We start from the raw sequence: 57,671 nt of genomic DNA, 5'->3' as shown, positions 1-57,671 counted from the left end.
CAGCGAGCGCGCCGTGAGGTTGGGTCGGTAGTCGAGCTCGGCGAGGGCCGCCTCGACGCGCGAGCGCGTGGCGGGGCGGATGCCCTCGAAGCCCTGCAGGAACCGGGTCACGGTCTGGTGCGAGACTCCGGCGACGCGTGCCACGTCGTAGATCGTCGCCTGGCGACCGGACGTGCGCGCGGGTGCCGATTCCTCCGTCATGGACTTCCCCCTCCGCCGTCGGCCCTCGGGCCGATGCCGAACCAGTGTGGCGCGAAGGCTTGCGCTCACCCGCGCTGTTGTCGATAACATCGACGAAAGCCGCGGGAAGTGATCGACAACATCGCGCGGCAGAGGGACTCAGGGCGAGGACCGGTCGGCGACGACTCGGGATCCGCCCCGTCCGCCAGCCACGACCGAAGGAACGAGAACGATGAGGTTCACCACGAAGTCCCGGCGCTCCGGGATGCTGCTCGGAGCCGTGGCGGTCGCCGCCGCGCTGCTCGCGGGCCCGGCGATCACGGCGCAGGCGTACACGCCGCAGGGAGGCGTCGTCTACCAGCTCGGGAACGAGCCGTGCCTGAAGGGGCGCGGCAACTGCATCGTGTACCCGAAGTCCGTCCAGCTGCCGAGCGGGCGCATCGTCGCCGCTTTCGAGAAGGCGACCGTCGTCGACTACCCGGCACCGGACTCCATCGGCGGCGCGGTCGGCGAGAGGATGCCGATCTACAAGAGCGACGACAACGGCGACACGTGGCAGCCGCTGACCGAGCTCGGCTCGCCGGCCGAGCTCTCGAGCGACCCGGCCATGGACAAGTACTCCAGCAACTGGACCAACCCCTACTTCTACGTCATGCCCGAGACCGTCGGGGACATCGCCGCCGGCACCCTCCTCCTGGCGACCGTCGTCTCGGGGGAGGACGAGTTCTACCGCGAGCAGAAGGCCGCGAACCCCGCGTGGGTCCCCGACAACGACGGCGACCGCCGCGACGTCTCCATCGCCCTCTACGCGAGCAGCAACGAGGGCGCCGACTGGCGGTTCGTCAACATCATCGCCGCGGGCGGCTGGCAGGGCGGCAGCGCCGGCGCCGGCGGCCGCAACGTCTCGCAGGCGAACGCCACGCGCCAGCAGGATCCCCTGTGGGAGCCGCACCTGCGCGTGCACCAGGGGAAGCTCCTCGCCTACTACTCGGACGAGAACGACTACCTCGACTACGACCGCGCGACGGGCGTGCCGATCGGCACCTCCGACAACGCGACGGGGCGCGACGACCAGAGCCAGATCCTGGCCCACAAGACGTGGGACGGGCGCTCCGCGTCGTGGAGTGCTCCCGTCGTCGATGTCTCCGGCCCGAGCTTCTCGTTCGACGGCCGCCAGCACATCGGCTTCGCGCGTCCGGGCATGACCACCGTCGCTCCCACGAACGACGGCAAGTGGATCATGACCTTCGAGTACTTCGGCGGCGGCGACAACGTCCGCTACAAGATCGCGGACGACCCCGAGCGGTTCTTCGCCGACGGCGACCCGGACGGCACGGACATCAGCCAGCTCCCGGTCACTCCGGGCTCGAGGCCGCTGGCGACGGGCGGCAGCCCGGTGCTGATGCACCTGCCCGACGGGCGGATCGCCTACAACGCGGCCGGCAGTGGCAACGTATGGGTGAACGACGGCGCGAGCTTCGGCCGCTGGACCGAGTACCAGACGCCGCTCGGCGGCGGCTACAGCCGGAACCTCCAGTACGACAGCGAGACCGGGCGCGTCCTCATCCTGCAGTCGGCCTGGGGCGGACCGACCGAGCAGCCGGTGATCCGTCACGCGGACGTCGACTTCGGGCGCTCTGCCGGCGAGTACTACCAGCTGGTCAACCGTCGCTCCGGACAGGTGCTCGGAACGAACTCGAACACGACCGACGCCGTGATCGGCAACGGCGACCAGCCGGACGTGCGCGCAGAGGCGGCCGACTCCGCCGCGAACCCCGCCACCCAGCTCTGGCACCTCACCGCCAAGCCGGCCGGCGGCACCACGCTGCTCAACAAGTCGGGTGGACGCGCGGCGACCGTCTGGACCGGGAACGCGGCCACCGGCCAGCGGATCGGCCAGTGGATCGACGACCGCGCCGAGGGGCAGTGGAACATCGTGCAGGTCGACGGCACTCACGTCCGGCTCCAGTCGCGGCAGAACACGTCGCTCTTCCTCACGGCGGCCTCGGCAGGATCTCCGGCGACGCTCCAGGCCTCGGTCGCCGACCAGTCGCAGGAGTGGCGGCTCGTGCCCCAGGGGCAGCTCGCCGGCAACGCCCGGCTCGTGAACGCGAACAGCGGGCTCTGCGCCGACGTCCTCGGCGCGAGCCAGAGCGACCGGGCCGCCGTGAACCAGTGGACCTGCAGCGGCGGCGTCAACCAGCAGTGGCGGGTCGTCCCGCGCGGGACGAACGTGGCGCTGGTGAACGCGAACAGCAGCAAGTGCCTCGAGGTCTACGGCTTCAGCACCCAGAACGGCGCCGCCGCCACGCAGTACTCCTGCAACGGCGGAGCCAACCAGCTCTGGACGCGCACCGTCGCCGCCGACGGGACCTCGACGTACCGGAACGCGCACAGCGGCCTCTGCCTCGAGGTGCAGAACCGCTCCACCGTCAGCGGTGCAGCGCTGAACCAGTGGACCTGCAACGGAGGGACGAACCAGAAGTGGCGCCCGTGATGAGGTGAGTCGACCCGCGCCCGTTCGGGTCGGGCGCGGGAGGACGGCCGTCGGGTACCCGGCGGCCGTCCTCCGTCGTCCGGGGAGGCTCTCGCTCAGCCGTCGATCGAAGCCATGTTGGCGTCGTCGTGGCGGGCGCCCGCGGCGGGCTCGAGCGCCTCGAGGCGGGTGACCTGCTCCGGAGTCAGCTCGACCGCGTCGGCCGCGGTGTTCTCCTCGACGCGGGCGACCCTGCGGGTGCCCGGGATCGGCGCGATGTCGTCGCCGCGGGTGAGGATCCACGCGAGCGCCGTCTGCGCGGGGGTCGCCCCGATCTCGGCTCCGATCGCGCGCACCTCGTCGGCCAGCGCGAGGTTGCGCTCGAAGTTCTCGCCCGTGAAGCGCGGGTTCGACTTCCTCCAGTCGCCGTCGGGGAGGTCGGCGGCCGAGCGCAGCTGCCCGGTCAGCAGCCCGTGGCCCAGCGGCGAGTAGGGGACGAAGCCGATGCCCAGCTCGCGCAGCAGCGGCAGGATCTCGTCCTCCACGTCGCGGGTCCAGAGCGAGTACTCGGTCTGCAGCGCCGAGACGGGCTGCACGGCGTGCGCGCGGCGGATCGTCTCGGGCGAGGCCTCCGAGAGGCCGAAGTGCAGCACCTTGCCCTCGGCGATGAGCTCGGCGACGGCTCCCGCGGTCTCCTCGATCGGCGTGCTGCGGTCGACCCGGTGCTGGTAGTAGAGGTCGATGCGGTCCGTGCCCAGGCGCCGGAGGGATCCCTCGACGGCCGCGCGGACGTTGGCGGCGCTGCTGTCGATGGTGCCGGGGCCGCCGCCGGAGTGCGAGACGAGTCCGAACTTGGTGGCGACGACCACGCCGTCGCGACGGCCGCGGAGGGCGCGGCCCACCAGCTCCTCGCTGTGGAACGGTCCGTAGATCTCGGCGGTGTCGATGTGGGTGACGCCGAGGTCGAGGGCGCGGTGGATCGTCCGGATCGACTCGCCGTCGTCGAGGCCGCCGCCGGTCGTGTAGGTGCCGGCCATGGTCATGGCGCCCAGGCCGATGCGGGAGACCTCGAGGGCTCCGAGACGTGCGTTCTTCATGTGCTGCTCTTCCTGTGCGTGGTGAGTGGGGCCGCGGGGTCGCGGGTCAGGCCTGCGAGGTGGGCATGGCCCACAGCTCGGCGATGGAGGAGCGGCGGTTCCGGGTGACCATGTAGAGGATGCTCTCGGCGATGTCCTCGGGCTCGAGCCGCTCCGGGATCGCCTCCGCGTCGGAGGCGGCGAGCTGCTCCTGGATCCGCTGGTTGTTCTGCGCGACCAGCTCGGTCGCCACGGCACCGGGCTGCAGCAGTCCGACGCGGACGTTCTTCTTCGTGACCTCCTGTCGCAGGGCCTCGCTGAAGCCGGACACGCCGAACTTCGTCATGGAGTACGCGGCGAAGTCGGCCCAGGCCTGGCGCCCGGCGATGGAGGAGATGTTGACGATGTCGGCGACGCCGCGCAGGTCGTCCTCGGCGGCCGCCAGCAGGTGGGGGAGGGCCGCCTTCGTCGTGTAGAGCAGGCCGAGCTGGTTGATCGCGATCATCCGCTCCCACTCCTCGACGTCGGTGCCGGCGACGGGGCCCAGCAGCATGAGGCCGGCGTTGTTGACGAGCACGTCGAGGCGGCCGAGGCGCTCGACGACGGTCGCGATCGCGGCGTCGACCTGCGCGCGGTCGGCGATGTCGACGGGGAGGGCGAGCGCGGTGCCGCCCAGGCCCTCGATCTCGGCGACGAGCTCGTCGAGGCGGTCCTTCCTGCGGGCCACGAGGGCGACCGAGGCGCCCTCCGCGGCGAGTGCGCGGGCGGTCGCGCGGCCGATGCCGCTGGAGGCGCCGGTGACGACGGCGACGGTTCCGGTGAGGGTGGAGGTCATGGGGGAGTCCTTCCTGTCGGTGCCGGCGTGCGGGCCGGGACGGGCCGGGACGCTGCCGACCGCCTCCACTCTCCGCCGGGCACTCGGGGAGGTGGGAGTCCCTGCTGGAAGGGTCACCAGCGGGGCCCCTCTCGCCGTCCGGGGCACCCGTACGGTCGACGGCATGGACACTCCGATCGAGATCAGGGACTTCCTGGTCTCGCGCCGCAGCCGGCTCTCGCCGGAGCAGGCGGGACTGCCCGACTTCGGCGGACGACGGCGGGCCCCGGGTCTGCGCCGCGAGGAGGTCGCCCTCCTCGCCGGCCTGAGCGTCGAGTACTACCTCCGCCTCGAACGGGGCCGTGTCGGGCGGGTCTCGGAGGACGTCCTGAACGGACTCTGCCGGGCGCTGCAGCTGGACGACCCGGATCGGAACCGGCTCTTCGAGCTGGTCCGCATCGCCAACGGGGGCGAGCCGCCCCGGCGTCGTCGTCCCGCTCCCCGACCCGTCGGTCTGCGACCGCCGGTGCAGCAGCTGCTCGACGCGATGGGCGACGTGCCCGCGCTCGTGCAGAACGGACGCCTGGACGTGGTCGGCACCAACGCTCTGGGGGCCGCCCTGTTCTCGGCCGCCCTCGAGCGCCCCGGGCCGAATCTCGGTCGCTTCGTCTTCCTGGACGAGCGCTCCGCGGTCCTCTTCCGAGATCGGGACCGGATCGCGCGGCAGTGCGCCGCTCTGCTGCGGGCGGAGGCCGACCGGCGTCCGTTCGACCGCTCGCTGACCGACCTGGTCGGCGAGCTCTCGACGCGCAGCGAGTGCTTCCGCCGGACCTGGGCCTCCCGCGAGGTCGGCGAGCACACCGCAGGGCCGACGCTGCTGCGCCACGCGGTCGTGGGCGACCTCGACCTCGACCGCGAGGTGCTGGAGCTCACGAGCGATCGCGGGCTGCTCCTCGCCGCCTACTCCGCCGCCCCGGGCTCGCGGTCGGCCGAGAGCCTGCGGCTGCTGGCGAGCTGGGCCGCGGCCCCGGCGTCGGGCGAGCCGCTCTGACGCGGCGGGACGCGGTCGCCCGGACGCGGAGGCAGGGGAGCGAGCGTGCGAGGTGTCAGCGGCGGGCGGAGGCGCTGCTCGCCGTCAGGCTGCCGAGGAGCCGCAGAGCGTCGTCCGAGGCGCTGCCGGGCTCGGCGGTCCACCCCAGGAGCAGCAGGCCCGGATCGCCGGTGAGCTGCAGCGCCTCGTAGCCGAGGTCGAGGTCGCCGACCTCCGGGTGGCGCAGGCGCTTCGCCCCCGTGCCGTGCTCGTCGACGTCGTGCTCGGCCCAGAGTCCGCCGAACTCGGCGCTCTCGGCCCGCAGCTCCTCGATCAGCGCGACCAGAAACCCGTCGCGCGGAGAGCGGCCGCTCTCGGCGCGCAGCAGCGAGACGATCTGCCGGGCGGAGTCGTCCCAGTCGCGGTAGAAGTCGTGCGCCCGCGGGTCCAGGAACAGGAAGCGGGCGAAGTTCGCCGGCCGGCCCGCTCGGGCGTCCAGCCCCGCGAACAGCGCGCGCCCGAGTGCGTTGATCGCGACGACGTCCATCCGTCCGTTCTGCACCAGGGCCGGGACTCCGGTCATCGCGTCGAGGAGCCGCTGGACACCGGGTCCGACCCGCTGCTCGTGCGCCGGTGCGCGGCGCCGGGACGACCGGGCCCCCTCCGTCGCGGACCGCACGAGGTCGTCGAGGTGGCGCCGCTCGGCGGGATCGAGCTGCAGCGCCCGGGCGATCCCGTCGAGGATCTCGATCGAGAGCCCGAGCGCGTTCCCGCGCTCGAAGCGGACGTAGTACTCGACGCTCATCCCCGCGAGCAGCGCGACCTCCTCGCGGCGGAGCCCCGGGACACGTCGCCTCCCGCCGTAGTCGGGGAGGCCGGCCTGCGCGGGCGTCAGCCGGGCGCGCCTCGTCGTGAGGAACTCGCGGATCTCGGCGGCGGCGTCCATGCCCCGACGCTACGGCAGCACCCGGGTCCCAGGGGGACCCTGCTGGTGACCCTCACGAGCGGGTCTGTCTCGACGCGTCGCGCCCCTCGTTGACTGGCCTCAGCGCCCGATCGACATCCGGTCGGGCCCTCACCGAAGGACACACGAGCATGGCTGACACGAACGTCTGGTTCATCACCGGAGCAGGACGAGGACTGGGCGTCGACCTCGCCCGCGCCGCCCTCGCCGCAGGACACGAGGTCGTCGCGACCGGTCGCGACGCCGACCGCGTGCGCACCGCGATCGGCGAGCACGAGAACCTCCTCGCCGTCGCCCTCGACATCACCGATCCCGCCGCCGCCGAGAAGGCCGTCGCGGCGGCCGTCGAGCGCTTCGGCCGCGTGGACGTGCTCGTCAACAACGCGGGCAACTTCCACGCCGGCTTCTTCGAGACCCTCAGCGACGCCCAGATGCGCGCGCAGTTCGAGACGAACTTCTTCGGAGCCCTCTCGGTCACCCGCGCCGTCCTGCCCCTCCTCCGCGGGCAGCGGTCGGGGCGGATCATCACGGTCACCTCGACCGCAGGCCTGGTCGGGGGCGGGTTCACCTCGGCGTACGCCGCCTCGAAGTTCGCGCTCGAGGGCTGGATGGAGTCCCTCCAGCCCGAGGTCGCGCAGTTCGGCGTCTCGACGATGTCCGTCGTGCCCGGCTTCTTCCGGACCGATCTGCTCGTGGAGGGGTCCTCGACGATCCACCCCGAGATCGCGATCGACGACTACGCCGAGGCGACCGCGCAGACCCTCGCCGCCTTCTCGGGCATGAACGGGCAGCAGCCCGGCGACCCCGCGAAGCTGGCACGCGCGATCGTGACCCTCTCCGACTCCGGCGACCTCCCCCTCCGCTTCATCGCCGGAGCGGACGCGGCGGCCTCGATCGAGCAGAAGCAGGCCCTGGTCCAGCAGCAGATCGACGCGCACCGCGAGCTCTCCGAGTCGCTCTCGCACGACGCCTGACCCGGCGACTCCGCACGACGATCCGCATCACGAAGGACATCACCATGAGCACACCCCTCGGCATCATCGGCTCCGGAGCGATCGGCGGCACGCTCGCGCGTCTCGCGATCGCCGCCGGCCTGGACGTCGTCCTCAGCAACTCCCGCGGGCCCGAGAGCCTCGGCGCACTCGTCGAGCAGCTCGGGCCCCGCGCCCGCGCGGGCACCGTGCGGGAGGTGGCGGTGCAGGCCGACGTCGTCATCGCGGCGATCCCGCTGATCGCGCACACCGACCTGCCCGCCGACGCCCTCGCCGGCAAGGTCGTGCTGGACACCACCAACTACTACCCGCAGCGCGACGGCCGGATCGCCGCGCTGGACGACCGGGAGTCGACGGCCAGCGAGCTCGTCCAGGCGCACCTGGCCGACTCCTCCGTCGTGAAGGCGTTCAACAGCATCACCTTCGCGAGCCTCGGCAACGGAGCTCGCGCGGCGGGAGATCCCGAGCGCAGCACCCTGCCGATCGCGGGGGAGGACGCCGCAGCGAAGGCGCGGGCCGCGGAGATCCTCGACGCCCTCGGCTACGACGCGCTCGACACCGGCGGCCTCGCGGAGAGCTGGCGCAGCGAGCCCGGGACCCCGATCTACTGCGACCCGTACATGCCGGCCTGGCCGGCGGAGACGATGCCGTTCGACGAGCTGCTCGCCTGGCTCCTCGCGGCGCCGGTCGTCCCGGTGTCGAGGGAGCGCGCGGCCGAGCTGATCGCGAGCGCCGTCCGCGGACCGGCGGGCGGGTACTTCCCCGAGACGGCCTGAGACCCCCGTCGTCGGATCAGAGCGCCGCTCTGCTCGATCCGGCGGCGGGATCGCCGAGGCCGACGGGATCGCTCTCTCCGGCCCAGCTGCCGAGCAGGGTGAGCGCGTCGTGCGACGCGCTCCCGGGTGCCGCCGAGAACACGATCATCTGCAGGCCGCGCTCGGAGGCGAGATCCATCGACTCGAACGAGAGGTCCAGGTCGCCGACCACCGGGTGGTGCAGGCGCTTCACGCCCGTGCGGTGCTCCTTGACGTCGTGCGCGGACCAGATGCCGCGGAAGGTCTCGCTGCGGGTCGAGAGCTCGCCGATCAACGCGGTGAGCCGCCGGTCGGAGGGGTCCCGCCCGGCTTCGCGACGCAGGAGTGCGACGGACTGGCGTCGCGAGTCGGCCAGGTCGCGGTAGAACGTCTCGGCACGCGGGTCGAGGAAGCCGAAGCGCGCCGCGTTCATCGGCGACTGCTGGTCGACGAACATCTCCGAGAACACCGCGCGGCCGAGCCGGTTGGTCAGGACGCAGTCGAGCCGACCGTTCTGCACGTAGACCGGCACGGTCGCCATCGCGTCGACCATCTGCTGGACGGAGGAGCGGACGCGGGACGTCCGCGGTGCGGGCCTGCGCTGCATCGGATGCGCGATCGAGTTCGCCGCGCGCACCAGGTCGAGGAGGTGCTCGTGCTCGGCCTCGGTCAGCTGCAGGGCCCGGCTGATGCCCTGGAGGACCGACTCGGACACCCCCGCGGCGTTGCCGCGCTCGAGGCGCTTGTAGTACTCCGAGCTCATTCCGGCGAGCAGCGCCACCTCCTCGCGGCGCAGGCCCGGCACGCGCCGGCGCCCGCCGAAGTCGGGGAGCCCCGCCGCCTCGGGCGTGAGCCTGGCGCGCCTGGACGTGAGGAACTCGCTGATCTCGGCGTGGCTGTCCATGGCAGCGACGCTACGCGCCTGGGCGGCCGGGAGGGGGTCCCTCCCGGAGACCCCCGCAGCCGGGTCCCGCCGGGGCACCTCACGGGCGGGACTGGCTGGGATCCGGCGGCGCGGATCGACTGGTGGCATGAGAAGAATCACCGCCGTCCTCGCCGCGACCGCCGTCGTCGCCGTGCTCTCCGCCTGCTCGACCGGATCCACGGACGAGGGGGCCGACGTCCTGTCCACCCCGACCACCGCTGCCGGCTCGGGCGCGACGACCCCCGCCGCGACCGCTCCGACGGAGGCCGCTCCCGCTGCCGACGTTCCCGCGGGGCCGACCGCGATCACCCTGACCGCGGGGGACGAGGTCGTCACGGCCGTGCTGAACGACAGCCGGGTCTCGCAGGACCTCCTCGCGATGCTCCCGGCGCAGCTGCCGTGGTTCCGCAACCTCGGCATCGAGTACATCACCGAGCTCGACGCGCCCCTCACCGAGACCGGCCCGTTCTACACCGACGTCCAGCCGGGCGACATCGTCTACTACAACCCGGCCGACAGCCTCACGATCATCTACGAGGAGACGAGTTCGGTGCCGACCTTGACGCTCATGGGCGAGGTCACGTCCGACCTCTCGGTGCTCCGGAGTCTGCCCGACGACGTGGTGTTCACGGTCGAGGTCGCGGAGTAGGGGGGCGGGTGGCCGCCGTCGCGTTCCTCGACCGGATGCTCGGCGAGGCTCGGTAGGGAGACGGTGATCCCGAGCCGTCGCAGACCCTCCAGCCGCGACGACCCGGGAACTCGAGAGGGTCCGTCGCTCCGGACCCTCGTGCTCGCGGGGCGTGCTCTCAGCCGAGGCGCTCCACGACGGCATCGAGGTCGGGAACCGCGCTGTTGTCGAGATCGATGAGCTCGACGCCGGCCCACGAGACGGGGGAGCGGCCCCAGTCGCGCCAGAAGCCCTCCCAGTCGGAGAGCTTCGCCAGGTCGCGATCCAGACCCCGGCTCTCGAGCCGTCGACGGGTCTCGCTCTCGGTCGCGGTCACCCGGAGCACGGTCGGGACGACGTCTGGCCAGACGGCGTCGCGGGTGCTCTTCTCGAGGAAGTCCGGTCGGCCGAGATAGGCAGCGAAGGGCGCGTCGATCACGACGGACAGCCCCAGCCGGAGGTTGTCCCCGGCGACTCCGAACAGGGCTGCGTACTCGGCCGGCATCACGCTCTCGCGGTAGAAGGAGTTGTTCTCACGCTCGTCGGCTCCGTGCCCGCTGGTCGCCAGGGCGACTTCGACGAGCGGCCCCGCGAGGGCGTCCTTGTCGAGGTAGACCGCACGGCAGCGCCGGGCGATCTCGCGGGCGAGGGTCGACTTGCCGGATCCGGCCGAGCCGACCACCACGAGAGCGAACACGGGGTCAGTCTCGCGCGTTCCGCACAGCGGCGAGGAAGTCGCGCGCCGCCGCGGTCACGCGACCGTAGTCCCCGTCGGGACGAGCGGCCTTCGTGATCGTGCTGCCCACTCCAACGGCGCAGACCCCGGCGTCGAACCAGGTCTTCACGTTCGCGGTGGTGACGCCGCCCGCGGGCATCAGCGAGACGTGCGCGAGGGGCGCGAGGACCGCCTTCGCGTACTCCGGCCCGATCTCGGCGGGGAAGAGCTTGACGATGTCGGCCCCCTCCTCGATCGACTCGACGATCTCGGTGGGGGAGTAGGCACCGCTGATCGTCGGGACCTGGTAGCGGTTCGCGGTGCGGATCATCTCGCGGCTGAGGTGCGGGCTGACGAGGAAGGAGGCGCCGGCCGAGATCGAGGCGGAGGCGCTCGCGGCGTCGAGGACGGTGCCGGCGCCGATCGAGGCGAGGGAGCCGTGGCTCTCGACGAGCCGCTCGATCACGCGCAGCGCCCCGGGGGTCGACAGAGTGATCTCGATCGCGCGGATGCCGCCCTCGATCGCCGCGGCGGCCGCCCTGTAGGCCTCATCCGCGCTGTCGAGGCGGACGATGACGACGGTCCCATCCTCGATGATGTGATTCAGGGTCTTCAGCTTGGGGCTCATGGCTCGAGATTACGACAAGAAGCGACAGAAAGCGACAGAAATGAATAACTCGCCACCGCTCCTGGCGACTCAGCGTCGAAACGTGATCCGCGCCCGGCTCGCCGAGAGGGGGGCCGTGCGCTCCGTCGATCTCGCCGCCGAGATGAACGTCTCGCTCGTCACTGTGCGCCGCGACCTCCTCGAGCTCCGGGATCTGGGAGAGGTCGAACTCGCCCACGGCGGCGCCACCGTCGCTGGCGGCCGGGTCCCTCCGCCCGACCGGCGCGACCGGACGGGCGTGCGGGTCGAGGCGAAGCGCTCGATCGCGCGAGCCGCGTCCGCCTTCGTCTCGCCCGGAGACGTCGTGTACCTCGACTCCGGCACGACCTGCGCGGCCATGGTGTCCTCGCTCGCCGAGATCGTCGGCATCACCGTCGTGACCAACGACCTCGCGACGGCGATCGACCTCGTCGAAGCCGCACCGGGGATGTCCGTCGTCATCGCGGCGGGCCGCGTCGACGGCGCGACCCTCTCGGCGGTGGGAGAGCTGTTTCCCCCGGTGCTCCAGAACTTCGTCTTCGACGCGGTCTTCTTGAGCGCCAGCGCGTGGAACGTCGGCACGGGAGCCACGACCGGGGCTCTCAGCTACGCCGCGGTGAAGCGCTCGGTCCTGGCTCGGGCGAAGCGGAAGTATCTGCTGGTCGACTCCAGCAAGTTCGGCGCGGTCGAGGCGCACGTCGTGGCCCGACTCTCCGATCTGGACGCCGTGGTCACCGACGACGCCCTCGCTGCGGACGTCGTCTCGGACGCCGGGTCGGCGGGGGTCGCCCTCGTCCTGGGGGAGTCCGGCTCCGTCTCCTGAGATCGCGAGAACCTTCCATCAGGAGGTTCTGACCTCGTCGTTGACAGCCGGTCTTCTCGTGGTCTAGCTTGCAACCGATCGCAGCAACCGATCTCAGCAACCGATCTCATTGGAGAGATGATGACCAAGAAGCGATGGAGCTTTGCCGTGACCGGCCTGGCGCTGGTGAGCCTGATCCTCGCCGGATGCGCCGGCTCCCCGGAGGCGTCGGCCCCCGACGAGCCCGTGACTCTCACCTACTGGGACTTCCTCGACCCGAGCCAGGACAACCCGCGCTCGAACGCCCTCAAGCAGAACATCGCCGGCTTCGAAGCGGCCAATCCGAACATCTCGGTCGATCTGTCGGTCGTCTCGCTGGGCGACATGCTCAACCGGCTTCCGCAGGCCGCCGCAGCCGGCCAGGCGCCCGACGTCTTCAAGATGTTCACGCCGACCGTCCCGCAGATGGCCGCCGCCGGAGCCTACGAGCCGCTGCCCGAGGCCGCCGCCGAGATCACCGACTGGCTCCGCCCTGTCGAGAACCTCGCCGACGCCGACGGCGAGCAGGTCGCGGTGCCCTACGAGTACCGCACCTGCGCGTTCTACTACAACCAGAAGATCCTCGACCAGATCGGAGCGACGGTCCCCACGACGTACGACGAGGTCGTGGACGTCGCCGGCAAGGCAGCGGCCGCCGGCTTCACCGGCTTCGGCACGGGCTTCTCGGACACCGACAACTCGGCGATCATCAGCACCTTCTTCGACTGCTTCATGAGCCAGGTCGGCGAGGACATCTGGAACGGCGACGGAGAGGCGGACTTCGCCGGCACGAAGGCCGACGAGTTCGGCGACTTCCTGGCCGACCTCCGCGACGCCGGGGGACTGGGCAGCAGTGTCGTCTCGGACAGCTACTCCACCGTCACCGACGGCCTGAGCAACGGCACGACCGCGATGGCGGTCCTGGGCAGCGAGCGGGTCATCACACTCACCGCGGCCAACCCGGACATCAAGTGGACGAACCTCCCCGCGCCCGCCGACGGCGGCACCTCGGGAGCGACCCTGGGCTGGACCCTCGGCATCGGCAAAGGCAGCGACCACGCGGACGCGGCCTGGAAGTTCATCGAGTACATGACGGGCGCCGAAGCCGGCGCCGTGATGGCGACCGGTGGCGAGGTGCCCACCCGTTCCTCCACCTACGACGCCGAGTTCTTCTCGACGCCCGAGGCCGAGACGGTGAACACCGTCGCCGAATACGTCGAGGCCAACAGCGAGCCGCACGCCTACTCCGACGACTGGATCGGCGTCGCCTCCAGCCTCTCGCAGGCCGGACAGGAGCTCTCCCTGAACAACACCTCGGGAAGCGACTTCCTCACCTCCGCGCAGGACGCGATCAACCAGTAGCTCGGCCTACCTTCCGGGGGGCCCGCACCAGCGGGCTCCCCGGGGAAGCGGATCACCATGTCAACCACCAGCGCTGCCCGCGTCCTCACTCCCGAGGACGCCGCCCCGTCTCCCACGCCGAACCGTCCGCGTCGTGACCGCCGGGTCTGGCTCTACGTCCTCCCCGTCACCGTCGTCTTCCTCTTCGTCTTCGTCGGACCGCTGTTCTACACGGCGTGGACGGCCCTGCACGAGACGAACTACTACGCGATCGGGGAGTTCTCCGGACTCTCCTCCTTCACCACGCTCTTCTCGGACCCGAGCCTGCTCGGGCAGGTCGGCACGACCCTCGCCTTCTCGCTCGGCGCGCTGGTCATCGCGCTCCCCGCCGGGCTCTTCTCGGCGATCGTGCTGAACAACCTGCACACCTTCAAGCGCTCCGTCCGGGCCCTGTTCCTCCTGCCGTGGCTCATGTCGCAGGCCACCGCGGGCACGATCTGGCTCTGGTTCCTCAACCCGAACTTCGGTCCGGCCTCGGCCATCACGACCTCGCTCGGGATGGGCCCGACCGACGTCTTCTCCTCGCCGACGAGCGCCCTCGTCGCCGTCACGCTGATCACCGCCTGGTGGTCCTACCCGCAGGCCATGCTGCTCTTCCTCGGGGCCCTGCAGACCATCCCGGAGGAGCTGCGCGAGAGCCTCAAGGTCGACGGCGGCGGAGTGTGGCAGGGGTTCGTCAACGTGACCCTGCCCTACCTGCGCAACACGATCGTCTCGGTCATCGTCGTGCTGCTCATGCTCTACGTGCAGATGGTCACGATCATCCTCGTCACCACCCGCGGCGGACCCCTCGGGGCGACCGAGACGCTCTCCATGCGCGTGTACAACCAGACCTTCAACGAGTTCGACCTCTCCGGGGCGTCCGCGACCGCGATCCTCCTCTTCGCCGTCAACGTGGTGCTCACCCTCGTCGCCATCCGCTTCCGCCGGAAGGAAAGCCTGTGACCACCGCACCCGTCCGCCGCCGCACGAAGGGCGACGCGCTGAAGGCGATCCCCGGGTGGATCTACATCCTGATCACCGCCCTGATCGTCCTGCCGCCGATCGCATGGATCCTCTCGACCTCGCTCAAGGTCGAGGAGGACACCATCGTCTTCCCGCCGACCTGGATCCCCGACCCGATCTCCTTCGGCGGCTACGCGGGCCTGCTCACGTCGACGAACATCCGCTTCTTCATCAACTCGCTCGTCTACGCCGGCGGCTCCATCGTCCTGGCGCTGCTCATCTGCATCCCCGCGGCCTACGTCGCGACCAGGTTCCGGAGCCGGCGGATGGAGACCCTCATGACGGGAATCCTGGTGCTCTCGATGGTCCCGGCCATCGTCGTGTTCATCGCGCTCTACTCGATGTTCGTGCAGACCGCGCTGATCAACACCTACCCGATGCTGATCGTCGTCTACACCGCGATCATCTGCGGGCAGACGATCCTCTTCCTGCGGAACTTCATCGAGAACATCCCTGTCGAGATCGAGGAGGCGGCCGCGATCGACGGCTGCTCCCGTCTGCAGATCCTGATCCGGATCGTCCTCCCGCTCATCCGCCCCGGCATCGCCGCGATCGCGATCTTCATCTTCGTGTTCGTCTGGAACGACTTCCTCGTCGGAACCGTCCTGGCCACCACGGAGGACATGAAGACCGTGCAGAACGGCATCGTCCGCTACGTGACGACCGGCTTCGGCAACTTCTGGGGTCTGTTCTCGGCCTTCGTGGTCGTCGCATTCCTCCCCGTCCTGGGCGTCTTCGCCGCCTTCCAGCGCTGGTTCATCGCCGGACTGACCTCCGGCGGAGTGAAGGGATGAGCGCCCCGGTCCGCGTCGCGGTCGTCGGAGCCGCGGGCTGGGCGGGCAGTCGCCATGTGCGCGCGTTCCACGAGCTCGGCGCCGAGGTCGTCGCCCTGGTCGATCCGAGCTCCCTCGCGCTCGAGCTCGCCCGCGACGTCGGCGCCGAGGTCGTCGATTCGGCCGACCGCCTCGAGGACGTCGACCTGGTCGTCGTCTCCCTGCCGACGAGCGTGCAGCCCGACGTCACGGCGGCGCTGCTGCGGCGCGGCTTCCGGGTGCTCTCGGAGAAGCCGATCGGCTCCTCCGTCGCGAACGCGGCCGTGCTCGCCGACGTCGAGTGCGTCGATGACGCGCTGATGGTCGGCTACACGTTGCACCACCACCCTGCCGCGCGAGCCCTCGCGGAGTGGGTGGCGACCGTCGACGTCGTGAGCGTCGGCGTGCGCTCCGCGGCGCGCAAGCTGAGTCTCGACTCCTGGCGCACTGCTCCCCAGGAGGGCGGGGTCGCCGTCGTCAACGGCATCCACGCGCTCGAGTACGTGTCTTCGCTGTTCCCCGGCGAGGTCGCGGTGCAGAGCTCCTACGCCGTCAACGGGCTGCACGGCACCGCCGCCGCCGATTACGCCGCGGCGACGATGACCTTCGAGGACGGCCCGCACTTCCGCCTCGAGACGTACTGGAACCCGTGGAACCACACCTCCGGTCTCAATCGGAACGACTGGTCGCTGGAGATCGACGTCGTCGCGCGTCAGGGCCGTCGGCTGTGGTCGAACTGGGCGCTGCACGAGTGGGAGCGCAACGGCTCCGAGACCGTCCGGCACTTCCCCGAGACCGATCTCTTCCTCGATCAGGCGCGCGCGGCACTCGACTTCGCCCGGGGCGGGCGTCCGGTGGTCGGTTATCGTCAAGCACTCCGTGCAACCGATCTCGCCGATCGGCTCACGACTGTAGGAAGCGAGCACTCATGACCCGCGCGCGGACGATCGTCCTGTCCCCCTCCCACTGGCATGTGCCGCTCTACGCGGACCGGATCGCCGATCGGCACGAGGTGATCGCGATCAGCGACCACGACCCGTCCGCCGTCACCGGTCTCGCCGAGCAGTGGGGAGCGCCGGTGTCCGCCTCCTGGCGGCAGGTGCTCGCCGAGCAGTCGGACATCGAGCTCGCCTACGTGTTCGTGCCCCACGACGAGATGCGCGACGCGTGCCTCGCGCTCATCGCCCGGCGGATCCCGCTGGTCGTCGAGAAGCCCGCGGGAGTCTCGATCGCCGAGCTGATCGAGATCCGCGAGGCGGCGGAGCGGGGGGGCGTGCCGATCGCGGTCCCCCTGGTGCAGCGAGGCGGTCCGACCGAGCGCTGGCTCGATCGTGCGGGCAGTGCCGTCTACGAGACCGCCCAGTTCGTCGCCGGCCCGCCGGAGCGCTACCTCGCGAACGGCAGCCCGTGGATGGTCGATCCCGCCCGTGCCGGCGGCGGCTGCATGGTGAACCTCGCCCCGCACTTCGTCGATCTCTTCCTCCGCTCCTCCGGCGCCACCTCCGTCGATGTCACCGCCGCAGTCTCGCGCGTGCTGCACCAGCACGATGTCGAGGACTTCGCCGCACTGACGCTCACGACGCCCGACGGACGCATCGCCGTGATCGAGGTCGGCTACGCATTCCCGGGGTCGCCTCTGAAGCGGCACTGCGCCTTCCTGCGCATCGGAGCCGAGGGCGCGGCTTCCGTCTGGTCCGACGGCACCGCCTCCTTCACCGCCACCGACGGCACGACCGAGACGGACGCGATCGACGTCGACAGCGATCCGCTCTACGGCCCGTTCGTGGACGCGATCGCCGAGGGACTCGCGGACGGCTGGCGGGATCTGCCCGGCATCCGGGATCTGGAAGCGACGATGACGGTCGTCTGGGACGCGTACGCGTCGGCATCACGAGGGGGAGAACGATGACCATACCCAGCATCGAGGAGGTCGCCGCGGCGGCCGGAGTGCACAAGTCCACGGTCTCGCGCGCGTTCTCTCGGCCCGAGGCGGTCAAGCGCGAGACGCGCGAGCACGTCCTCAGGATCGCGGAGTCGATGGGCTACACGATGAGCCCCCTCGCGCAGGCCCTCCGCACCAAGACCAGCACCCTGGTGCCCCTGATCGTGCCCGACATCACCAACCCGTTCTTCGCCGAACTCGCGAAGACCATGACCGCCGCCGCTGTCGAGCGCGGCTACCAGCTGGTGCTCTGCGTCACCGAGAACGACGCCGCCGCCACCGGACGCTACCTGCACGCGATGCAGTCGATGTACGCGCCGTTCGGCGTCATCGCTCCCTCGACCCGCGTGGACCCTGAGGAGTTCGAGCCGTACGGGTTCGGCAGCCGCCTCGTCGTCATCGACCGGATCGAGACCGACCACCCCATCTCGACCGTGACCGTCGACAGCGCGAAGGGCATCGAGCTCGCGTTCGAGCACCTCGTCGGCCTCGGCCACACCTCGATCGCCTACGCGTCCGGCCTCGTCGGCACGCACACCGCGGAGGACAGGCGGCAGGCGTACCACTCGCTCGCCGAGGGCCACGGCATGGCGGCGATCGAATTCGACGGCGGGATCGGCGCGGAAGCCGGCCAGCGCGCCGCTGAGAGGCTCGCCGACATGCCGTCGCGGCCCACCGCGGTCATCGCCGCGAATGACATGGTCGCGTTCGGTCTGATCAGCGAGTTCGGGACCCGCGGGATCTCCGTGCCCCACGACGTCTCCGTCGTCGGTTTCGACGGCCTCCCGCTCGGTGCCCGCAGCAACCCGCCCCTCACCTCCGTGCAGCAGCCCATCGCCGAGATGGGGAGGCTGGCCATCACTCTCGCCGAGCGCGCCGCGCAGAACGGGCACGTCGACCACGTCGTGCTCCAGCCGCAACTCGTCGTCCGCGCGTCGACCGGAGCGGTCCGATGACCGCACGGCTGCTCCCCGGACTCCGGCACGTCGACCACGCCGCGTACGCCGTCCCCGATCTCGAGCAGGCCGTCGCCTTCTTCGTCGAGGTCCTCGGCGCGGAGGAGCTCTACCGCTCCCGCCGGGGACCGGACGCCGAGTTCATGCCCCTGCACTTCGATGTGCCGGACGACGCGGCCCTCGAGCTCTCGATGCTGCGCCTGCCGCCGAACCTCAACATCGAGCTGTTCGAGTGGGCGACCGCCGACCAGCGCTTCGAGCATCCCCGGCTCAGCGACCGGGGCGGTCACCACCTCTGCCTCGTCGTCGACGATGTGGACGAGGCCGTCGAACACCTGCGCGGCATCGACGGAGTGCGCATCCTCGGTGGCCGTAAGGAGGTCGGCGGCGACAGCCCCTCCGTCGCCGGCAACCGCTGGACCTACTTCCGGACCCCGTGGGGTCTGCACATGGAACTCGTCGACCGCTCCCGGGTGAAGGACGCCCCGGAGCTGGTCGGCCCGGCGGATTGGAACCGCCCCTCAGAAAGGACATCCTCCTCATGATCATCGCCGGACACACCCTCGGCACTCCCGAGCAGACCCTCCCCGAGGCACTCGCCCTGTTCAAGACCGCGGGACTCGACGCCGCGGAGGTCATCTATCAGAAGGACTACCCGGCCGCGATCGACCCGTCCGACCCCCGCGCCCCGGAGGAGGCCGCGTCGATCGCCGCCGGTGAAGGCATTCCGATCGTCGCGCTGACGCCGTACACGACGTCGATCAACAGCACCGACGACGCCGACTGGCGCGCCGGCATCGACGAGTTCCGCAGCTGCATCGACGCCGCGCAGACCATCGGCGCCACCCGCGTGCGCGTCTACGCCGGCTCCTGGCAGCCGAACACCCCCGGGCGCGACGAGCACTGGGGTCGGCTCCGGACCGCTCTGGGCATCCTCTCCGGTCACGCCGCCGCCGCGGGAGTCGTCCTCGCGGTCGAGAACCATTTCGGCACCATGACCCAGACCGCCGCCGACACGGCGCGCCTCGTCCGCGACATCGGGTCGCCGTCCGTGCGGGTGCTCTACGACCAGGCGAACCTGACCTTCACGCACGACGAGAGCTGGCAGCAGGCGTTCGATGTGCAGGGCGACCTGATCAGCCACGTCCACGTTAAGGACCTCGTCTTCAAGGACCCGAAGGCCCGGTTCCGCGCCAGCGACACCGCCCGGGTCAAAGCGGAGGAGCGGGCCGTCAGCTCCCGCGTCGTCGGCGACGGCGTCGTGCCCTGGCCGGAGATCCTCCGCGAGCTGTCCGGACGCGGCTACGACGACGTCCTCACCCTCGAGTACGAGTACCGCTGGCACCCGCAGGACCTCCCCGAACCCGTCGTCGGCTTCGCGAACGGCGCCCGGGCCGTGCGCGAGATCCTCACCGGACTGGCGGTGGCCCCGTGAGCCGCGACGTGCTCCGGATCGGCGTCGCGGGAGCCGGCAACATCGCGAGCATCGCGCAGCTCCCGACCCTCGTCGCCCGCGACGACGTCGAGCTCCGCGCCCTCGTCACCCGGCAGGAGGATCCGAGCGCGCTGCTGCGCCGCTGGGGGTTCCGCGCCGCCTACCCGACCGTGGAGGCGATGCTCGAGGCCGAGGACCTCGACGCGGTCTTCATCCTCACGCCGCGCTCCGAGCACGTCCGCGCGACGCGACTCGCGCTCGAGGCGGGCGTCGACGTCTTCTGCGAGAAGCCCCTCGCCACGAGCTCGGACGACGCCGTGGCGCTCGCCCGCCTCGCCGAGGAGCGCGGCCGGATCCTGATGGTCGGCTTCAACCGCCGCTTCGCGCCGGTCTACGCGGCCGGTCGCGAGGTGTTCTCGACCTCCGGAGCGACGTTCTGCATCGCGCAGAAGAACAGGGCCGGATCCGAGTACCGGGCGACGTTCGAGAACGCCATCCACATGGTCGATCTGCTCCGCTGGTACTGCGGGGGAGAGGCCGTCGAGGTCACCGCCTCCGCAGCCGGGGACGATCCGTGGCAGGAGGACGGCGTCAGCGCCCTCATCCGCTTCGACAACGGCCACACGGGCGTGCTGATGGCCGCCCGCACCGCCGGCGGCTGGAGCGAGAAGCTCGACGCCTACGGAGACGGAGCGACCGCCGCGGTCGTCGCGCCCGACCGCCTCTCCCTCACTCGTGAGGGCACGACCACGGTGCGCGAGATGTCCCCCGAGGCGTTCGGCTGGGCGACCGCCACGCAGACCTTCGGGTTCGCGGGCGCCGTGCACCACTTCCTCGACCGCGTCCGCGACCGGCAGGAGCCGCTCACCTCGGGCGCCGACGCCGCGAAGACGCAGCTGCTGCTCGACCGCATCCTGAGCGCGGCCGGGCTCCCCATCGAAGAGCAGGTAGGAAGGGAGTGGTCCAGCCATGCCAAGAAGTGACGACGAGACGAGCCCCGTGACCGTCGCCGATCAGATCGTCCTCGTGACCGGGGCGAACGGGGGCATCGGCGCCGCCATGCTGGCCGCCTACGTCCGCCAGGGCGCGACGGTCATCGGTGCGGACCGCGGCGACAGCGGCTCCTCGGACGCCGCCGGCTACCGCCGCCTCGACGTGACCGACGAAGCGGCGACGGCCGAGGTCGTCCGCGACGTCGTCGCGACCCACGGACGCATCGACGTGCTCGTGCACGCCGCGGGCGTCCTCGGCGAGACCCCGGATCCGCTGCGCACCAGCACCGCCGAGTTCGAGCGGATCATGACGATCAACGCGACGGGCACCTTCACCATCGTCCGCGAGACCGCGAACGCGATGCTCGCGAGCGGAACGAAGGGCACGATGCTGCTCTTCTCGTCCGTCGCCGCGAAGGAGGGGCGGACGACCTATCTCCCCTACAACGCCAGCAAGATCGCGGTGCTGCACATCATGTGGTCGATGGCCCAGATCCTCGGGCCCTCCGGCATCTCGGTCAACGCGATCACTCCCGGACCCGTCGAGACGAACATGTGGGCGCAGCTCGCCGACGCGTCCGGCGACGCCGAGGATTCGGCGGCGCAGGCCCGCGCCGCGCGTGCCGCCCAGCTGCCGATGCAGCGCTTCGCCCGTCCCGACGAGGTCGCGAACGCAGCGCTGTTCCTCACCGACCCCGCCAACCGGTACATCACCGGCGTCAGCCTCGACGTCGCAGGCGGCGCCCACCTCGGGATGGGCACCTAGCCCGTCCCCTCCGATCACCGCCGCCGACCCGTGCCGACGGCGGTGATCGTCGCGCCCGCACGCGTCCCCGCAGACCGCATACTCTCCCTGAAGGAGTTCGATGACGATCCCCCGCTCGACCACGTCCCCCACGTCCACCGAGGACGCGCGCGCCTCGCGCCGGCGCTCCAAGAACCTCCTCGCCGGGACCGTCGGCCACTTCGTCGAGTGGTACGACTGGTACATCTACGGCCTGCTCGCCGCCGTCTTCTCGGGCCAGATCTTCCCCAGCGACTCGCCCTTCGCATCCCTCATCGCCGCACTCCTGACCTACGCGGTCGGCTTCGTCGTGCGCCCTCTGAGCGGCATCATCATCTCCCCGCTCGCCGACAAGTACGGCCGCCGCCGGATCCTCACCCTCGCCATCTCGGGCATGGCGCTCGGAGCGCTGATCATCGCGCTGACCCCGCCGTTCGAGACCGTCGGCTACCTCGCACCGGTCCTGTTCGTGATCGCCCGCGTCATGCAGGGCGTCTCGGCCGGCAGCGAGCAGCAGAGCGCCATCGCCTTCATGGTCGAGCACGCACCCGCGAACCGCCGCGGGCTCTTCGGCTCCTTCTCGAACATGGCCAGCGGACTCGCGACCCTCTGCGCGACCGGTGCCGCGGCGATCGTGACCTCCGCCTTCGCCCCCGACGACCTCGCCTCGTGGGGCTGGCGCATCCCGTTCCTCATCGGCGGGCTCTTCGGCGTCATCGGCCTCGTCATGCGCGCCCGCTCCGACGAGTCGCCAGAGTTCGAGGCCGTGGAGACGGACGAGCGGTCGGCTCTCGACGCGCTGAAGGACCTCCTCCGCAACCACCGGAAGCCCCTCCTGCAGACCGCCGCACTCTCGGCTCCGGCCGTCGCGTACTACACCTGGGCGACCTTCCTCCCGACCTACGCGAACCTCACGACCGGCCGGGCGCTGTCCGAGACGCTGGCCGGAAGCGTCATCGGCCTCGTGCTGCTCGTGATCATCGTCCCCGTCTGCGGCTACCTCTCGGATCGCCTCGGACGCCGGAGGATCTTCCCGATCGTCGGTGCGATCGGCATGATCGTCCTGTTCTTCCCGCTGCTGCTGCTCCTCGAGCAGCCCGGTTTCGGCGTGTACATCGTCGTCGCCGCGTCCGGTTGGGTCGTCCTCGGCATCTGGCAATCGGTCTACCCCACGATCCAGGCCGAGCTCTTCCCCGCCTCCGTCCGCGTCTCGGGCATCGGCTTCGCCCACCAGATCGTGATCGCCGTCTTCGGCGGCACCGCTCCGCTCATCGCCACGGCGCTGGTCGGGGCCGGTCAGCCGCTGCTCGTCGCCGTCTACATGATCGTGATCGTCACGATCGCGCTCGCCGTGTACGTCACGCTGCCCGAGACGGGAACGGGTCCGACGGCCCGGGGGGAGAGGGACGCCCCGCGTAGCTGAGCTCCGGGGACCGCCGGAGCTGTCCCGCGGATCGCGGTCGGCCGGCGTTCACCGTCCTCTCCGACTGCTCGCACACTCGACGGTCGACGCCGACCTCCTCTCGGTCACCGTCCTCGCCCCCGGTGTCGCACCCGCACCGCATCAGCCCGGTGGAGGCCGCGCCCCCTCTCGCCGCCCTCTTGCGAACGAGCCCCCGGCCGGGGATACTCAAAACCGCACGCTGCTAGGTTTTGCATCCTGATCCCGCGGCGTGGGCACTCAACGGTGAGAGGAACCGGACATGACCACTTCCAGCGGATCCGCGGCGGGAATGCCCTCGGGCATGACGACGTCCACGGCGACAGTGCGGAACCACGCCTGGTTCCCCGAGCCGACGGAGCCCGCGAAGAAGGGCTACGTCTTCTGGCTGCTCGCCGCGCAGCTCGTCTTCTTCATCGCTCTACTGGGGCCGGCGATCGTCGGCATCGGCCTGAAGATCCAGTCGCTCGTCGACGCGGGCGAGATCGCGCAGGACGGCGCCACCGGAGCGGCCGCGGTGCTCGGCGGGTTCGGCGCCCTGTTCGCCACCATCGCCAATGTCGTCTTCGGCCGGCTCTCGGACCGCACGACCAGCCGCCTCGGGCGGCGCCGCGTCTGGATCGTGGCCGGCACGGTCATCATGACCGCCGCGTTCGCGATCATGGCGCTCGCTCCGACCCTGCTCGTCGCGACGATCGGCTGGTCGCTCGCGCAGCTCGGCGCGAACATGACGCTCGCGCCCTTCATCGCCACGATCGCCGACCAGGTGCCCCGGTTCCAGCGCGGCAAGGTCACCGCCGCGCTCGGCATCGCGCAGAACGTCGGCATCCTCGGCGGCACCTACGTGGCGCAGGCCTTCGTCGACCAGCTGTTCGTCATGTTCGTCGCGCCGTCGATCCTGGCGATCGTCGTCATGGTCGTCTTCGCCGTCGTGCTGCCCGACAAGCGGCTGCCCGTCGCGCCGCCGAAGGCGACCCTGCGCGACTGGGCCGAGACCTTCTGGGTCAGCCCGGTGAAGAACCCCGACTACGCGCTGGCCTGGTGGTCGCGCTTCCTGATCACCTTCGCGAGCTTCGGCTTCACGACCTTCCGCTTCTTCTACCTCCTCAACCACATCGGGGTCGAGGAGGGGGACATCCCCGCGGTCATCACCACCAGCGTGCTCATCTACACCGTGGCGCTCATCGCGGCGAGCTACTTCGCCGGCTGGCTGTCCGACCGGATCGGGCGCCGCAAGGTGTTCGTCTGGAGCTCGACGGCCCTGTTCGCGATCGGCACGTTCGCCCTGATCTTCGTGCAGGACGTCGGCGCCTTCTACATCCTCGAGGCGATGCTGGGCCTCGCCTACGGCATCTACGTGGGCGTCGACCTGGCGCTCGTCGTCGACGTGCTGCCGAACCCCGACGACTCCGGCAAGGACCTCGGCGTGTTCAACATCGCCAACGCCCTGCCGCAGACGCTCGCTCCGCTGATCGGCGGGATCCTGGTCTACGTGAGCGATCCGACCGGAAACAACTACGCCCTCTGGTTCTCCGTCTGCGCCGTCGCGGCGGTCATCGGAGCGATCGTCATCTTCCCCATCAAGAAAGTGCGGTAGACCGGGCCGGGACGACCTCGATCCGGACGCGGCGCGCGACGACCGCCGCCCACGGACGCACTCGACGACCGGCCCGCCCTCTCCAGCTGCTCCACCCTCCGAACGAAAGCGAAAGAGACCATGACCCTTCCCCTGGCTTCCGTCCAGCTGTACACGCTGGCCAAGCAGTTCTCCGAGGACCCGCACGGGTCGCTCGACACGCTCGCCGCCATCGGCCTGAAGAACGTCGAGGCGTTCGACTTCGTGGGCCGTCCCGCCGAGATCCGGGCCGCGCTCGACGCGAGCGGCCTCGCCTCTCCGACCGGGCACGCCCCGCTGCTCTCGGACGAGCTGTGGACCCCGGACGGCTCCATCCCGACGCCCGCGCCCGAGGTGGTCTTCGAGGCGGCAGCGCAGATCGGCATCCGGACCGTCATCGATCCCTTCGTCCCGGTCGAGCGCTGGCTGACCGAGGACGGCGTCGCCGACATCGCCGACCGACTGAACACGGCCGCCGAGATCGCCGCGACCTTCGGCCTCAAGGTCGGCTACCACAACCACGCGCAGGAGTTCATCGCCTCCTTCGACGGGCAGACCGCGTACGAGCGCTTCATCGCGAGCACCGACGAGCGCGTCGAGATCGAGCTCGACCTGTTCTGGGCGCTGACCGGCGGCCAGGACGTCGCCGCGCTGGTCTCGGCGCTGGGCTCGCGCCTGGTCGCCGTGCACGTCAAGGACGGCATCGCGCCGGCCGAGAACCCGTTCGCCCCCGGCGCCGCGGCGTTCGGCTCGGACACCCTGGACCAGCGCCGACCGGGCGAGGGCGACGTGCCGCTCGTCGCGGCGCTGAAGGCCGGCGAAGGGTCGATCGAGTACGCCGTCATCGAGTACGACAACGCCCCCGGTGACGTCTTCGCGGACATCCGGGCGAGCTACGACTTCCTCGTGAAGGGCGGGTACGCGGCATGAGCGGCCCCATCGGCATCGGCGTCATCGGCGTCGGAGTCATCAGCGACACGTACCTCGAGAACCTGGCGTCCTTCCCGGACGTCGAGGTGCTCGTCGTCGGCGACCTGATCCTCGACCGGGCGAAGAGCCAGGCCGAGAAGCACGGCATCCCCGCCTGGGGCTCGGCCGAGGACGTCCTCGCCCACCCCGACGTGCAGGTCGTCGTCAATCTGACGATCCCCGCCGCGCACATCGAGGTCTCGGCCGCCGCGATCGCCGCGGGCAAGCACGTCTGGAGCGAGAAGCCGCTCGGTCTCGACCGCGCCGCCGCCGCGCAGCTGCTGCGGGACGCCGCCGCGAAGGGCCTCCGGGTCGGCTCCGCGCCGGACACCGTCCTCGGCCCGGGCTTCCAGACCGCGAAGCGCGCGATCGCGGAGGGTGTCATCGGCGAGCCGATGTTCGCCTCGACCACGTTCCAGACCGTCGGACCCGACCTCTGGCACCCGAGCCCGGCGTTCCTCTTCGCCCAGGGCGCCGGCCCGCTGCTGGACATGGGCCCGTACTACTTCACCGGCCTCGTCAGCCTCTTCGGACCGGTCGAGCGGGTGGCGGCCCTCGGGCGCAAGAAGCTCGAGGAGCGGGTCATCCGCTCCGGTCCCGACGCCGGCACGACGTTCCCTGTCGAGGTGCCCACGTCGCTGCAGGTGCTGACTTCGTTCGCCGCGGGCCAGCAGGCGTCGAGCCTGCTGAGCTTCGACTCGGCGCTCGAGCGCCACGGCGTCTTCGAGATCCACGGCACGGAGGGATCCCTCGTGATCCCCGACCCGAACCAGTTCGAGGGCCGGACGGCGTTCGTGAAGGCCCCGACCTCGATCGCCGACGGCGCCTGGGGCGAGCAGGAGTGGACCGAGGTCGAGCAGGAGGGCACGGTCGTCGGCCGCGGTCTCGGGCTGCTCGACATGGTCCGCGCCATCGCCGAGGACCGCCCGCACGTGGCCACCGGCGAGCTCGGCTTCCACGTGCTCGACGTCATGCTCTCGGCGCAGGAGTCGGCCGAGAACGGCGGGTTCGTCGCGGTCGACAGCACGCTGTCGGCGCCGGTGCCCGCGGTGCCGGTCGACTTCGACCCGTTCGCGCAGACGCTCTGACGCACCCGGGCCGCTCCCGGGCGACGCGCTGACCGGTTCCCCACCACCGAACGGCCCGTGACTCCCTCCACAGGAGTCGCGGGCCTTCCGCGTGCTCTCCCCACCCCCATTGACCTGCTGCGCGAGGCGCTGTTACCGTGAACAACACCGGGACTCCGCACCCGGGAGACGCGTCGACGACGACGCCGATCCCTCTGCACGGAGGCCCCTGACGATCCGCCTCAGCGAGCCGCGGCCCCTCCGATCGGGCCGTCGTGATCGCGCCTTCTCGACGATGGAGTCACCCATGAGCGCTGCCCCGTTCCGCCCGAGCACCTGTCCGCGGGAGGTGGCCGCGTGCTGACGTCCGTCCGCCGGCGCCTGACCGCCGGGCTCCTGATCCTGCTCGCGAGCGTCGTGGCCCTGCCGCTGCTCGCCGCCTCCCCGGCCGCCGCGATCGGCGAACCCACCTTCACCAATCCGATCGAGCCGGACACCGCCGACCCGACGATCGAGTTCCACGACGGCAACTACTACATGGTCGCCACGACGTGGGACAACCGGGTCGTGATGCGCAAGTCGCCCACGCTCGCGGGTCTGGGCACGACCACTCCGGTCACGGTCTACACCGACACGAACCCCGGCCGGAACGCCAACATGTGGGCGCCCGAGCTGCAGCGCCTGAACGGGCCGAACGGGCCCCGCTGGTACCTCATGTACACGATGGGCACCGCCGGCAACTTCGACCGCCAGCACCTGCAGGTCATCGAGAGCGCGGGCGACGACCCGATGGGGCCCTACACCTACAAGGGCCGCCCGATCCCGACCGACGACTGGAACATCGACGGCGCGTACCTCGAGCTGAACGGCGAGCTCTTCGTCACCTGGTCGGCGTTCTCGCCCGAGCCCGACCGCCTGCAGAACAACTACATCGCCCGGATGTCGGACCCCTGGACCGCCACCGGACCGCTGAACGTGCTCTCGCAGCCCGTCGAGCCGTGGGAGACCATCGGCGCACCCGTCAACGAGGGCCCGATCCCGCTGCAGAAGGACGGCCGCACCTGGATCGTCTACTCGGCGAGCTTCTGCGGCACCGAGGACTACCAGCTCGGCACCCTCGAGTACGACGGCACCGGCGACCCCGTGCTCGCCTCCTCCTGGACCAAGAGCGACGGGCCGGTCTTCTCGAAGGCCAACGGCGAGTTCGGCACCGGCCACAACGACTTCTTCGACTCGCCCGACGGCACCGAGACGTGGAACCTCTACCACGCGAACGCCCGACCCGACGGCGGCTGCTCGCGCGAGCGCTCGGCCCGCGCGCACATCGTCGACTGGACCGCCGAGGGCGAGCCCGACTTCGGGACTCCGCTCGGCACCAGCGCGCAGATCCCCGTCCCCAGCGGCGAGAACGCGCCGATCACGGCCCGCGTCGAGGGCGCCCCGTGGCAGCTCGTCAGCCGCAGCACAGGCCAGTGCGCCACCGTCTCGCCGACCGCGAGCGGCGACGGCGCCGCGGTGGTGCAGGGCTCCTGCTCGACCCCGCGGGCGAACTGGAAGCTCGACAGCACGGGCGACGGCTTCGTGCGCATCGTGAACGCCAGCAGCGGCAAGGCCCTCGGGGCGGTCGGCTGCTCGACGGCCTCGGGCGCCGCGATGCAGCAGTCCGCGTGGCTCGCGACCGGGTGCCAGCAGTGGAGCGTGGACCCGGGGACCGGCGGGTACTCGACGCTGACCTCGCGCACGAGCGGCCGACTGCTCGAGGCGTCCGGCAGCGCGGTGCGACAGGCGACCGCATCGGGTGCGACCGCGCAGGAGTGGTCGCTGCGGCCCTCCGGAGCGGTCGCCGTGAGCTCGCTCGCCACCGGCAAGACGTTCGACCTGCCGAACTGCTCGACCGCCGACGGTGCGGCCCTGCAGCAGCGGGAGTGGACCGGCGCCGCCTGCCAGCGCGTCACCTTCACGCCGACCGGCGCGGGCGACGTCGAGATGCACCCGGTGACGGCCGCGGGCAAGTGCCTCGCGGTCACCGGAGGCTCCACCGCGAACGGCGCGACCGTCACGCAGGGCGCGTGCGGCGTCTCCGGGAGCACCTGGCGCCTCCGTCCGTCGAACAACGGCACCGTCGAGCTGCGCGCCGTGCACAGCGGCAAGGCGCTCGACCTGTTCAACTGCTCCGCTCAGAACGGGACGCTGATCGGCCAGTGGGACGTGCTGAACAACGACTGCCAGCGCTACCGCCTCTCGGTCGGCGCACCGGAGTCGACGACGGCGCTCACGGTCACGGCGACCACCACGGCCCGGTGCATCTCGGGCAAGGCGGTGCTGACCACCACGGTCCGCAACACCGACGACCTGCCCGCCGATGTCACGATCGCCTCGGCGTCCGGGACGAAGACCCTGTCGGCGGTGGGCGGCGGGAAGACCGCGACGGCGAGCTTCACGACGCGCCAGGCTGCTCTGCCGGCCGGTTCGACCACGGTCACGGCGGCCGGGATCGACGACTCCGGACGCACGGCGACGGTGCAGTCCGCCTACCCGGCGCTGACCTGCGGCTAGGCCGCGCCGCCCCCCCCTGCTGATCGAGTAGGCCGCGCGGCGGCCGTATCGAGATCCGCGTCCTCCAGCAGCACTGCTGAGGGGCGTGGGTCTCGATACGCCGCCTGCGGCGGCTACTCGACCAGCGGGGGTCGCGCAGCGGCCGTCTCGAGATCCCCGTCATCCGAACCCCCCCTCGTGCGAAGGAGCACACCATGCCCACCACCACCCGGCGCGCGCCCCTGCGCGCCGCCCTCGCCGCCGTCGGGCTCGGGGCGGTGCTGCTCTCGGGACTCGTCGTCCCTCCGGCCGCCGCCGCGGAGCCCGCGCAGATCCCGCAGTCGGGACTGCTCGCGGAGTACCGCTTCACCCAGGCGACGGGCGCGAGCGTGCCCAACACGGCGGCCTCGGCCGTGGGGCCCGCGCGCGTCGTGAACGGGACCGACTCCCTGTGGACCGGCACGTCGCTCCGTCTGCCCGGCGGCGCCAAGACGAGCGCCGCGCCGTGGGTCGAGCTGCCCGACGACCTGCTGACCGGCCGCTCGTCGGCGACCGTGACGGTCGAGACCCGCGCCGACGCGTCGATGCTCTCGACCTTCCACTTCCTCTGGAACATCGGCAGCGACAGCACGAGCCAGTACTGGTTCGCGTCTGTGCGCGACCGCGTCCGCACGGCGATCACGACGAACGGAGGCGGAGCCGAGAACAACGCGCGCGGCGCCTCGGGCATCGCCGCCGACCGCTGGTACAGCCTCACGTCGGTGATCGACGGCGCGGCCGGCACGATCTCGTTCTTCGTCGACGGCGTGCGGGTCGCCTCGGCGCCGACCGCGCTGCGTCCGTCCTCGGTGACGGACCAGTCGCTGAGCACCATCGGCCGCGCGCCGTATCCCGACCCCTTCTACAAGGGCGAGGTGTCGACGTTCCGCGTCTACGACCGCGCGCTCACCGGCACCGAGGTCGCCTCGGTCTCGACCGCCGACGCGCAGCTGCACGCGAGCACCTTCGCGCCGCTCGCCTCCGCGGTGCTCGACGGAGTCGCTCCGCTGACCGTCGACGACTCGACCACGAACCTGCCCGACTACGGTGGAGCGGTGACCTGGAGCTCCAGCGACCCGGCCCTGCGGATCGGTGCCGACGGCCGCACCCTCACCGCCGACCGTCCCGCGGCCGGCCAGCAGGCGCGCTCCACGACGCTGACCGCGACGTCGAGCATCCGCGGCGTCACCGCCACCCGGCAGATCGCCGTCACCGTCGCCCCGCAGGTCGGCGTCGACACCCCCTACGGCTACCTGATGGTCCACTTCCTCGAGGACGCGCAGGGCTACGCCGAGAAGATCTACCTCGACGTCTCGCGCGGCGACGACCCCGAGAAGTGGGACCCGCTGAACGGCGGGAAGCCGATCCTCGCCTCCGACCTGGGCACCACCGGCGTGCGCGACCCGTACCTCACCTACAACCCCGAGACGGAGAAGTACTACATCATCGCCACCGACCTCCGGGTCTTCGGCGGCGACGGCGGCACCGGCTCCTGCACCTCGTGGTGCTACTGGACCACTCAGGGCAGCGTGAAGATGAACGTCTGGGAGTCCACCGACCTGGTGTCGTGGAGCGACCTGCGGCAGTTCGACGTCTCGCTCGACGACGCCGGGCAGCGGGCTCTCGAGGCCGGCATGATGTGGGCGCCCGAGGCGACCTGGGTCGACGACTTCGACGGACAGGGGAACGGCTCGTTCGTCCTCTACTGGTCCTCGACGGTCTATCCGAACGCGGCGCACACTCCCGGCACGGGGGCGTCGCGGATCCTCTGGGGCTCGACGACCGACTTCACCCAGGAGACCTACTCCTACGGCGGCGTGTTCGTGGACACCGGGGCCGACGTCATCGACACGACGCTCATCCAGGACGGCGGAACGACCTACCGGATCTCGAAGGACAACGGCACGGGCCGGGGCATCTACATGGAGTCGACGACGGCCGCCCAGTGGTGGCTGCCGGGCGCCCGGTGGACCCCGATCCAGGACCGCATCGGAGCGGTCTGGGCCGGCGGCAACGCGGGCGGAGTCGAAGGACCGGCGGTGTTCAAGAGTCACAGCGAGGAGCTCTGGTACCTCTACGTCGACGTCATCCCCTCGACCGGCTACCGGCCGATGGTCACGACGGACCTCGATGCGGGCTGGACCCAGCTCACGGATCCGGGCTTCTCGATGGCACCGTCGACCAAGCACGGCGGCATCGTGTCGCTGACCGCGGGGCAGTACGACGAGGTGCGGAAGGCGGATGCGGCCTCGGCCGTGCGCGCCGACCTGGGCGACGTGAGCGTCGCCTCCGGGGCTGCCGCCGACGCGGTCGTCGCGGCGCTGCCCGCCCGGACCGACGTGGTGCTGGCCTACGGCCGCGGCACGGCGTCGCAGCCGATCACCTGGGACACGTCCTCGGTGCGCGCCTCGACGCCGGGCCGCTACCCGGTGACCGGAGTCGTCCGCACCATCGGAGCGAACGAGAACCAGTGGGTGGGCGCCGGCGGATCGACGGCGTGGAACGCCTCGGGCAAGGTGCTGTCGAGCTCGACCGCGGTGCGTGTCACGGCGACGGTCGTCGTGACGGCTCCCGCCGTGTCCGCGACGCTCACCGCCTCGACCCGCTGCATCGGCGGCAGGGTCGTGGTGAGCGGAGTGGTGCGGAACACCGGGACGGCGCCCGCGAGCGTCGTCCTGCGCTCGGCCTGGGGCACGTCTCCGGTGCTGACCGCGGCGCCCGGAGCGAGCGCGACGCACGCGTTCACCACCCGGGCGGCGTCGGTGGCGGCGGGCTCGCTGAGCGCGACCGTGACCGTCGGAGGCTCCTCCACCGTCCTCGAGGCGCCGTACGCGGCCCGCCGCTGCTGATCGCGGCAGGCTCCCCGTCCCTCGCTGATCGAGTAGGCCGCGGAGCGGCCGTCTCGAGATCCCCGTCCGCCGGGCTTCTGGTGGAGGGGGGTCTCGATACGCCGCTGCGCGGCTACTCGACCAACGGGCTGGGTGCTGATCGAGCAGGCCCCCTCCTTCTGCTGATCGAGTAGGCCGCTCGCGGCCGTATCGAGATCCCCGTCCGCCTGGCTTCTGGTGGAGGGGGGTCTCGATACGCCGCTGTGCGGCTGCTCGACCAGCAGGCTGGGTGCTGATCGAGCAGGCCCCCTCCTTCTGCTGATCGAGTAGGCCGCTCGCGGCCGTATCGAGATTCCCGTCTGCCGTGCTTCTGGTGGAGGCGGGTCTCGCTACGCCGCTGTGCAGCTACTCGACCAGCAGGGGGCGGCTGGCCGAGCAGGTCCCTTACGCTCGCCGATCGAGTAGGCCGCTCGCGGCCGTATCGAGATCCACGTCCGCCTGGCTGCTGGTGGGGGCGGATCTCGATACGCCGCTGCGCGGCTACTCGACCAGCGGGGGAGGGCGCAGAGCGGCGGCGGATCGGGGCGCGGTGCCGCCCCGCCGGGGTCACTCCGCGGCGCGGGCCGCCTCGGACGGCGCGGGCTCCTCCGTGACCCGCGAGTCGGTGAGGGAGAGCGAGCCGATCGTCGCGATCAGGCCGACGAGGACGGCGACGGCGACGTAGGCGATCCGCTCGCCGGCGAAGAAGGTCTGGACGAGATCGGAGCTCCAGGCGCCCGTCGGGAGCGTCTTGGTGACCAGCGCGGCGATGAGGGTGCCGACGACGGCCGTGCCGATGCTGGTGCCGACCTCCTGGGAGGTGTCGTTGAGGGCGGCGCCGATCGAGGTGCGGTTCTCGTCCATCGCCTCGATGAGGGCGACCGCGCAGATGGTCATGATCGTCCGCAGGCCGATCGTCAGGAGGATCATCATGGCGGCGATCGCGAGGTAGCCGTGGTCCACCGCCCAGGCCATCCCGAGGAGCGAGCCGACGAGCAGGGTCGTGCCGACGAGGCAGGCGAGGCGGTGGCCCAGGCTCGAGGCGAGCCGCTCGGCGATCGGCGTCGCGGCGATCATCGTGACGATGATCGGCAGGTTCGCGATGCCGGCCTGCATCGGGCTCCAGCCGTACGCGTACTGGAAGTGCAGGATCAGGCCGAACAGGACGCTCGCGAAGGCGATCGAGGCCGCGAGCTGCGTGAGCGCCGCGCCTCGGACGGGTCCGGTCCGGAAGAGCGCGAGGTCGATCATCGGCGAGGCCGCGCGCCGCTCCCGGACGACGAAGCCGACGATCGCGGCGACCGTGCCGAGGGCGCAGGCGAGGGTGGCGGGCGAGAGCCAGCCGTCCTGCACGCCGCTGGTGAGGGTGTAGCAGCCGAGCCCGATGGCGGCGACGGTCAGGGCGGCCCCGGGGAGGTCGAGCCGCTCGGAGGTGAGGTCCGCGCGCCGGTCGGCCTGCACGCCGACGCGGACGCCGATCCAGGCGAGGAGGGCGATCGGCGCGTTGACGATCAGGAGCCACTGCCAGCTGAGGTGGCTGAGGACCGAGCCGCCCAGGATGGGGCCCAGGACGAATCCGGACATGCCGACGATCATCACGATCGTGATCGAGCGCATGCGCAGCGTCGCGTCGTCGAAGAGGCGGAAGATCAGCGACATCGTGACCGGGGCCATGGCTGCCGCAGCACCGCCGAGCAGCGCCCGCAGGGCGATGAGCTGACCGATGTCGGCGACGAAGACGACGGCGAGGCTGATCAGGCCGAAGGCCGCGAGGCCGCTCAGCAGCACCCGGCGGCGGCCGAACCGGTCGGCGGCCGAGCCGGCGATCAGCAGCAGGCCGCCGAAGGTGAGGGAGTAGGCGCCCGTCACCCACTGCAGTCCGGCGGTGCCGCTGTCGAGCGATCGGCCGATCGTGGGCAGGGCGATGGAGAGCAGCGTGTTGTCGACCATCTCGACGAAGAAGGCCAGGCAGAGCGCGGCCAGGGGGAGCGCTGCGGCGCGCAGCGAGGTGTACGCGGGGGGCTTGGTGGGAATGACGGCGAGCGTGCTCATGGCGGACCTTTCTCTCGAACGCCGTACGACTATCGGACGACGTTCGACAACATAGAACCATGTTCGATAACATGCAACACATGCCTGCAGATCGATCCGAGAAGACCGCGCGCACCGGTGCGGCCCCCGCCCGGGCGCGGGGTCGCCAGCGGGCGTCGCATTCGCTCGACACGGTGCTCGCCGAGGCGATCGCGATCCTCGACGAATCGGGGGAGCCGGCGCTGACCTTCCGGGCGCTGGCGGCGCGGCTCGGCGGAGGAGTCGCGAGCATCTACTGGTACGTGGCGAGCCGCGACGAGCTGCTCGACCTGGCGACGGAGGAGGTGATGGGCCGGGTCCTCGAGGACAGCGAGCCGCTCACCCACGGCCCCGACCCCGTGGCGAACCTGCGCGCCCTGGCCCTCGCGCTCTTCGACGAGTTCGTCCGCAGGCCGTGGTTCGGCCAGTTCATGCTCCGCAACAACGGGCTGCAGCCCAATTCGATGGCGATGCACGAGCGGATCGGCCAGCAGCTGATGCGGCTGGACCTCACGCCCCGGCAGCGCTTCCACGCGGCGTCGTCGATCGTGAGCTACGTCGTGGGTGTCGCGATCGACCTCGCGCAGCCGCCGCCCAAGGAGTTCCTCGAGAGCGGACTCGGCCGACTGGAGTTCCTGGCGCAGTTCGCCGACCGCTGGCGCGCGCTCGATCCGGAGGAGTTCCCGTTCGCGCACCAGGTCGCGGACGAGATGGCCACGCACGACGACCTCGACGTGTTCCGCTCCGGGCTCGACCTGCTGCTCGACGGACTCCGGCTGCAGGCCGGCCTCGAGCCGTCGGCCTGATCGAGTAGGCCGCTCGCGGCCGTATCGAGATCCCCGTCTGCCGGGCTTCTGGTGGATGCGGGTCTCGATACGCCGCTGCGCGGCTACTCGACCAGCAGTAGCTCTTGCTGATCGAGTAGGCGGCCGTATCGAGATCCACCGCACCCCGCCGCGGCGTTCTGCGGGCACCCATCCCCGGGTGGGATGCTGAGCGGATGCCCGCCCCCGGAACGACGCCCCCCTCCGCCCTCGACCGGGTGCGCGTGCGCGGCGCCCGCGAGAACAACCTGCAGAGCGTCGATGTCGACCTCCCGCGCGACGCCCTCGTCGCCTTCACCGGCGTCTCGGGATCGGGGAAGAGCTCGCTCGCGTTCGGCACCCTCTACGCCGAGGCCCAGCGCCGCTACTTCGAGTCGGTCGCGCCCTACGCCCGGCGGCTGATCGACCAGGTCGGCGTGCCCGACGTCGACTCGATCGACGGACTCCCGCCCGCCGTCGCCCTCCCGCAGCGCCGCACCGGGGGATCGGCCCGCTCCACCCTCGGCAGCGCGACCACGCTCTCGAGCGTCGTGCGCATGGTCTTCTCGCGCGTCGGCACGTACCCGGAGGGGGCGCCGATGCTCCTCGCGGAGGACTTCTCGGCGAACACCGTCCAGGGCGCGTGCCCCACCTGCCACGGCATCGGCCGGGTCTACGACGTGCCCGACGAGCTGATGGTGCCCGACGACTCCCTCACCATCCGCGACGGCGCCCTCGCCGCCTGGCCCACCGCCTGGCACGGCAAGCAGCTGCGCGACAGCCTCATCTCGCTCGGCTACGACATCGACGTGCCGTGGCGTGAGCTCGCTCCGGAGGATCGCGACTGGATCCTGCACACCGACGAGTCGCCGCAGGTCCCCGTCTTCACCGACCGCGGCCCGGCCGAAGTGCGCGCCGCCGTCGCCGCCGGTGTGGAGCCGCGGTACATGAGCACGTTCCTCGGGGTGCGCCGCTACGTCCTCGACACCTTCGCCGGCTCCAAGAGCGCCCGGATGCGCGAGCGCGCGGCGGAGTTCCTCGTCAGCGTCGCGTGCGGCACCTGCCACGGGCGCAAGCTGAAGCCCGAGGCGCTCGCCGTCACCTTCGAGGACCGCGACATCACCGAGCTCGCCGCCCTCCCGCTCGAGGACCTGCAGGTCCTCCTGCAGCGCGTGCTCGAGCCCGACTGGACGCCGACCGGCGCCCGCGTCCTCGCGCCCGAGACCCGGCTCGCGGCGCAGCGTCTCGTCGCCGACCTCCTCGCCCGCATGTCGCCGATCATCGACCTCGGCCTCGGCTACCTCTCGCTCGACCGGTCGACGCCGACCCTGTCCTCGGGTGAGCTGCAGCGGATGCGCCTGGCCACTCAGGTCCTGTCGCGCCTGTTCGGCGTCGTGTTCGTGCTCGACGAGCCCTCCGCGGGCCTGCACCCCGCCGACACGGAGGCGCTGCTCGGCATCCTCCGCACGCTCCGCGCCACCGGAAACACGGTCTTCTTCGTCGAGCACTCGCTCGACGTGATCCGCGAGGCCGACTGGATCGTCGACATCGGCCCCGCCGCGGGCACCGGCGGCGGCTGCGTCGTCTACTCCGGTCCGCTCGACGGGCTCCGCGACGCGTCCGACTCCCTCACCCGCCGCTACCTGTTCCCGGGAGCCGTCCCCCCGCTGCGCGAGCGCCGGTCGTCCGCGCTGTCGATCGACCTCGTCGGCGTGACGCGCAACAACCTGCGCGATCTCTCGGTCTCGTTCCCGGTCGGCGCCCTGACGGCCGTGACCGGCGTCTCCGGTTCCGGCAAGTCGACCCTGGTGAACCAGGCGCTGCCGGATCTGCTGCGCGAGAGTCTGCGCGCCGACCTCGCGGGCGACCCGCCCGCCGAGGTGGAGGAGCGCTCGGGCGAGGACCCGCTGCTCGACCGGGCGGCCGAGGTGACGCGGGGAGCGGCATCGGGGCCGGCGGAGCGGCTCCGACGCGTCGTGCAGGTCGGGCAGACCCCGATCGGGCGCACCTCCCGCTCCAACGTCGCGACCTACACCGGGCTGTTCGACCGGGTGCGCGCGCTGTTCGCGGCGACTCCGGAGGCGAAGCGCCGCCGCTTCGGCGCGAGCCGCTTCTCGTTCAACCTGCCCAGCGGCCGCTGCCCGGTCTGCAAGGGCGAGGGCGTGATGGAGGTGGAGCTGCTGTTCCTCCCCACCGTGCAGGCGCCGTGCACCACCTGCGGCGGCACGCGCTACAACCCCGAGACGCTCGAGGTGACGCTCGACGGGCGGAGCATCGCCGACGTGCTGGCGCTGAGCGTCACCGCGGCCCGGGAGGCGTTCGCGGGGGAGACCGAGGTCGCCCGGCACCTCGACGCGCTGATCGACGTCGGTCTCGGCTACGTCTCGCTGGGCCAGCCGGCGCCGGAGCTCTCGGGCGGCGAGGCCCAGCGGGTGAAGCTCGCCTCGGAGCTGCGCCGCGCCCAGCGCGGCGACACCCTCTACCTGCTCGACGAGCCCACCTCGGGACTGCACCCGGCCGACGCCGACCGGCTGCTGGAGCACCTGCAGCGCCTCGTCGACGCGGGCAACACCGTGATCGTGGTCGAGCACGACATGCGCATCGTCGCCGACGCCGATCACGTGATCGACCTCGGACCCGGCGCCGGGCGGGCCGGCGGGACGATCGTCGCGACGGGCGCGCCCGAGGACGTCGCCCGAGTGGAGGGCAGCCGCACGGCGCCGTACCTCCTGGCGGCGCTGGAGAAGCGCGGGGCCTGAGTGCGAGGCCGGCGGGTCTCGATACGCCCCTGTGGGGCTGCTTGACAAGCAGGGCGGCCGCTGCTGATCGAGTAGCCCGCGCAGCGGGCGTATCGAGATCCCCCCGCGCGGTCGAGCCTTCGATCCCGCTCAGCCCGCCCACCGAAACCTCACCGAAAAATAATTGTTAACGGTAACATTCGGCACAACCCCGTCCCCGGCTCACCCCCTGCGGCCTTGGACGACGATCTCAACGACGAGAGGCACCACGAATGACGACAAGACGACGGACACCGATCGCAGTCGCGGCGGTGATGGCGCTCACGGCAGGTCTCCTGTCGGTCGGAGCGCCCGCGAACGCCGCACCGAGCACCTCGCTCGACGCGAAGAAGGTGCTCGAACTGCCCTTCGACGGCAGCCTGACCGACACCAGCGGCCGCAGCACCCCCACGGGCGTGCAGAAGGGCACCGCGGGCTACGCCCCCGGCCTCTCGGGGCAGGCCTTCGCCTTCGACGGCTCCAACGCCGTGAGCCTCGGCACCTCGGCCGCCCTCCAGCCCGCCGACCTCACCGTCTCGTTCTGGTACAACCCGAGCGTCGCGATGACCGGGGAGCAGGTCTTCACCTGGAACAAGACGGCCTACAACTCCGACGGCTGGTACCTCACCTCCGAGGGCGACGGCACTCCGCTCGCGCTCTCGATCGGCCCCTCGAGCGGGCAGCCCTACAAGGTCGCCGTCGAGTCCCCGCGCGCCTCCTTCTTCCCGACGAACACGTGGACGCACGTCGTCGCCACCTACGACAAGGCCACCAAGCAGGTCGCGTTCTACCGCAACGGCGTCAAGCAGCCCAGCGCCGTCAAGACCGCACCCTCCGCCGCGGCCAGCGGCGTCCTCGGCTCCGAGGGCACGTCGACCAAGACCCTCGGCTTCAACGGACCGCAGTACAACGGCGCGCACCTGCGCGGCCTGCTCGACGAGTACGTCCTCTACAACGGAGTCGCCACGACGACCGACGTCGTGACGCTCACCAAGGCGGGGAACCCCTCCTTCGACGCTTCAGCGGTCGCGAAGAGCGACCTCGACGCGGTCGCGCTGCCCTCGAGCACCGTCCTCGATTTCCCGGTGCCGACCACCGGAGCCAAGGGCTCGACGTTCTCGTGGACCTCCTCCGATCCGGCGCGGATCGCGATCGACGGCGGCAACGCGGTCGTCACCCCTCCCACCGGCAGCACCCCCTCCTCCGTGACCCTCACCGGATCGGCGAGCTACGGTGGCAGCGTGCCGGTGACGAAGACCTTCACCGTCCAGGTCCTCCCCGAGGGTCTCGAGAGCTCGATCTACCTCCTCGAGGCCGGTCTGTCCGACGTCGACGTCGAGGACCCGTACCTCGAGAACGGCGAGAAGCAGACCGTCGAGTACCTGCTCAGCCTCGACCCCGAGCGCTTCCTCTACTCCTTCTACCGCGAGGCGGGCCTCGCCCCCACGACGGCCGGCGGGTACGGCGGATGGGAGCGCGACAGCAACGTCCGCTTCCAGGGCCACTTCTTCGGCCACTACGTCTCGGCGCTCTCGCAGGCCTACTCGACCGCCGAGGACCCGACCACGAAGGCGTCCCTGCTCGCCAAGCTGACCGCATCGGTCGACGGCCTCAAGAGGGTCCAGGACGCCTACGCGCTCAAGGACCCGACCAACGCGGGCTACGTCTCGCCGTTCCCCGTCTCGTACCTCCCCTCGGGAGCCGACGGACTGCTCGTGCCGTTCTACAACCTGCACAAGGTGCTCGCGGGCCTCCTCGACGCGCAGAAGTACGCGCCGCGGGACGTGTCGGCCAAGGCGCTCACCGTCGCCGACGGCTTCGGTACCTGGATCCGCAACTGGGGCGGCCGCCAGGCCGACCCGACGCTGCTCCTGCGCACCGAGTACGGCGGGATGAACGAGGCGCTCTACAAGCTGTTCGAGATCACCGGCAAGTCCGAGCACAAGCGCGCGGCCGAGTACTTCGACGAGCGGGCCCTGTTCGAGCGCCTCGCGAACAACGAGGACGTGCTCAACGGACTCCACGCGAACACCACGATCCCCAAGCTGATCGGCGCGCTCAAGCGCTACACGGTGTTCACCGACGACCCGGCGCTGTACGCCACGCTGACCGAGGCCGAGAAGGCCGACCTCGGCATGTACCGCCGTGCGGCGGAGAACTTCTTCCGCATGGTCGACGAGACGCACACCTACGCCAACGGCGGCAACAGCGAGTCCGAGCACTTCCACGCTCCGGGCACGCTCTACGCCTACGCGACGAGCGGTCGCACCTCCGGGTACGGCGAGAACTCGACGTCCGAGGGCTGCAACATCTACAACATGCTCAAGCTGTCCCGGGCGCTGTTCCAGGTGACGAAGGACGTGAAGTACGCGGACTTCTATGAAGACGCGTACATCAACGGCATCCTCGCCTCGCAGAACCCGGACACGGGGATGGTGACCTACTTCCAGCCCCAGACCGCCGGCTACGCCAAGGTCTTCGGCAAGGAGCAGGACGAGTTCTGGTGCGACCACGGCTCGGGCATCGAGAGCTTCACGAAGCTCGGCGACTCGATCTACTTCGAGGGCGAGAACACGGTCTACGTGAACATGTTCCGCTCCTCCGTGCTGACGTCGCAGGCGTCGAACCTGACGCTCACGCAGACGGCCGACATCCCCGACACCGACACCGCGACCTTCACCGTCGCCGGTCTCGACGACGGCATTGTCGCCTCGGGCGCGACCGTCCGCCTCCGCATCCCCGCCTGGGTCGACGGGGCGCCCACCCTCACGGTGAACGGGGCGCCGCGCAGCATCGCCTCGATCACCGAGGGCGGCTACGTCGTCGTCCCCGTCGCGGCCGGCGACACCCTCACCTGGAAGCTCCCGGCGAAGGTCACCGTCTCGGCCGAGACCGAGAACGCGAACTTCGCGGCCTTCAAGTACGGCCCCGTGCTGCTCGCGACCGAGCTGAACCGGAACAACGTCGAGGCGTCCTACCCCGCGGGCGTGCTCGTGCAGATGGGCGTCGCTGACAAGACGGTCAACTCGAACGTGGTCGTCGCCGACGCGGACGCGTGGAAGGCCGGCATCCGGGACAACCTGGTGCGCCTGCCGGACGCGGTGAACAACAACGGCCTCGAGACGATGCGGTTCGGCATGAAGAACGTCGACGCCGCCTCGGCAGCCCGCGTCTTCGAGCCGTACTACAGCCTCCACGACGCGCGCTACGCGACGTACCTCACGCTGATCGCTCCCGACTCCCCGGAGGCGCAGGCGCTGATCCTCAAGGAGAAGCAGCAGCTGCGCACCGAGGAGACGACGATCGACTCGCTCACCTCGTTCGACAACAACAACAGCGAGGCCGACAAGAACTACGAGTACAACCGCTCGAGCGTCGGGACCTGGCGGGGAGAGGGCTACCGCGACGGCGAGCGCTCGCCCGAGGCGTGGTTCCAGTACGACATGATCGTCGACCCGACGCTGCCGAAGAACTACCTCGGCGTCCGCTACTACGGCGGCGACGCGGGACGCACCTTCGACGTCCTCCTCAACGGCGTGAAGCTCAAGACCGAGGTGGTCTCGGGTGCGGCCGGATCGACGAACTGGTACATCCAGTACGACGAGATCCCGAAGGCGATCCTCGACGGGATCGCCGCGCGGGACGGCTACAAGCGCGACCTCGCCGGGAACTACGTGCTCGACGCGAAGGGCCAGAAGGTGCCGGTCGTGACCGTGCGCTTCCAGGGGATCAACACGACCAGCAACGTCGGCGGCGTCTTCGGCGTCTACACGACCGAGTCGACCTCGTTCGGCACGAGCGCTGAGCTCGCGAAGATGACATCGGACGTCGGGACCCTCGCTCCGGCGCTCGCGACCGGTGTGCGCGACTACACGCTCACGGTGCCGGCTTCGACGACGAGCGTCTCGCTCGACCTCGACCCGGCCGTCGCGAGCGGACTGGTCCGCGTCGACGGCGTGCTGATCGACGACACCGAGCTGCGCACGGTGGGCCTGGCGGCGACGGGGACCACGAACGTCGTGATCACCTCCTCCGCTCAGGACCACACGACGACGGCGACGTACCGGCTGGCGATCGTGAGGGAGAGCGCTGCGGCGCTGAAGACCACGGTCACCACCTCGTCGCGCTGCATCTCGGGCAAGGTCGTGCTGACGGTGACGGCGCGCAACGACTCGACGGTCGCGACGGGCCTCACCATCGCCTCGTCGTTCGGCTCGAAGGCGTTCACGGGAGTCGCTCCGGGGAAGACGGTGACGCACTCGTTCACGACGCGTGCCGCCTCGATCCCGGCGGGCACTGCGACGGTCACCGCGACCGGCACGGTGAACGGATCGCCCGTGACGACGGCGACACCGGCGCCGTACACCGCGCGCACCTGCTGAGCGCACCGCGCTGAGCGACGGCGGCCGTCGGGGGAGCTCCTCCGGCGGCCGTCGTCGTCCGCCCTCCGCGAGACGCCGGTCCGGTCCACGGCTCCCCGTCCGGGGCTCGGTGAGGTGGCAGCTCGCGGTGAGTGCCGGGCGCGAAGCGTTACCGAACCGTGACCTGAATCCGGGCCGGTGGACCAAACCAGGGGTACCCGGCGAACGGGCAGGTCAGGGGCGAAAACTGCACCTATGAACGAGACAGCGGGACCCGTGCGCCAGAGGCGATTCCTCCTTCTCGCCGCCCTCGCAGGAGTCGTCACCGCCGGTGTCCTCCTCGCGGTCGCCGAGCTGGTCGCCCTCGCCGTCGCCCGGACGGCCAGCCCCGTCCTCGCGCTCGGCTCCTTCGTCGTCGACATCGTGCCGCGGCCCCTCAAGGAGTTCGCGATCACGACCTTCGGCGAGAACGACAAGGTCTTCCTGCTCGCCGGGATCGGTGTGGCGGTCCTCGTCGCCTCGGCGCTCGCCGGAGTGCTGCAGCTGACCCGCCCGCCGCTCGGCCAGCTGATCCTCGTGCTCGCCGGCGTCCTCTCGATCGCCGCCATCGTCACCCGCGCCGGAGCGACTCCGCTCTCGGCCGTGCCGACACTCCTCGGCCTCGTCGTCGCGATCGTCGTGCTGCACCTGCTCACCTCGCGCCTGCGCCGCTGGCGCTCGGCCCGCGCCGCGGAGGCGCAGGGCCGGGTCCCGGCGCACTCCGCCGGCCTCGAGCGCCGCGGATTCCTCCGCGTCTCGCTCATCGCCGCCGTCGGCGCCGTGGTCGTGGGCGCCGGAGCCCGCGTCGTCAGCGCCGCCACCTCCACCATCGCCGGCGTCCGCGAGGCCCTGCGCCTGCCGAGCCCGCGCACCACCCTCACGGTTCCCGCCGGCGCCGAGCTCGACATCGACGGCCTCTCGCCGCTCTACACGCCCAACGCCGACTTCTACCGCGTCGACACCGCGCTGACCGTGCCCAGCATCGACCCCTCGACCTGGACCCTGACCATCACCGGCATGGTCGACGAGGAGGTCGTGATGAGCTTCCAGGACCTGCTCGACATGGGCCTGGACGAGTACGGAGTGACCCTGACCTGCGTCTCGAACGAGGTCGGCGGCAACCTGGTCGGCAACGCGAAGTGGCTCGGAGTCCCGATCCGCGACGTGCTCGCCCGCGCGGGCGTGCAGTCCGGCGCCGACATGGTGCTGTCTCGCAGCGTCGACGGCTACACCGCGAGCACCCCGCTCGAGGCCCTCACCGACGACGGCCTCGACGCGATCCTCGCGGTCGCGATGAACGGCGAGCCCCTGCCGCTGGAGCACGGCTTCCCGGTGCGGATGGTCGTGCCCGGCCTCTACGGCTACGTCTCGGCGACCAAATGGCTGACCGAGCTCAAGGTGACCACCTTCGCCGCGGACGAGGCCTACTGGACGCCGCGCGGCTACTCCGCCGAGGCGCCGATCAAGATGTCGGCGCGCATCGACACCCCCCGGATCGACGCGGCGATCCCCGCCGGACCGACCAAGATCGCGGGTATGGCGTGGGCCCAGACCGTCGGCATCGACAAGGTCGAGGTCAGCATCGACAACGGCGACTGGCAGCCCGCGACGCTCTCGACCCCGGTCAACACCGACACCTGGGTGCAGTGGTACGTCGACTGGCAGGCCGAGTCCGGCTCGCACTACGTCGCCGTCCGCGCGACGGACGCGAACGGCGAGCTCCAGATCGAGGAGCGCGCCCCCATCGCCCCCGACGGCTCGTCCGGCTGGCAGCGCACCCTCATCCGCGTCAGCTGACACACCCGAAGCCGCCCTCCCCTCGCTGGTCGAGCAGTCCGCTGCGCGGCCTACTCGGTCAGCAGTGGGGCGCTTTGCTGGTCGAGTAGCCCCGGAGGGGCGTATCGAGACCCACGTGTTCCGAGTGTCGGTCGAGGCGGATCTCGATACGTCCGCTGCGCGGCCTGCTCGATCAGCAGGATCGGCGGGCGTCCTCTCCGGCGCGGCCTGCTCGATCAGCAGGATCGGGGGTCACCCTCCCCTTGCTGGTCGAGTAGCCCCAGAGGGGCGTATCGAGACCCGCCACGTCAGCGGTTCGCGTCGCCCGCGCCTTCCTCCGGTGGGCGGAACACCTTCTTCGACGCGGCTCGCAGCGCGACGTAGTCGCCGCGCATCAGAGCCTCGCGCTTCGCTCGACTCCAGTTCTGGATGCGCTTCTCCCACCAGAACGCCTCGGCGATGCTCTCGAACTCCTGATGCCAGAGCAGGGTGACCGGAAGGCGTCTGCTCGTATACGCAGCGCCCTTCCCCATTATGTGCGCGTCGACGCGGCGGTGGAGCGAGCGCGTGCTCCCGACGTAGTAGCTGCCGTCGCTGCAGCGGAGTATGTAGACGGAGGCCATGAGGGCAAGCGTGCCGATCCAGCGCACTCGGAGGACCGCGTCACTCACCGTTCTGGGGAGAGCCGATCGTGACGGCGAGGTGTGGAGGCGGAAACTGCCGGCGGTGGGGATCTCGATACGCCCGCTGCGCGGGCTACTCGATCAGCAAGGGTGGCGCATGCCCTGGTGCTGGTCGCTGGTCGAGTAGACGGGGGAGTTCCGAGATCCACGCGATCCGAGGGACAGGCGGCACCAGCTGGAGGAGACAGCACTGGCACGATGGGGCGGTGGACGAGACGGAAGCGGTCGCACGGGCGACAGGACTCTGGGTGTCCGGCCGACGAGCTGCCGCATTGGAGCTGCTCAGGACGCGCGTCCGCCGTGCGCCCCACGAGTCGGGGGCCCGCGCGGCGCTGGTCGCGTTCTACCGCGAGCTCGGAGCACCCGACCAGGCCGGACGCTGGTCCCTCGCGCTGGACACCGAGCCGACGCCGCTCGAGCTCGACCGCGCCGCTCGCCTGCTGGCGGCCTCCCGCGTCTCGCCGTCTGATCTCCCCGAGTTCCTCGCGCTGCCGACCGGTGACCTGCCCGCCGCGGTCGTCCGGCTGCTTCCGGACATCGAGCGGTACCGCGACCGCTTCCGGCTCTCGGCCGAGGAGCGCCTGCACCTCGCCCTGCCCGCGGAGGACTGGCGCGACGCGGTCGCGCTCGCCGGATGGCTCGTCTCGAGCGCGATCTTCGTCCTCGCCGCACTCGTGAGCTGGGCGGGTGCTCTGCTGGGCGCGGCGATGACGGACGCCGCGCGGTGGGGGTCGGTCGCGTCCCTCGCCTGCCTCGCGATCGCCTGCGGGTTCTCGGGCTGGTCCGCTGCGCGCCGGCGCCGGCGCACAGTCATCGGCTGGATCCTGGGCGCCGTCGTGCTCGCCGCCGCTGTCGCCCGCTTCGTAGGGATGGTGGTCGATGGCGGCGGGGTCATCCGCTTCAGCTGGGAGCGGTGACGCGCGCCGGACGGCTCGTCCTTCCACCGGTGGGGATCTCGATACGCCCGCTGCGCGGGCTACTCGATCAGCAAGGGGTGGGCCCGGCCTTGCTGGTCGAGTAGCCCCGTGGGGGCGTATCGAGACCTGCCCGTTCCAGCGGTGGGGATCTCGATACGCCCGCTGCGCGGGCTACTCGATCAGCAAGGGGTGGGCCCGGCCTTGCTGGTCGAGTAGCCCCGTGGGGGCGTATCGAGACCTGCCCGTTCCAGCGGTGGGGATCTCGATACGCCCGCTGCGCGGGCTACTCGATCAGCAAGGGGTGGGCCCGGCCTTGCTGGTCGAGTAGCCCCGTGGGGGCGTATCGAGACCTGCCCGTTCCAGCGGTGGGGATCTCGATACGCCCGCTGCGCGGGCTACTCGATCAGCGAGGGCGGCGCATGCCCAGGGGCAGGATCGGGGGGTCGGTCACCCCGCAGGCCGGAAGGACGCCGCGTGGTGCTCGGGCGCCAGGTGCGGGCCCGTGCCGAGCATCCGCTCGCGGAAGGTCGCGCCGGCCGGCTCCGGGTCGAGGCGGCCGCGGCGGCGCAGCTCCGGCTGCACCAGGGTCACGAAGTCCGAGAGCGACGCGATGCCGAACACCGCCTCGAGCATGATGCCGTCGAGGTCCGTCTCGTCCATCATCCGCTCGAGCTCGTCGGCCACCTCGGTGGGGGAGCCCGTCACCGCGAAACCGCGGGTGCCCTTGCCCTTGAGTTCGTCGAGGATCTCGCGCACCGTCGGCGCCGAGCCGTCCGGGCGGCGGAGGAAGCGCTCGATGTTGCTCGTGCCCATCTGCCCCGCCTGGTCGTCGAGCACGAGCTGCTCGGCGAGCGCGCGGTCGGGGTCGTACTGCAGCAGGTCCACTCCCGTGTTCCCCGCGTAGTAGTGCGCGGCCAGCTCGTCCGTCTGCAGTGCGTCGAACTCGGCCCGGAGCCGCGCCGCGTCCTCCGAGGTCTCGCCGACGACGACCGTCACCCCCACCATCACTTTGAGCGACGCCGGATCGCGCCCGTTCTCGGCGGCCCGTCGGCGGATGTCCGCGATGTCGGACGCCACCTTCGCGTACGTCGATCCCTGCACGAACACGCACTCGGCGTTCTTCGCCGCGAACGCGCGGCCCACCGGCGAGGTGCCCGCCTGGAACAGCAGGGGCGAGCGCTGCGGCGACGGCGGCAGCGTGTGGTACCCCTCGGAGCGGTAGAACTCGCCCTCGAATGACACCGGGTGGATCCGGGCAGGATCTGCGAAGACCCCCTCCTCGTGGTCGAGCACGATGACGTCGTCGTCGAGCCCGCCCTCCCAGAACGAGTACGTCACGTCGACGTACTCCTGCGCCGCCCGGTAGCGCTCGTCGTGCGGCACCATCGGCTGGCCGAGCATCGCCGCCATCGTGTTCTGCGAGGCGCCGGTGACGATGTTCCAGCCGATCCGGCCCCGCGTCACGTGGTCCAGCGTCGAGAACTTGCGCACCGCGTGCAGCGGGTGATCGGCTCCGGTCGTCGAGGTCACCACGAAGTTCAGCCGCTCCGTGACGACCGCGAGGGCGGGGATGATGTACGCGCCGTCGAGGGCGAAGGTCATGCCCGCCTCGATCAGCGTCGTCGAGAGCTCGCCACGGCGGGAGGAGTAGCCGAAGGAGCCGCCCGCGAAGAAGAGGAAGTCGAAGCCGGCGTCGTCGAGCAGCCGCGCCATGCGCATCCAGTACTCGATGTCGCGGAAGTCGCCGTCGCGGCTGCGCTCGTGCGACCAGCTGATGGTGCCGCCGACGTGCGGCGTCCCCGCCTCGAACACTCCCAGAACGATCCTCTTCGGCATGCGCATCCCCTCGTCGAGTACGGCGATCGCCGCCCCTCGCGAGCGAGGAGCGGCGATCTGAACCAGTTGGTTCACCGTAGCGGAGCGGGAGCCGCGCGTCAGTCTCCGGACACCCCCGACACTCCGAAGCGGAACACCAGCCGGCCGTCGCGCGGCCGCACCAGGTACTCCGGATGCGTGCGCGCACCCCAGGAGTCGTCGCCCGCGACTCCGCGCCGCACCAGCGCCGGCCGCAGCACGGTGCGCTGCACGGGCGGCAGTTCGTTCGGGTGCCGCGCGTTCTCGACCTCGAACGGCGTCCAGTGCAGCGCCGAGAACTCCATCCCGCCGTCGCTGTCCATCCGCAGGCCCCAGCCGTCGTCGCCGGTCACCTCGGCCCAGCGCACCCCGGTGCGGCTGCCCGACTCCTGGGGCTTGAGGTACGGGGTCAGCTCCCGCGCCACGTCGCTCTCCCAGACGTCGAGCCGTGCGCCGAGGCGGCGATCGGAGTAGCACTCGTCGGGTCCGTCGCCGTACCAGCGGAGGCGGTGCGCGTCGGCGCCCGTCGTCCACTGCATCCCGAACTCGGGCAGGTCCGGCAGGCCGTCGGGCACGTCCATCGCGACGGTCACCTCGATCCGCCCGTCGCCGGTCACCCGGTAGTCGACGTCGCACGTCGTCCGCGGAGCCGTGGGCAGCTCGTAGCTGAAGCCGACGGTCACGGCCGAGTCGTCGGAGGAGACCCGCGCGGTGCGCAGCGCCCCGCCCGCCGCCCGGGCGTACCGGCTCGCGAGCAGCCACTGGCCGTCCTCGAACGGACCGCCCCAGCCGCGCTCGTTCGACGTGGGCGCGTGCCAGAAGGACGGCATCGGCATCGAGTCGAGCAGCTCGCGCCCGCCCTCGGGGCCGCCGCCCCAGCGGTACGACTGCAGCCCGCCGTGCAGGTGCGAGAAGAGCACGCTGAAGCCCTCGCCGCGCACGCCCACGTTGTGGGTGCCCTCGACGACCTCGGGCCGCGGGTGCCGCTCGAGGTGCGGTCGACCCGTCACCTCGAGCACGCGCTGGCCGCGGGCGACGACGTGACCCGCCTCGGCCCACCGCGTCGACGACGGCAGCCGCAGCTCGACGTCGAGCGTGTACTCGCCCGGCAGCTCCGGCACTGCCACCGGGCTCGCGAAGGTCGCCCGCTCGCCGGGCCGGACCGCGGTCTCGAGCGTCTGCTCGGCGAGGACGCGGCCCTCCCGCCGCAGCACGACCACCGCGTCGAACGCGGACGACGGAGTCGACAGCAGCCGGTTCTCGATCGCGATCCCCTCCCGGGTCACCTCGATCCGGAACGGCTGGTAGAGGAACGCGACCTCCTGCAGCTTCGGCGTCGGCGCGCGGTCGGCGAACAGGATGCCGTTGCCGCTGAAGTCGCCGTCGTGCGGCGCCTCGCCGTGGTCGCCCCCGTAGCCGAAATAGGGGACGCCGTGCCGGTCGATGATCGCGATCGCCTGGTCGGCGAAGTCCCAGATGAAGCCGCCCTGGAACAGCGGCTCGCGGTAGGCCAGGTCGAGGTAGCGGTCGACCGCGCCGAAGGAGTTGCCCATGGCGTGCGCGTACTCGCACAGCACGAACGGCTTGTCGCGGTGCTCGCTGAGGTACGCCTCGACCTCGGCGGCCGGCGTGTACATCTGGCTGACGACGTCCGTCGTGTCGGGATAGCGGGAGTCCCAGTGCACGCCCTCGTAGTGCACGGGGCGGTCGTCGACCTCGCGGAACCAGTCCGCCAGGTCGCGCAGCACGCTGCCGCCGAACGACTCGTTGCCGAGCGACCACATCACCACGCTCGGGTGGTTCTTGTCGCGCTCGACGAGGCTCGTCGCGCGATCGCGCAGCGCGGCGGCCCACCGGCCGTCGTCGCCGGGCACCGCCTCCTCGAGCGGGGCGTCGAGGTAGCGGACCCGGTCCCACACGCCGTGCGTCTCGAGGTTCATCTCGTCGACGACCAGGAATCCGTACTCGTCGGCGAGCTCGTAGAAGAAGGAGTTGTTGGGGTAGTGGCTGGTGCGGATCGCGTTCACGCCCGCGCGCTTGAGGATCCGCAGATCCTCCTCCGTCTGCTCGCGCGTGACGACGCGGCCGTTCGCGCCGAACTCGTGCCGGTTCACTCCGAAGAACACGACGCGGCGGCCGTTGAGCTTCAGCACCCCGTCCTCGATCGCGAAGCGGCGCAGTCCCACCGACTGCGGCACGACCTCCGTCTCGGCGCCCTCCGCATCGCGCACGCGCACGACGAGGCGGTGCAGGTGCGGGTCCTCGGGGCTCCACAGCCGCGGGTCGGCGAGCCGGATGCGGTGGCGCCCGTCCGCGTCCTGCCGCAGCACTCCGACTCCCTCGAGCTCGACGACCGCCGTGCCGTCGCCGTCGAGGCTCAACTGCACCGAGATCTCGGCGGAGCCGTCCTCGACGACGGTCGAGACGCGCAGGTCCTCGAGGTGCGTCCGCGGCCGGCGCAGCAGCACCACGTCGCGGAAGATCCCCGAGAACCGGAAGAAGTCCTGGTCCTCGAGCCACGACCCGGCGCTCCACTTGACCACCTGCGCGGCGAGCACGTTCTCGCCCTCGACCAGCAGCTCGGTGAGGTCGAACTCGGCCGGCGAGAAGCTGTCGGCCGAGAACCCGAGCCAGCGCCCGTTCAGCCAGAGCGCGATCGCGCTCTCTGCGCCGCGGACGTCGAGCGCGATCCGCTCGCCGGGCTCCAGCGGCGCGTGGAGGGTGAACACGGTCCGGTACGACGCCACCGGATTGAGGCGCTGCGGAGCCTGCCCGGGCGCGAGGTCCTCGTGCCCGTCCCAGGGGTACTGCGTGTTCACGTACTGCGGGCGGTCGTAGCCGTGCAGCTGGATGTGCGCCGGGACCGGGATCGTGTCCCAGTCGTCCGCGTCGAAGTCCGGCTGCTCGAATCCGGGGACCGTGCCCGCGAGGTCGGGCGAGCAGTGGATCCGCCACAGCCCGTTCAGCGACTGCTCGAACGAGCTGACGCCCGTCGCGGCCTCGTCCGCCGACCGGAACCAGCGGTGGTCGGAGTGGGCCGGCCGCCGGTTCTCGGCGAAGTATCCGGGGTCGGACAGCCGCGACGGGTCGAAGCCCGGGGAGGCGGGAGCGGCGGGCCGCGGGTCGTGCGCGAGGCTCACTTGATCGCTCCCGTGATGCCCTCGGCGAACGAGCGCTGCAGGATCATGAAGACGACCATCGTCGGCACCGAGGCCAGCAGCACGGCCAGCATCAGCACTCCGTAGTCGGTCACGTAGCCGGCGGCGAGGTTCGAGATCAGCATCGGCATGGTCTGGAAGTCGTTGTTGACCAGGATCACCTTGGGCCAGAGGAAGTTGTTCCAGGCGGTCATGAAGGTGATGACGGCGGCGGCCGCGTAGGTCGACTTCATCGACGGCAGGTAGATGCGGGCGAAGATGCCCAGCTCGCTCACTCCGTCGATCCGGGCGGCCTCGATGATCTCGTACGGGAACGAGCGCGAGGCCTGGCGGAACAGCAGGATCAGGAACGGGGTCGAGATCGCCGGGATGATGACCGCGGCGAGCGAGTTGACCATCCCGACCTCGGCGAAGACCTGGAACAGCGGGATCATGGTCGCCGCGAACGGGATCATGATCGCGATCAGGAGGATCGCCATCACGAGGTCCTTGCCCCGCGAGTGGAAGACCTCGAAGCCGTAGCCGGCGATCGAGCAGACGATCAGGGCGAGCACCGTGGTGCCGATGGCGACGGTGGCGGAGTTCCACATCGCTCCGCCCACGTCCTGCAGCCCCGAGAGCTTGCTGAAGTTCTCGAACAGCTGCGTGCCGGGAAGCATGCGCGAGTCCAGCACGTCCTGGCTGGTGTTGGTCGCCGAGACGGCCATGAAGTACAGCGGGAAGATCGAGAAGATCGCGAAGACCGTGAGGAACGCGTACTTCGGCACCGCGCGCAGGCGCGAGGCCACCGGGACCGAGCGCTTGGCCGGGGTCGTGGGCCCGGAGGACTCCGTCTCGGGGAGCGAGAGGACGGGATCCGTCACGGGGAGGGTGCGGGCGGGGTCAGTCACGCTTGTCACCGACTTTCAGCTGGGCGAACGCGAGGACCGCGACGAGGATGAGGATCACGTACGACAGGGCCGAGGCGTACCCGAAGTTCGGGTTCTTGAGGAACGAGACCTCGTAGAGGTAGTGCGACATCGACATGGTCGTGTACGCCGGGCCGCCCCGAGTCAGCGCCCACGACTCGTCGAAGAGCTGCAGAGTGCCGTTCGTCGACATGATCGCGGTGAGCAGGATGATCGGCTTCAGCTGCGGGATCGTGACGTGGAAGAAGGTCTGCAGCGAGCTCGCGCCGTCCATCTTCGCCGCCTCGATGCTGGAGTAGTCGACGTTCTGCAGGGCCGCCAGGTAGAAGACCATGTTGTAGCCGGTCCAGCGCCAGAGCAGTCCGAGGATGATGACGAAGCGCGCGGTCTCGGGGTTGCCGAGCCAGTTGACCGGGCCGTCGATCAGGCCGATGCCCAGCAGCACGTCGTTGACGAAGCCGTCGTTCGCGAAGATCGTGCGGAACACCAGCGAGTAGGCGACGAGCGAGACGGCGCAGGGCAGGAAGATCGCGGTGCGCCAGAAGGTCTTGTACTTCAGAGTGCGGTCGTTGAGCAGGTTGGCGAGCACCAGCGCCATGATCAGCATCACCGGCACCTGGATGAGCAGGTAGATGAAGGTGTTCTGCAGCGTCAGGCGGAAGATCTCGTCCTGCAGCAGCCGCTCGTAGTTGAGCCAGAAGGGCTGCGCGAACGAGAGGTTCGCGCCGCGTCCGGTCTGCAGCGAGAGCAGGAACGCCTGAGCCATCGGCAGGAAGCTGACCAGCAGGATCAGCAGCGAGGCCGGCAGGAGGAACGCCCAGCCGGTGAGGCTGCGGCGGCGCTCGCCGGTCATCCTCACGGGTCGGCGGGAGTCGCGCTGCCTCTGCGGCGGAACGCGGGGTCGGGTGCGCGGTGGCGCGGAGGTCGTCACGGGGTGCTCGCAATCTGCAGGAGGAGGAAGAGGGGGGACCGGGCCGGGGCGTGCGCCCCGACCCGGTCCAGAAAAATCAGCTCATCGCGAACTCGACGTTCGCCTGCGCCTCCTCGAGCGCCTTGGCCGGGTCGGCGCCTCCGATGATCTGCGTGATCGCCGCGCTGACGGAGTCGCGGCCCTCGTAGTAGTACGCACCGGTGTTGTTGCTGGGCACCTCGGCGCCGAACTGCGCGACCTCCGAGAAGATCGGCTGTCCGCCGAAGTACTCGCTGGGCTGCTCGTACGCGGCCGAGGACGCGGCGGGGAGCCAGTTGGCGACGGCGCCGGTGGCGGGGAGGATCGTGTCGTACAGCTCGGTCGAGCCGGCGAAGGTCGACGCGAGGAAGTCGGTCGCGAGGTCGACGTCGGCGTTCGAGCTGATCGTCCACGACGATCCGCCGTTGGCGGTGTAGTTGGTCGCGCCGTCGACGCTGTCGAGCGACGGGACGTTGGTGACCTGCCACTTGCCGGCCTGGTCCTCGGCCGCCTGGATCGAGCCGACGATCCAGATGCCGTTGATGGTGCCGCCGACCGAGCCGTTCACGAAGGTGCCGAGGTACTCGTCCCACGAGTTGACCTCGACGAAGACGCCCGACTCGACGAGCTGCTTGTAGGTGTCGATGGCGCTGAGCAGCGCGTCGTTGTCGCTGATCGTGGGCATGCCCTCGTCGTCGAAGAGGCTCGCTCCCGCGCTCTGCAGCATCATCATGATCATGTCGGCGGAGCCCGCCTGGCCCGACAGCAGCGGCGAGCCGGTCTTCGCCAGGACGTCCTCGCCCTTGGTCAGGAACTCGTCCCAGGTGATGTCGGTGAAGTCGTCGATCGTGTAGCCGGCCGCCTCGAGCACGTCGGTGCGCAGCGCGGTGACCGCGGTGCCGGAGTCGAACGGCACGCCGTAGTTCACGCCGTCGACGGTGGAGTACGCGGTGACGGCCTCGGGGAACTCCGAGAAGTCGACGGCGTCGGTCGAGATCTCGCTGAAGATCTCGGGGTAGTTGAGCGCGTTCTTCTGGAACGCGTTGTTCTGCATGAGGAAGATGTCGGGCAGCTCCTCGTACTGCCGCGACTGGGCGAGGGTCGTGAGCTTGGGCTGCAGGTCCTCCCACGGCGTCTCGATGATGTCGAGCGAGAAGTCCGGGTTGTCCTTCTGGTAGATCTTCTCGGCCTCCTCGAGAGCGGCGATGTTGAACGCCGGGTCCCAGGCCCAGACGGTCAGGGTGTTGTCGCCGTCCCCTCCGCCGTCACCGCCGGAGGACGAGCCTCCGCCGGAGCAGGCCGTCAGGGCGAGGGCGAGCGGGAGGGCGACGGCGACGGCGGTCGTGACCTTCTTGGAGAGAGTTCGCACGGTGTCTGTTCCTTGTCTGTGATGGCAGGTGCTGTGTCGGGTGCTGGGTGTCGGACAGGTCTGAGGCGGTCGCGGAGGGGCGGATCGTGGTCGGATCCGCCGCATCCGGGGACGGCAGGGGCGCGCTCGGGGTTCCGAGCGCGAGCGGGGAGGGGTCAGCGCAGCGGCTGCCGGAGGGCGCGCGAGGCGTCGGCGGCCGCGGCGAGGCGACCCGCAGCGGCGGGGGAGTCAGCGGCGGGAGCGCCGGCCGCGGCGAGGACGATCGCAGCGGGAACGGCGATCGCCGGGTGGACGGGCCGCCCGGCCGCAGCCGCGGCGAGGACGCCGTTCCGGCGTCGGGGCGCCCGGCTCGTCGCCGGGCGGGTGGTCGATCGGTCGATCGATCGGGTCAAGGGAGTCCTCCGTCATCGCAGGTCCTGCGTGGTACAGCGCTGTACCACGGGGGTGAATCTAGACCGCGGGACGCTCGGTCCGCAAGAAGCGTTTTCCGTCGGGCCTCGTCGTCGCGCGCTCGATGACCCGCGAGTGGCCGTAATCGGTCGTCGTCGGTCCCGTCCCGTGGTCGATGCGGGCGATCAGCCGGTCGAGGGCCGTCTCGGCGATCCACGCGATCCGCGAGTCCATCGTCGTGAGGGGCGGATTCAGGTACGCCGACTCCTCGACGTCGTCGAAGCCGATGACCTGGACGTCCTCGGGGATCCGCAGCCCGCCCTCGCGCAGGGCCGAGACCGCTCCGATGGCCAGGCCGTCGTTCAGGCACACCAGGCCGTCGAACGGGATCCCCGACTCGACGAGGTCGCGCGTCACGCGGAACCCCGAGCCGATCGTCCAGTCGTAGCCCGAGACGCCGACCAGTCGCGGATCCAGCACGCGTCCCGACGCCCGCACCTCCTCGAGCACTCCGCGCAGCCGCAGCTCCGCGTTGCCCTCGCGGGCGGCGCCGATGCTCGCCGCGTCGAACGGCACGTGCGCTCCCACCACCGCGATCGACGTGCTGCCCCGCTCGAGCAAATGCGCTGTGGCGGTGCGGGCGTCGTCGACGTCGTCCGTGGTCACCCGGTCGGTCAGCCCGTAGGTGTTCCGCGAGCCGAGGCAGACGAGCGGGTACGGCACGTCCAGCGCCTCGCGGTCGAGCGTCTCGTGCTCGGACAGCGAGAGCAGCAGTCCGTCGGTGAGCTGCGAGTTGAACTGCTGCAGCAGCCGGCGCGAGCCGGTGCGGCCCTCGTCCGGATACGTCGTCACGTAGACGACGAGATCCCTCCGGCGCGCCGTGTCGACGACGACCTCGGCCAGTTCGGCCAGGTAGGCGGCCCTGAGCGTGGGGACCGCGAGGGTGACGGAGTCGGTGCGCCCGCGCGTGAGGTTCCTCGCGGCGACGTTGACGGTGTAGCCCAGCTCGTCCACGGCGGCGCGCACGCGCTGGCGCGTCTCGTCGGCCATGCGACCGGTGCCGTTCACGACGTTCGACGCGGTCTTCAGCGACACTCCGGCGCGCTCGGCGACGGCCACGAGCGTGGCCTTCCTGCGCGGCGGTGCCATCGCGTCCCCTTCCGGTGCTGCGTCGTCTCCGGTGCTGCGTCGTGCTCCTGCACATGGATACACCACGGGTCGACGCCCGCGTCCCCCCTTGCCGATACGCTGACGCGGGTCCGGCCGAGGGGAGCGACGCGATGACGACCGCTCCGACGAGGCGCGCGCTGCTGCTCGAGAGCATCGTCGACCACATCCTCGAGCACGGCGTGGCGAACGTGTCGCTGCGCGCTCTGGCCCGCGCGGCCGACTCCAACAACCGCATGCTGCTGTACTACTTCGGCTCCCGCGCCGAGCTGCTGTCCGAGGCGCTCGTCGCCGCCGCGCGGCGCTTCCCCGACATGCGGCGCGCGGCCGACGAGCTGCTCGCGCCCGGGCGCCCGCTCGACGAGCGGCTCGACCGCGCGTGGGAGGCGCTCGCCTCGGCCGGCAACCGCCCGTACCTGCGCCTGTTCTTCCAGGTCTTCGGGCTCGCCGCGTTCGAGCAGGCCGAGGAGTGGCGGGCGATGCGCGGGCGTTTCGACGAGTTCCTGCAGCCGGAGCTGCGCCGGGCGCTCGCCGAGTCGGGCGTGGCCGCCGAGGACGTGCCCGTGCTCGCCCGCGAGATCGTGGCGTTCTGGCGCGGGCTCGAGATCCTGCTGATCTCGCTCGACGACGACGCGGGCGTCGACGCCGTGCGGGTACGCGGCCACGCGGACCTGCTGGCCCGCGTTCCCCGGCCCTCCGCCGGCTGACCCTGGCCTCCGCCGGCTGACCTCTGCCTGCCGGTCGAGCAGCCCCGCAGGGGCGCCCCTTTCTGCTGGTCGAGTAGCCCCGCAGGGGCGTATCGAGACCCACGCCTCCCGAACACCCGCCGCCGTCCTCACCCCCTGCGGAAGCGGATCCCGCCACGCCGCGCTGCGGGCTACTGGCTCAGCGAGGCTCAGGATGCCCCGGAGTCCCGCCCCGCCAGCAGCCCCGCGATCTCCCGGTCGAACTCGTCCCGCAGTCGCGCCTTCTCCTCCGGAGGGAGGAACGACGCCTCCACTCCGTTCCGTGCGATCGTGCAGGCGTCCTCGATGCCGATGCCGAGCGCTGGCAGCGCCTCGCGGTACTCGCGGCCGATGTCGGTGCGGAAGAAGACCGCGTCGTCGGTCGACACGGTGACGCGGAGTCCGGCACGCACCATGGCTGCGATCCGGTGCGCGGGGTCGAGCGTCCAGCCCGAGCAGATCGTCGTGGAGACAGGCGTCGTGGTGAGGCCGATGCCGGAGTCGCGGGCCCGCGCGACCAGGTCCGGGTCGTCCAGGATCCGGTAGCCGTGGTCGATGCGGTCGACCTGCAGCACGTCCAGTGCGATCCGCACGGAGTCGGGCTCGGACCGGTCCGTCTCGCCGACATGCGCCGTGAGGGCGAGCCCGGAGCGGCGCGCGAGCGCGAACGCCTCGCGGAACCGGCCGGGATCCTCCGTGCCCTCGGGCGTCAGATCGTCCATGCCGAGGGCGACGACCTCGTCCCGCGGATGGCGGCGCACCGTCTCGACGAGCTCGACGGCACCGCCCGCCGAGTCCCTCCTGTTGACGGCCACGATCATCCGGAAGCCCACGCCCAGGTCGACCTCGGCGGCCCTCAGCCCGTCGAGGATCGGATCGAGGAGGTCGGCGTACCCGAGGCCGCTCCAGCCGAGGTAGTGGGCGTCGGCGAAGTACTGCGGGTTGATCGCGTACTCGCGGTAGCGCAGGCCCTGCGCCGCCGCCGCGCGCACCCCGTCGTACGCGACGGTCGCGAGGTCGGCGGGCGTCCGCAGCACCCGGTGCGCGGCCCGGAAGGCGACGAGGAACTCCTGCAGGTCGGCGAAGTCGAACAGCGTCGCCGGATCCGAGGACGGCAGCTCCACGCCGTACCTGTCGGCTGAGGCGATCAGGTGCGCCGCGCTCATGGTCGACGCGAAGTGGCAGTGCAGTTCCGTCTTGGGCAGCCGCCGCAGCACCTCGTCGTCGTCGATCGCGTGCCCGTCTCCGCCCATGCCCCCATGCTGCCACCGCCGTCGCCACCGCCGTCGCCGTCGCCGTCGCTTCCGCTTCCGCTGGTCGAGTAGCGGCCGCAGGCCGCGTATCGAGACCCCGTCGTCCGGCGGTGGTGGATCTCGAAGCTTCTATTTGTCAAGGTCGGCAGAGGTGGGGGAAGAGTTCGCGGCAGAGGGCTCTTTTGAGGAGGCGGAGGGTGTCTTTGGTGGTTTTGCCTGCGGCGAGGTGGGCGTCGCGGTAGTCGCGGGTTCGTTGTTCGTGGCCGAGGCGGGCGATGGCGATCTGGTGCAGGGCGCAGTTCGCTTGCCGGTTGCCGCCTCGGGAGAGGCGGTGGCGGTTGGTCTTCCCGGAGGACACGGGTTGCGGGGCGGCGCCGAAGAGTTTCGCGAGGGCTGCTTCGGAGCGGATGCGGTGGCCGTTCTCGCCGACGGCGACGAGCAGTTGCGCGGCGGTGACGGCGGCGACGCAGTAGACCTCGAGCAGTCGTGGGG

At 71.0% G+C, this 57,671-nt stretch carries 46 protein-coding genes (1 of these 46 running past the window's edge); 28 read left to right on the top strand and 18 right to left on the bottom strand.

The window, feature by feature from the left end:
• Positions 1-201 carry the start of a LacI family DNA-binding transcriptional regulator gene (locus NB037_RS04490; protein WP_251944121.1) on the bottom strand. Its footprint begins 828 nt before the window's first position, so the window shows 201 of its 1,029 coding nt (coding positions 1-201); its start codon is at positions 199-201; its stop codon lies off the left edge, out of view.
• A gap of 211 nt (positions 202-412) precedes the next feature.
• On the opposite strand from NB037_RS04490, the gene NB037_RS04485 reads away from it, so the two are divergent.
• Complete coding sequence (locus NB037_RS04485; protein ID WP_251944120.1) at positions 413-2,677, top strand: RICIN domain-containing protein; 2,265 nt, start codon at positions 413-415, stop codon at positions 2,675-2,677.
• A gap of 95 nt (positions 2,678-2,772) precedes the next feature.
• Here the strand turns inward: NB037_RS04485 and NB037_RS04480 are convergent, their stop codons facing one another.
• Positions 2,773-3,753: an aldo/keto reductase gene (locus tag NB037_RS04480; RefSeq protein ID WP_251944119.1), complete on the bottom strand. Its 981-nt coding sequence runs from the start codon at positions 3,751-3,753 to the stop codon at positions 2,773-2,775.
• Between the two features lie 46 nt (positions 3,754-3,799).
• Positions 3,800-4,567, bottom strand: a complete 768-nt coding sequence (locus tag NB037_RS04475) for an SDR family oxidoreductase (RefSeq protein WP_251944117.1) — start codon at positions 4,565-4,567, stop codon at positions 3,800-3,802.
• Positions 4,568-4,730: 163 nt separating this feature from the next.
• On the opposite strand from NB037_RS04475, the gene NB037_RS04470 reads away from it, so the two are divergent.
• Positions 4,731-5,597, top strand: coding sequence for a helix-turn-helix transcriptional regulator (locus NB037_RS04470; RefSeq protein WP_251944115.1), 867 nt, complete (start codon positions 4,731-4,733; stop codon positions 5,595-5,597).
• Positions 5,598-5,652: 55 nt separating this feature from the next.
• Here NB037_RS04470 and NB037_RS04465 read toward each other — a convergent pair whose 3' ends face one another.
• A complete protein-coding gene (locus tag NB037_RS04465; RefSeq protein WP_251944114.1) occupies positions 5,653-6,522 on the bottom strand; it encodes a helix-turn-helix domain-containing protein in 870 nt (289 codons plus the stop codon).
• A gap of 149 nt (positions 6,523-6,671) precedes the next feature.
• Between NB037_RS04465 and NB037_RS04460 the strand changes: the two genes are divergently transcribed.
• Together NB037_RS04460 and NB037_RS04455 are read left to right on the top strand one after the other, a co-directional pair.
• Positions 6,672-7,514: an SDR family NAD(P)-dependent oxidoreductase gene (locus tag NB037_RS04460; protein WP_251944112.1), complete on the top strand. Its 843-nt coding sequence runs from the start codon at positions 6,672-6,674 to the stop codon at positions 7,512-7,514.
• A gap of 44 nt (positions 7,515-7,558) precedes the next feature.
• A complete protein-coding gene (locus tag NB037_RS04455) occupies positions 7,559-8,308 on the top strand; it encodes an NADPH-dependent F420 reductase (protein WP_251944110.1) in 750 nt (249 codons plus the stop codon).
• A 16-nt stretch (positions 8,309-8,324) separates the two neighbouring features.
• Here the strand turns inward: NB037_RS04455 and NB037_RS04450 are convergent, their stop codons facing one another.
• On the bottom strand, positions 8,325-9,230 hold the full coding sequence (locus tag NB037_RS04450) for a helix-turn-helix transcriptional regulator (RefSeq protein ID WP_251944108.1): 906 nt from the start codon (positions 9,228-9,230) through the stop codon (positions 8,325-8,327).
• A gap of 127 nt (positions 9,231-9,357) precedes the next feature.
• Here NB037_RS04450 and NB037_RS04445 point away from each other — a divergent pair, with 127 nt between their 5' ends.
• A complete protein-coding gene (locus tag NB037_RS04445; RefSeq protein ID WP_251944106.1) occupies positions 9,358-9,900 on the top strand; it encodes a cyclophilin-like fold protein in 543 nt (180 codons plus the stop codon).
• A 157-nt stretch (positions 9,901-10,057) separates the two neighbouring features.
• Here the strand turns inward: NB037_RS04445 and NB037_RS04440 are convergent, their stop codons facing one another.
• Positions 10,058-10,615: a P-loop nucleotide/nucleoside kinase family protein gene (locus tag NB037_RS04440; RefSeq protein ID WP_251944104.1), complete on the bottom strand. Its 558-nt coding sequence runs from the start codon at positions 10,613-10,615 to the stop codon at positions 10,058-10,060.
• 4 nt (positions 10,616-10,619) lie between these two features.
• Positions 10,620-11,261 carry a bifunctional 4-hydroxy-2-oxoglutarate aldolase/2-dehydro-3-deoxy-phosphogluconate aldolase gene (locus NB037_RS04435; protein ID WP_251944103.1) on the bottom strand — a complete coding sequence of 214 codons (642 nt, stop codon included), beginning with the start codon at positions 11,259-11,261 and terminating at the stop codon, positions 10,620-10,622.
• Positions 11,262-11,343: 82 nt separating this feature from the next.
• Between NB037_RS04435 and NB037_RS04430 the strand changes: the two genes are divergently transcribed.
• The 17 genes from NB037_RS04430 (at position 11,344) to NB037_RS04350 (ending at position 31,962) form a co-directional block, all read left to right on the top strand.
• Entirely contained in the window at positions 11,344-12,102 is a 759-nt protein-coding gene (locus tag NB037_RS04430; protein WP_251944101.1) for a DeoR/GlpR family DNA-binding transcription regulator, read from the top strand.
• Between the two features lie 120 nt (positions 12,103-12,222).
• The gene (locus NB037_RS04425) at positions 12,223-13,482 is read left to right on the top strand and encodes an ABC transporter substrate-binding protein (RefSeq protein ID WP_251944099.1); all 1,260 of its coding nucleotides are present in this window, start codon (positions 12,223-12,225) and stop codon (positions 13,480-13,482) included.
• Positions 13,483-13,539: 57 nt separating this feature from the next.
• Positions 13,540-14,466, top strand: a complete 927-nt coding sequence (locus tag NB037_RS04420; RefSeq protein WP_251944097.1) for a carbohydrate ABC transporter permease — start codon at positions 13,540-13,542, stop codon at positions 14,464-14,466.
• The gene (locus NB037_RS04415; protein WP_251944095.1) at positions 14,463-15,320 is read left to right on the top strand and encodes a carbohydrate ABC transporter permease; all 858 of its coding nucleotides are present in this window, start codon (positions 14,463-14,465) and stop codon (positions 15,318-15,320) included. Before NB037_RS04420 ends, NB037_RS04415 begins: the two co-directional genes overlap by 4 nt.
• A complete protein-coding gene (locus tag NB037_RS04410; RefSeq protein WP_251944094.1) occupies positions 15,317-16,270 on the top strand; it encodes a Gfo/Idh/MocA family protein in 954 nt (317 codons plus the stop codon). Before NB037_RS04415 ends, NB037_RS04410 begins: the two co-directional genes overlap by 4 nt.
• Complete coding sequence (locus NB037_RS04405; protein ID WP_251944092.1) at positions 16,267-17,247, top strand: Gfo/Idh/MocA family protein; 981 nt, start codon at positions 16,267-16,269, stop codon at positions 17,245-17,247. The genes NB037_RS04410 and NB037_RS04405 overlap by 4 nt, the downstream gene beginning before the upstream one ends.
• The gene (locus NB037_RS04400; RefSeq protein WP_251944090.1) at positions 17,244-18,236 is read left to right on the top strand and encodes a LacI family DNA-binding transcriptional regulator; all 993 of its coding nucleotides are present in this window, start codon (positions 17,244-17,246) and stop codon (positions 18,234-18,236) included. The genes NB037_RS04405 and NB037_RS04400 overlap by 4 nt, the downstream gene beginning before the upstream one ends.
• Positions 18,233-18,781 (top strand): VOC family protein, encoded by a 549-nt coding sequence (locus NB037_RS04395; protein ID WP_251944088.1) that lies wholly within the window; start codon positions 18,233-18,235, stop codon positions 18,779-18,781. Before NB037_RS04400 ends, NB037_RS04395 begins: the two co-directional genes overlap by 4 nt.
• Entirely contained in the window at positions 18,778-19,671 is an 894-nt protein-coding gene (locus tag NB037_RS04390) for a sugar phosphate isomerase/epimerase family protein (protein WP_251944086.1), read from the top strand. Before NB037_RS04395 ends, NB037_RS04390 begins: the two co-directional genes overlap by 4 nt.
• The gene (locus NB037_RS04385; protein ID WP_251944084.1) at positions 19,668-20,654 is read left to right on the top strand and encodes a Gfo/Idh/MocA family protein; all 987 of its coding nucleotides are present in this window, start codon (positions 19,668-19,670) and stop codon (positions 20,652-20,654) included. Before NB037_RS04390 ends, NB037_RS04385 begins: the two co-directional genes overlap by 4 nt.
• Positions 20,641-21,429, top strand: coding sequence for an SDR family NAD(P)-dependent oxidoreductase (locus tag NB037_RS04380; protein WP_251944082.1), 789 nt, complete (start codon positions 20,641-20,643; stop codon positions 21,427-21,429). Before NB037_RS04385 ends, NB037_RS04380 begins: the two co-directional genes overlap by 14 nt.
• 100 nt (positions 21,430-21,529) lie before the next feature.
• Positions 21,530-22,870 carry an MFS transporter gene (locus NB037_RS04375; protein WP_251944080.1) on the top strand — a complete coding sequence of 447 codons (1,341 nt, stop codon included), beginning with the start codon at positions 21,530-21,532 and terminating at the stop codon, positions 22,868-22,870.
• Between the two features lie 280 nt (positions 22,871-23,150).
• Positions 23,151-24,485: an MFS transporter gene (locus tag NB037_RS04370; RefSeq protein WP_251944077.1), complete on the top strand. Its 1,335-nt coding sequence runs from the start codon at positions 23,151-23,153 to the stop codon at positions 24,483-24,485.
• 120 nt (positions 24,486-24,605) lie between these two features.
• The gene (locus tag NB037_RS04365) at positions 24,606-25,433 is read left to right on the top strand and encodes a sugar phosphate isomerase/epimerase family protein (protein WP_251944075.1); all 828 of its coding nucleotides are present in this window, start codon (positions 24,606-24,608) and stop codon (positions 25,431-25,433) included.
• On the top strand, positions 25,430-26,560 hold the full coding sequence (locus tag NB037_RS04360) for a Gfo/Idh/MocA family protein (protein ID WP_251944072.1): 1,131 nt from the start codon (positions 25,430-25,432) through the stop codon (positions 26,558-26,560). The genes NB037_RS04365 and NB037_RS04360 overlap by 4 nt, the downstream gene beginning before the upstream one ends.
• 336 nt (positions 26,561-26,896) lie before the next feature.
• Complete coding sequence (locus NB037_RS04355) at positions 26,897-29,095, top strand: RICIN domain-containing protein (RefSeq protein ID WP_251944069.1); 2,199 nt, start codon at positions 26,897-26,899, stop codon at positions 29,093-29,095.
• Between the two features lie 194 nt (positions 29,096-29,289).
• Positions 29,290-31,962 carry a LamG-like jellyroll fold domain-containing protein gene (locus NB037_RS04350; protein ID WP_251944066.1) on the top strand — a complete coding sequence of 891 codons (2,673 nt, stop codon included), beginning with the start codon at positions 29,290-29,292 and terminating at the stop codon, positions 31,960-31,962.
• Positions 31,963-32,547: 585 nt separating this feature from the next.
• On the opposite strand, the gene NB037_RS04345 is transcribed toward NB037_RS04350, so the two are convergent.
• Positions 32,548-34,032 (bottom strand): MFS transporter, encoded by a 1,485-nt coding sequence (locus NB037_RS04345; protein WP_251944064.1) that lies wholly within the window; start codon positions 34,030-34,032, stop codon positions 32,548-32,550.
• 80 nt (positions 34,033-34,112) lie between these two features.
• On the opposite strand from NB037_RS04345, the gene NB037_RS04340 reads away from it, so the two are divergent.
• From NB037_RS04340 to NB037_RS04325, 4 genes are all read left to right on the top strand, one after another.
• Entirely contained in the window at positions 34,113-34,856 is a 744-nt protein-coding gene (locus tag NB037_RS04340; protein WP_251944061.1) for a TetR/AcrR family transcriptional regulator, read from the top strand.
• Positions 34,857-35,050: 194 nt separating this feature from the next.
• Positions 35,051-37,612: an excinuclease ABC subunit UvrA gene (locus NB037_RS04335; protein ID WP_251944059.1), complete on the top strand. Its 2,562-nt coding sequence runs from the start codon at positions 35,051-35,053 to the stop codon at positions 37,610-37,612.
• A gap of 251 nt (positions 37,613-37,863) precedes the next feature.
• On the top strand, positions 37,864-42,012 hold the full coding sequence (locus NB037_RS04330) for a beta-L-arabinofuranosidase domain-containing protein (RefSeq protein WP_251944058.1): 4,149 nt from the start codon (positions 37,864-37,866) through the stop codon (positions 42,010-42,012).
• Positions 42,013-42,246: 234 nt separating this feature from the next.
• Entirely contained in the window at positions 42,247-43,827 is a 1,581-nt protein-coding gene (locus tag NB037_RS04325; RefSeq protein WP_251944056.1) for a molybdopterin-dependent oxidoreductase, read from the top strand.
• Between the two features lie 287 nt (positions 43,828-44,114).
• On the opposite strand, the gene NB037_RS04320 is transcribed toward NB037_RS04325, so the two are convergent.
• Positions 44,115-44,429 carry a GIY-YIG nuclease family protein gene (locus tag NB037_RS04320; RefSeq protein WP_251944054.1) on the bottom strand — a complete coding sequence of 105 codons (315 nt, stop codon included), beginning with the start codon at positions 44,427-44,429 and terminating at the stop codon, positions 44,115-44,117.
• A gap of 266 nt (positions 44,430-44,695) precedes the next feature.
• Here NB037_RS04320 and NB037_RS04315 point away from each other — a divergent pair, with 266 nt between their 5' ends.
• On the top strand, positions 44,696-45,406 hold the full coding sequence (locus NB037_RS04315) for a DUF6584 family protein (RefSeq protein ID WP_251944053.1): 711 nt from the start codon (positions 44,696-44,698) through the stop codon (positions 45,404-45,406).
• A 447-nt stretch (positions 45,407-45,853) separates the two neighbouring features.
• On the opposite strand, the gene NB037_RS04310 is transcribed toward NB037_RS04315, so the two are convergent.
• From NB037_RS04310 to NB037_RS04280, 7 genes are all read right to left on the bottom strand, one after another.
• Positions 45,854-47,242, bottom strand: coding sequence for an NtaA/DmoA family FMN-dependent monooxygenase (locus NB037_RS04310; RefSeq protein WP_251944051.1), 1,389 nt, complete (start codon positions 47,240-47,242; stop codon positions 45,854-45,856).
• Between the two features lie 98 nt (positions 47,243-47,340).
• The gene (gene lacZ / locus NB037_RS04305; RefSeq protein WP_251944049.1) at positions 47,341-50,400 is read right to left on the bottom strand and encodes a beta-galactosidase, LacZ type; all 3,060 of its coding nucleotides are present in this window, start codon (positions 50,398-50,400) and stop codon (positions 47,341-47,343) included.
• The gene (locus NB037_RS04300; protein ID WP_251944047.1) at positions 50,397-51,308 is read right to left on the bottom strand and encodes a carbohydrate ABC transporter permease; all 912 of its coding nucleotides are present in this window, start codon (positions 51,306-51,308) and stop codon (positions 50,397-50,399) included. Before NB037_RS04300 ends, lacZ begins: the two co-directional genes overlap by 4 nt.
• Entirely contained in the window at positions 51,301-52,179 is an 879-nt protein-coding gene (locus tag NB037_RS04295; protein WP_251944124.1) for a carbohydrate ABC transporter permease, read from the bottom strand. Before NB037_RS04295 ends, NB037_RS04300 begins: the two co-directional genes overlap by 8 nt.
• A 154-nt stretch (positions 52,180-52,333) precedes the next feature.
• Positions 52,334-53,644 (bottom strand): extracellular solute-binding protein, encoded by a 1,311-nt coding sequence (locus NB037_RS04290; protein WP_251944045.1) that lies wholly within the window; start codon positions 53,642-53,644, stop codon positions 52,334-52,336.
• A gap of 155 nt (positions 53,645-53,799) precedes the next feature.
• Positions 53,800-54,036 carry a hypothetical protein gene (locus tag NB037_RS04285; protein WP_251944044.1) on the bottom strand — a complete coding sequence of 79 codons (237 nt, stop codon included), beginning with the start codon at positions 54,034-54,036 and terminating at the stop codon, positions 53,800-53,802.
• 58 nt (positions 54,037-54,094) lie between these two features.
• Positions 54,095-55,183 carry a LacI family DNA-binding transcriptional regulator gene (locus tag NB037_RS04280; RefSeq protein WP_251944042.1) on the bottom strand — a complete coding sequence of 363 codons (1,089 nt, stop codon included), beginning with the start codon at positions 55,181-55,183 and terminating at the stop codon, positions 54,095-54,097.
• A gap of 131 nt (positions 55,184-55,314) precedes the next feature.
• Between NB037_RS04280 and NB037_RS04275 the strand changes: the two genes are divergently transcribed.
• Positions 55,315-55,908: a TetR family transcriptional regulator gene (locus NB037_RS04275; protein WP_251944040.1), complete on the top strand. Its 594-nt coding sequence runs from the start codon at positions 55,315-55,317 to the stop codon at positions 55,906-55,908.
• 188 nt (positions 55,909-56,096) lie between these two features.
• Here the strand turns inward: NB037_RS04275 and add are convergent, their stop codons facing one another.
• Positions 56,097-57,179: an adenosine deaminase gene (add, locus tag NB037_RS04270; RefSeq protein ID WP_251944038.1), complete on the bottom strand. Its 1,083-nt coding sequence runs from the start codon at positions 57,177-57,179 to the stop codon at positions 56,097-56,099.
• A 136-nt stretch (positions 57,180-57,315) separates the two neighbouring features.
• Entirely contained in the window at positions 57,316-57,621 is a 306-nt protein-coding gene (locus NB037_RS19995; RefSeq protein WP_372490698.1) for a transposase, read from the bottom strand.
• Positions 57,622-57,671: the final 50 nt, after the last annotated feature.

The organism is Rathayibacter rubneri (assembly GCF_023743255.1).
GTDB lineage: Bacteria > Actinomycetota > Actinomycetes > Actinomycetales > Microbacteriaceae > Rathayibacter > Rathayibacter rubneri.
Note: the sequence above shows the minus strand (reverse complement) of the source record. Positions and strands in the feature narration are given on the sequence as shown.

Excerpts from the sequence above, each read along its gene's own strand:
- NB037_RS04485 (WP_251944120.1), top strand. The coding sequence starts at position 413 with ATGAGGTTCACCACGAAGTCCCGGCGCTCCGGGATGCTGCTCGGAGCC.
- NB037_RS04480 (WP_251944119.1), bottom strand. The coding sequence starts at position 3,753 with ATGAAGAACGCACGTCTCGGAGCCCTCGAGGTCTCCCGCATCGGCCTG.
- NB037_RS04475 (WP_251944117.1), bottom strand. The coding sequence starts at position 4,567 with ATGACCTCCACCCTCACCGGAACCGTCGCCGTCGTCACCGGCGCCTCC.
- NB037_RS04470 (WP_251944115.1), top strand. The coding sequence starts at position 4,731 with ATGGACACTCCGATCGAGATCAGGGACTTCCTGGTCTCGCGCCGCAGC.
- NB037_RS04465 (WP_251944114.1), bottom strand. The coding sequence starts at position 6,522 with ATGGACGCCGCCGCCGAGATCCGCGAGTTCCTCACGACGAGGCGCGCC.
- NB037_RS04460 (WP_251944112.1), top strand. The coding sequence starts at position 6,672 with ATGGCTGACACGAACGTCTGGTTCATCACCGGAGCAGGACGAGGACTG.
- NB037_RS04455 (WP_251944110.1), top strand. The coding sequence starts at position 7,559 with ATGAGCACACCCCTCGGCATCATCGGCTCCGGAGCGATCGGCGGCACG.
- NB037_RS04450 (WP_251944108.1), bottom strand. The coding sequence starts at position 9,230 with ATGGACAGCCACGCCGAGATCAGCGAGTTCCTCACGTCCAGGCGCGCC.
- NB037_RS04445 (WP_251944106.1), top strand. The coding sequence starts at position 9,358 with ATGAGAAGAATCACCGCCGTCCTCGCCGCGACCGCCGTCGTCGCCGTG.
- NB037_RS04435 (WP_251944103.1), bottom strand. The coding sequence starts at position 11,261 with ATGAGCCCCAAGCTGAAGACCCTGAATCACATCATCGAGGATGGGACC.
- NB037_RS04425 (WP_251944099.1), top strand. The coding sequence starts at position 12,223 with ATGACCAAGAAGCGATGGAGCTTTGCCGTGACCGGCCTGGCGCTGGTG.
- NB037_RS04420 (WP_251944097.1), top strand. The coding sequence starts at position 13,540 with ATGTCAACCACCAGCGCTGCCCGCGTCCTCACTCCCGAGGACGCCGCC.
- NB037_RS04410 (WP_251944094.1), top strand. The coding sequence starts at position 15,317 with ATGAGCGCCCCGGTCCGCGTCGCGGTCGTCGGAGCCGCGGGCTGGGCG.
- NB037_RS04405 (WP_251944092.1), top strand. The coding sequence starts at position 16,267 with ATGACCCGCGCGCGGACGATCGTCCTGTCCCCCTCCCACTGGCATGTG.
- NB037_RS04400 (WP_251944090.1), top strand. The coding sequence starts at position 17,244 with ATGACCATACCCAGCATCGAGGAGGTCGCCGCGGCGGCCGGAGTGCAC.
- NB037_RS04395 (WP_251944088.1), top strand. The coding sequence starts at position 18,233 with ATGACCGCACGGCTGCTCCCCGGACTCCGGCACGTCGACCACGCCGCG.
- NB037_RS04390 (WP_251944086.1), top strand. The coding sequence starts at position 18,778 with ATGATCATCGCCGGACACACCCTCGGCACTCCCGAGCAGACCCTCCCC.
- NB037_RS04380 (WP_251944082.1), top strand. The coding sequence starts at position 20,641 with ATGCCAAGAAGTGACGACGAGACGAGCCCCGTGACCGTCGCCGATCAG.
- NB037_RS04375 (WP_251944080.1), top strand. The coding sequence starts at position 21,530 with ATGACGATCCCCCGCTCGACCACGTCCCCCACGTCCACCGAGGACGCG.
- NB037_RS04370 (WP_251944077.1), top strand. The coding sequence starts at position 23,151 with ATGACCACTTCCAGCGGATCCGCGGCGGGAATGCCCTCGGGCATGACG.
- NB037_RS04365 (WP_251944075.1), top strand. The coding sequence starts at position 24,606 with ATGACCCTTCCCCTGGCTTCCGTCCAGCTGTACACGCTGGCCAAGCAG.
- NB037_RS04360 (WP_251944072.1), top strand. The coding sequence starts at position 25,430 with ATGAGCGGCCCCATCGGCATCGGCGTCATCGGCGTCGGAGTCATCAGC.
- NB037_RS04350 (WP_251944066.1), top strand. The coding sequence starts at position 29,290 with ATGCCCACCACCACCCGGCGCGCGCCCCTGCGCGCCGCCCTCGCCGCC.
- NB037_RS04345 (WP_251944064.1), bottom strand. The coding sequence starts at position 34,032 with ATGAGCACGCTCGCCGTCATTCCCACCAAGCCCCCCGCGTACACCTCG.
- NB037_RS04340 (WP_251944061.1), top strand. The coding sequence starts at position 34,113 with ATGCCTGCAGATCGATCCGAGAAGACCGCGCGCACCGGTGCGGCCCCC.
- NB037_RS04335 (WP_251944059.1), top strand. The coding sequence starts at position 35,051 with ATGCCCGCCCCCGGAACGACGCCCCCCTCCGCCCTCGACCGGGTGCGC.
- NB037_RS04330 (WP_251944058.1), top strand. The coding sequence starts at position 37,864 with ATGACGACAAGACGACGGACACCGATCGCAGTCGCGGCGGTGATGGCG.
- NB037_RS04325 (WP_251944056.1), top strand. The coding sequence starts at position 42,247 with ATGAACGAGACAGCGGGACCCGTGCGCCAGAGGCGATTCCTCCTTCTC.
- NB037_RS04320 (WP_251944054.1), bottom strand. The coding sequence starts at position 44,429 with ATGGCCTCCGTCTACATACTCCGCTGCAGCGACGGCAGCTACTACGTC.
- NB037_RS04310 (WP_251944051.1), bottom strand. The coding sequence starts at position 47,242 with ATGCCGAAGAGGATCGTTCTGGGAGTGTTCGAGGCGGGGACGCCGCAC.
- NB037_RS04295 (WP_251944124.1), bottom strand. The coding sequence starts at position 52,179 with ATGACCGGCGAGCGCCGCCGCAGCCTCACCGGCTGGGCGTTCCTCCTG.
- NB037_RS04280 (WP_251944042.1), bottom strand. The coding sequence starts at position 55,183 with ATGGCACCGCCGCGCAGGAAGGCCACGCTCGTGGCCGTCGCCGAGCGC.
- NB037_RS04275 (WP_251944040.1), top strand. The coding sequence starts at position 55,315 with ATGACGACCGCTCCGACGAGGCGCGCGCTGCTGCTCGAGAGCATCGTC.
- add (WP_251944038.1), bottom strand. The coding sequence starts at position 57,179 with ATGGGCGGAGACGGGCACGCGATCGACGACGACGAGGTGCTGCGGCGG.